Origin of the sequence: Nonomuraea sp. NPDC050404, assembly GCF_040655495.1 — a bacterium.
In the GTDB taxonomy this organism is placed as follows: Bacteria; Actinomycetota; Actinomycetes; order Streptosporangiales; family Streptosporangiaceae; genus Nonomuraea.
On sequence record NZ_JBFAKB010000013.1, the window covers coordinates 171838 to 228937 of the forward strand.

The window sequence follows — 57100 nt, forward strand, 5'->3', positions numbered from 1 at the left end:
CCCCCGCCACGCCCGGCTGGGCGCGGTGGGTGGACGCCCACCGCAAATGGCTCTTCGCCGCGCCCGCGATGACGTTCGTCGCCGCGCTGCTCATCTTCCCGCTGGCCTGGACCGGCTACCTCAGCCTGACCGACGCCGAGGGGTCCGTGCGCGCGGAGAGCGAGTTCATCGGCCTGGCGAACTACCTCGACGTGCTCACCGACGTCGAGCGGTTCTGGCCCGCCGTCGGGCGGACCGCCACGTTCACCGTCGTGGCGCTGCTGTTCGAGGTGGTGCTCGGGATGGCGATCGCCCTGCTGTTGTGGCGGCCGTTCAAGGGCGAGCGGTGGGTACGGGTCGCCATCCTGCTGCCGCTGGTCGCCACCCCGGTCGCGGTCGGCATGATGTGGCGGCTCATCTTCGACCCGAACATCGGCCTGGCCAACCAGGCGCTCGGCTGGTTCGGCATCGGGCCGCAACCCTGGCTGGCCGGCCAGCACACGGCCCTGCCCACCACGATCTTCATCGACGTGTGGCAGTGGACGCCGATGGTGGTGCTGATCCTGCTCGCCGGGCTCACCTCGTTGTCGGAGGAGCCGCAGGAGGCGGCGCGCATCGACGGCGCGAGCACCTGGCAGCGCTTCCGGCACGTCACCCTGCCGCTGCTGATGCCCACGCTGACCGTGGCGATCCTGCTGCGCGGCATCGACGCGCTGAAGACCTTCGACATCCTGTACGCCACCAAGGGCCGCGGCGGAGGTTCCTTCCACGAGGTCGAGACGTTGAACGTGTACGCCTACGGCCTCAGCTTCGACTACAACGAGTACGGCGTCTCCTCCACCGTGCTCATCCTGTTCTTCCTGATCATCATCGGGGCGATGTGGGCCCTGACCGCCCGGCGCAAGGAGGCGCAGCGATGAAGCCCCGGCCCGCGTACCGGATCTTCCGGGGAACGGCGCTCACCGTCGTGGTGCTCGGCCTGGTCGCGCCGCTGGTCTGGATGGTCGCGGCGTCGTTCAAGACCAACGTCGACATCTACGACCCCGGCAAGGCGCTGGCCTTCGCCCCCACCCTGGCCAACTACGCCAAGGTGCTGCAGCAGGCGAACTACGTCGAGTTCATCCTCAACAGCCTCTGGGTGGCGTTCGCGGCCACCGTGGCCTCGCTCGTCCTGGGCGTGCCGGCGGCGTACTCGATGAGCCGGTTCAACATGAAGAAGTCCGCGCTGGTGGTGCTGATGGCGCGGGTCATCCCCGGCGTCTCGCTGCTGGTGCCCTGGTTCTACGTCTTCTCCAACCTGAAGATGGTCGGCGGCTTCGGGGTGCTGATCATCAGCCACATGTTCGTGTCGCTGCCGCTGGTGGTCTACATCATGATGGGCTACTTCGACAGCCTGCCGACGGAGTTGGAGGAGGCGGCGCTGGTGGACGGGCTGACGCATGTCGGCGCGTTCCGGCGGATCACGCTGCCGCTGTCGGTGCCGGGCGTCGCCACCGCGGGCATCCTGTCCTTCATCTTCTCCTGGAACAACTTCATGTTCGCGCTGGTGTTGTCCGACGCCGACACCAAGACGCTGCCCGTGGCGATCTTCGACTTCGTCGGCTACGCCAGCATCGACTGGGGCGGCCTGATGGCCGCGACCACCGTGGTCACCCTGCCGATCTGCGTGATCGCGCTGTTCGTGCAGAAGTACGTGGTCTCCGGCCTCACCGCGGGCGCGACCAAGGGCTGACCCCCTTTCAGTAACCGGCCTTTCAGTAACCGGCCTTTCAGTAACCGGCGGCCAAGCTGTCGGCGGTCTGGGTCAGGTGCCTGACCAGCACGTCGGCGGCGGTGCCGGCGTCGCGGGCCAGGGCCGCCTCCTCCAGGGCGCGGTGCTCGGCGGGGCCGTCGCGGTCGGGGGTGCGCCGGGCCGACCAGCGGCGGGCCAGCTCACTGGCGGTCCAGAGCCGGTCGAAGGTGTCCAGCAGCACCGGGTTGCCGCACCCCTCCAGCAGGGTCCGGTGGAAGACGCGGTGTGCCTCGGACCAGGCGCCGCTGTAGTGCTCGCCGTCCTCGGGCACGTACGCCGGCGTGCGGGCCAGCCGGTGGTGTGCCGCGCGCACCCGTGCCTCCCAGTCGAGGTCGCCGCGCTCTATCGCCATGCGCAACATGACCGGTTCGATCGTGCGGCGGGCTTCGGCGATCTCCTGCCAGCGGCTGTCGGAGAAGTCGGGCACGGCGAAGCCGCGGTTGGGCAGCCGCACCGCGATGCCCTCGCCGACCAGCCCGACCAGCGCCTCGCGGACGACCGCCAGGCTGACTTCGTGCCGCCGGGCGAGTTCCTGGGGCTTGAGCGCCTGGCCGGGGCCGTACTCGCCCTTCATGATCGCGTCCCTGAGCAGGCCGTGAACGCGCTCGGAGAGCATCTGCTTGGTCGGTGGGCCGACCGTCTGCGTCATGTGCCCCATCGTAGACCATTTGTCGAATAATCGATTATCTGTGTTATCGTCGATTGTGTTCGACCAACTCCCACGAGGAAGCATGTGAGATGAGCACCAACAACCCCTTCGCCCGTCTTCCCGAAGTGCCGTCCTTCACCGTCACCAGCAGCACGCTGACCGACGGCGCCCCCTTGCCCGCCGCGCAGATGGGCGGCAAGGACGTGTCCCCGCAGTTGTCCTGGAGCGGCGCCCCCGAGGGGACGAAGAGCTACGCCGTGACCGTGTACGACCCGGACGCGCCGACCGGCTCCGGCTTCTGGCACTGGGCCGTGGCCGACATTCCCGCCACCGTGCGCGAACTGCCGGAGGGCGCGGGCGACGAGACCGGCACGGGCCTGCCGGAGGGCGCCTACCAACTGCCCAACGACGCCCGCGCGCGGAGCTTCATCGGCGCGGCCCCGCCGGCCGGGCACGGCCCGCACCGCTACTTCGTCGTGGTGCACGCGCTCGACGTCGAGACCATCGGCGTCCCGGCCGAGGCCACCCCCGCCTACCTCGGCTTCACCATCTCCGGCCACATCCTCGGCCGCGCGGTGCTGACCGCCACCGCCGAGACCCGGTAGGGCCCTCTCCTCCGGCGGCGGGCGTCATATCGTCAGGGGCAGGTCATGCATCCGGTACGCGCCCCCCGAGCAGAAAGGTGACGGCCGATGCGTTCTCCCCTCGCGGTCGTTCTGACCGCCGTGTTGTGCGCGATCATGCCCGCGCCCGCCGCCGAGGCGGCCCCCGATGTGCCCGGCGACCAGCCGTTACCGGGCTACACCATCGACAACCCGCCGCTGGCCCCGGCCGTCGTGCGCGGTGAGCCGAGCCGGGTCCACCAGGGCGTGCACCGGCACGCGGCCTTCGACATCGAGGTGCCGCCGCGCTGGAACGGCGACCTGGTGATGTGGGCGCACGGCTACCGCGGCGACACGCGGGTGCTCACCGTGGACGAGCCGTCGTACGGCCTGCGGCAACGCCTGCTGGAGCAGGGCTACGCCTGGGCCGCCTCCTCCTACTACGCCAACGGCTACGACGTGCGGGCGGGCGTGCTCAGCACCCGCGCCCTCGTCGAACGCTTCGCGGACACGGTGGGCCGGCCGCGCAGGACCTACATCGCGGGCGTGTCCATGGGCGGTCACGTCACGGCCCGCTCCGTCGAGCAGTACCCCGGCCTGTACGCCGCCGCGCTGCCCATGTGCGGGGTGCTCGGCGACCACGAGTTGTTCGACTTCTTCCTCGACTTCCATCTCGTCGCGCAGGACCTGGCCGACGTGCCCGCGTACCCGATCCCGGAGGACTACGCGACCTCGGCCGTGCCCCTCATCAAGGAGCGGCTCGGGCTGGGCGGCGCGGCCGGGCGGCAGTTCCGCGCCATCGTGGTCAACCTCAGCGGCGGTGAGCGTCCGGGGGCCGAGGCGGCGTTCGCGTACTGGCAGGACTTCCTGTTCGGGCTGGCGGGGCCGGACACGGGCGGCCCTCTGGCGCAGGAGCCGGGCAGGGTGGCGAGCAACCGCGGCACCTTCTACCGCCCCGCCACGCCCGTGAACGTCAACGTGAGCGTGCGGCGGGTGGATCCGGTCGATCCGGTGGCGCGCTGGACGCGGCGGCTGAGCGAGGTGGCCGGGATCTCGGGCAGGATCGGCTCGCCCGTGTTGTCGCTGCACAACCTGGGTGACAACTTCGTGCCGTTCTCGATGGAGCAGTACTACCGGGCCGACGTGGCCGCGCAGGGCCGGTCCGGGCTGCTGGTGCAGCGGGCGATCCGCGCGGCGGGGCACTGCGAGTTCAGCCCCGCCGAGGCGGGCGCGGCCTGGGACGACCTCGTACGCTGGCAGCGCACCGGCAAACGACCGGCGGGCGACGACGTGACCAGGCCCGCCACGCTGGCCGACCCCGTCTACGGCTGCCGCTTCACCGACGCCTCGGCCCACGCCACCGGCACCCGCCCGCTGTACGCGCCCTGCCCCACCTGAAGTCAGCCACCGGCGACGACCAGCTCGTTGGCCTTCTTCTCGGCGTCGTCGAGCGCCTGCTGCGGCGTCTTCTTGCCCTGCATGGCGAGCTGCACCTCGGCCGCCACGGCCTTCATGACGGCGGCGCCCCAGACGGCGTTCTCCGCCTTGCGGGTGGCGATCGCCTCCTCGGTCGCCACCGGGTCGCTCAGCGCCTGCTCGGCACCCAGCTTGCGGGCGACCGACAGCGGGTCGGTGCCCTTCTGGTTGGTGAAGAAGGGGGCCTTCAGCGCTTCGGCGGCGCTGGGGAAGATCGCCACCTTCGGGTCCATGACGAAGCGCAACTGGTTGTCGGCGTTGGTCACGAAAGCGGCGAACGCGGCAGCGGCGGCGGCGTTCTTGCTGGTGGCGGAGACGCCGAGGTACTGGCCCTCCCACACGTCGAACGCCTTGGCCTCCACGGCCGCGGACACGCCGAGCTTCGGGTAGAGCGTGGGCGCGTTGTCCTTGACGTAGCGCAGGAAGCTGGCGTTGCGGTCGCCGAAGACGAGTTTGCCGGCGGCGAACCGGTTGGACAGCTCGGTGGGCTCGGCCGACAGAGTGTCCTTGGGCAGCGCGCCCGCCCGGTACAGCTCGGTCATCCGGGTGACCCACTTCAGCGCGATCGGGTCGGCGGCGAAGGCCAGGGTCTTGCCGTCCGGGCCGAAGAACTTCACCCCGAGCGCCTGCCAGTCGGTCTTCAGGCGCTCGGTCGGGTTCGCCACGGTCGCGTGGTACTTGCCGCCCGACACCTTGGCGACCTGTTCCGCGGCGTCGAACAGCTCGAAGACGTCCTGCGGCGGGTCCGCCGGATCGAGCCCGGCGCTCTTCATCAGGTCGGTGTTGACCGCCAGGACGTTGAAGCCGCCGTACCACGGCATGGCCATGTGGCTCGTCCCGCCGAACGTGGTGCGCGACCACATCGCGGGCAGGAACTGCTTGCCCGCGTCCGGCACCTTGACGTCGAGGTCGAGCAGGTAACCCGCCCTGGCCAGGGCGATGCCGGTCGGCTCGTTGAGGTTCACCACGTCCGGCATGGTGCAGGCGGCGGCGTTGGCGAGCAGGCGCGGGGTGAACTCCGAGTCGCCGGGATCGTCCACCCAGTTGACCTTCACGCCGGGGTGCCGCCGCTGGAACTCGGTGATGATCGGCTCGAAGACGTCGCCGAACTCGTTCTTCAGGCTGGTCGTCTGGAACGTGATCTCGCCCTTGACCTCGCCTTTGAGCGGTCCCGGGCCGACGTTCTCCTTGGCGACCTGGCAGCTGCCCGCCATGGCGGTGTCGCCGCCGGCCGGGGCGCCGCCCCCTGACAGGCCGCAGGCGGTGGTGGTGAGGCCGAGCGCGACGGCGCCGAGCACGAGTTTGCCGATCTTCATGGGGGGTCCTTACGTGAAGGTGAGGGTAAGGGCGAAGGCGTGCGTGACGCGGTGGCCGTCCGGGAGGCGCACGGTCACCGCGCCGTCGCCGGCACTCCAGTCGAGGGGGCCGTCGTGGCCGAGCAGCCGCACCTCTTCGGGGGTCTTTGTGACGGGCACCCGGACCTGGCCGGGGTCGGTGCACAGGCCGATGGCGTAGACGGTGCCGCCGCGCCGGGTGAAGACCAGGTCCCCGCTCTCGTACGGCTCGCACGGCCGGGTGCCGTAGACGGCCTCGCCGTGCACCTCCAGCCACGCGCCGATCTCGGCGAGCCGTTCGACGACGCCGCCGGGCAGCGCGCCGGTGTGGTCGGGGCCGATGCCGAGCAGCAGGTTGCCGCCGCGGGCGACGATCCGGCAGAGCAGGTGGACGATCTCGCCGGCCGGCTTGTAGGTCTCCCCCGGGCCGAAGGTGTACCAGAACGGGCCCAGCGTGATGCAGCTCTCCCAAGGGAAGCTCCGCAGGTCGGCGGGCACGGTCTGCTCGGGGGTGCGGTAGTCCTCCTGCGGGCCGTGCACGTCGCGGTCCACGACGAGGATGCCCGGCTGCAGTTCGCGGGCGCGGGCGGCCAGGCGCGGCAGGTCCAGGTCCTCGCGCGGCTCGCGTACCCAGCCGCCGTCCAGCCAGAGCACGTCCACCGGGCCGTAGCCGGACAGCAGTTCCTCGATCTGGCCGTGGGTGAAGCCGGCGAAGCGCCGCCACCGCTCCGGCTCGTCCTGGGTCCGATAGTTGGCGTGCCGGTCGGGGGTTTCCCTGCCCGGCACCCAGTAGTCGGGGTGGTGCCAGTCGGCCTTGGAGAAGTAGACGCCGGCGCCCAGGCCGTGGGCGCGGAAGGCGTCGAACACCTCGCGGGCGACGTCCCGGCCGAGCGGGGTGCGGGTGGACTTGTAGTCCGACAGGGCCGTGTCGTACATCGCGAAGCCGTCGTGGTGTTTGGTGGTGAACACCACGTACCGCATCCCGGCCGCCGCGCAGGCCGCGGCCCAGCTCTCCGGGTCGAACGCGGGCGCGTCGAAGCCCTCGGGGAGCTTCTCGTACATCTCGCGGTAGCCCTCGGGGTCCTGCGCCCACGGCTCCGGGCGGGTCATGAAGTCCTCGCCCTCCTGGCACAGGGTCCAGCTCTCGAAGACCCCGAGGCGGCTGTACGGCCCCCAGTGGATGATCACGCCGAACTTCTGGTCACGCCACCAGTCGAGCTTGGCCAGCACCGCCGGGTCGGTCGGCCACACGTACGCGGTCAAACCTGCTCCTTGATCTGCGAAAACGGTCACATCTTCACCGCGCCGGACTCGACGCCGCGGTAGAACCAGCGCTGGGCCAGGAAGAACAGCACCACGACGGGGATGACGGAGATCATCGACCCGGTCATGACGAGCTTGTCGTCCACGCCGAACGAGCTCGTCGACAACCGTGCCAGCCCCAGGGTGAGGGTGAAGTTCTCCTCCGAGCGCAGCACGATGAGCGGCCACAGGAAGTCGTCCCAGGCGGCGATGAAGCTGTTGATCGCGATCACCGTCATCGCCCCCTTGGCCGAGGGCAGGAAGATCCGCCGGAAGCGGGTCCACTCCCCCGCCCCCTCCATCAGCGCGGCGTCCTCCACCTCGGACGGAACCGCCAGGAACGCCGCCCGCATGATCAGCACGTTGAAGGCGCCCACGACGCCGGGCAGCCAGGCCCCGGCCAGGGTGTCCACGAGCCCCATGTCCCTGACGCTGAGGAACAGCGAGATCATGATCGACTCGAACGGGAACATCAGCGCCACGACCAGCAGCAGGAACACGGCCCTGCGTCCGCGCCAGCCGGGCCGCGACAACATGTAGCCGCCGAAGGAGGCGAAGACGAGGTTGCTGGCGATGGCCAGCGTCGCGACGATCACGCTGTTGGTGACGTAGGACCAGATGGGCACCTCTTGCGCGATCTTCACGAAGTTGTCGAAGGTCAGGTCGCGCGGCCACCACGAGGCGTTGTCGCCGTAGACGTCCTCGCCCGGTCCCTTGAGCGCGGTCGTGAGCTGCCACAGCAGCGGTCCCACGGTGATCGCCAGCACGGCGAGCAGCAGGGCGTACCTTCCGGCCAGCCCGAACGCGGCCCTCATCGGCCCTCACCCCTGGAGATCCGCTGGCCGAGCACCGTGAACCCGACGGTGAGCAGGAACAGCGCGACCGAGGCCGCCGCGCCGAACCCGGCGTTGCCCGTCACCGGGTCCAGGCCCACGTCACGGATGTAGAAGGGCAGCGTGCGGGCCTCGCCGCCGGGTCCGCCGGTGGCCCCGCCGAGCGCGTACACCTCGGTGAAGACCCGCAGCGACCCGATCGCGGTCAGCGTGCCGACGAGCAACATCGTGGGCCGCACGCCCGGCACGGTCACGTGCAGGAAGCGGCGCGGCGCGCTCGCGCCGTCCACCGACGCGGCCTCGTGCAGTTCCTTCGGCACGTTGCCGAGCGCGGCCAGGTAGAGGACCATGTACCAGCCCAGGCCCTTCCACACGGTCATCGCCATGGCCCCGAACAACACCAGCGTCGCCTCGGACAGGAACGGCACCGCCTCGGTGGTCAGCCCGGTGGCCAGCAGCACGCCGTTGATCAGGCCGTCGTCGCGCAGCAGCCACTGCCAGCTGAAGCCGACCACGATGATCGAGGCGAGCACCGGCGTGTAGAACGCCGAACGGAAGAACCCGATGAACGGGATCCTCTTCTCCACCAGGACGGCCAGCAGCAGCGGCAGCAGGACCATCAGCGGCACCACGACCAGCGCGTACAGGACGCTGTGCCAGGTGGCCGACCAGAAGGAGGCGTCGCCCAGCAGCCGCGTGTAGTTCTCCAGCCCCACGAACGCGGCGGGGCCGCCCAGCGGCCTGGCGTTCGTGAACGACAGCAGCACCGTGTTGAGAAAGGGGAAGACGCCGAACACCACCGCGGCGGCGATCGCGGGAGCGCACCACAACCAGGGCATCCACCAGGGACGATGTAACGCGGCACCCGCTTTCGCGGTGACGCGCGGCGTTGGCTCGCGCCGCGTGCGCGGCGAGGGGGTGACGAGCGTGGTGGTCATGATCTCTTTCCCGGTCGAAGGTCAGCGGCGTGGCCCGAACAACGTGTCCCGCACCCCTTCCAGCGCCATCAGCACGGCCCCGCGCAACACCGAGTTGCCCTCCACCGCGGAGGTGATGAGGCGTACGGTCACGGGGGTCAGGTCGGCGACCTCGGCCTCGATGCGGGCGATCAGCGGGCCGCACGCGCGGCCCACGTCCCCGGTGAGCACGATGAGCCCGGGATCCACGACGGCGCACACGGCCGCGATGCCCACCGCGACCCGCCCGGCCACCTCGACCAGGAAGTCCGTGCCGCCGTCGCGCAGCACGTCAGGGATCGTGCGCCCGCGCACACCGCGCTCGCGGGCCAGGGCGAGCACCGCCCGCGTGCCCGCCAGCCCCTGCCAGCCGCCGTCGTAGACGCCCTCGGGGCGGCGCATCCGCTGGAGCGTGGCGCCGTGCAGCGGCAGGTAGCCGACCTCGCCCGCGCCGCCGCCGCTGCCGCGCCGCAGCCGCCCGCCGAGCACGAGCCCCATCCCGACGCCGCTGCCCAGGGTGAGCAGCGCGAAGTCGTCACGGTCGCGGGCCGCGCCGACCCGGTGCTCGGCCAGGGCGCTCAGGTTGACCTCGTTCTCGAAGACCACCTGCCGCCCCAGCTCCTCGTGCAGCCGCGTCAGCGGGCCGTGGTGCCAGCTCGGCAGGTCGGAGGAGAACGCCATGTCGCCGGTGGCCGGATCGACCATGCCCGGCGTGCCGACCACCACGCTCGACAGATCGTCCGCCGACAGCCCCGCCTTGCTCGCGGCCTCGGCCACGGCATCGCGGACCAGCAGTATCGAGTTGTCCTTCGGGCGGGTGACGATCACCGCCGCGCCGACGGTGCGGCCGGTAATGTCGGTGACGACCGCGTGCACCTCCGTCGCCCGCAGCTCGACGCCGGCCACGTGGGCCCGGCCGGCGATGACGCCGTAGGTCATGGCGTTGGGGCCGCTGCGTCCCTCGCCCGCCCGGCCCGCCTCCGCGATCAGGCCCGCCTCCAGGAGCCGCTCCAGCAACTCGGCCACGGTGGGCTTGGCGAGGCCGGTGTGCTCGACCAGCTGTGCGCGGCTCATGGGGCCCAGCTCGACCATCAGATCGAGGGCCAGGCGGTCGTTGATCGCACGGATCAGCCCGGTGGACGCCTTCCGGCTGCTCATTTCGCTCCGATCAGACAGGAAGGTTCCCTGTCAGTTGTCGGACGACGTTAAAGAGAACGCCAGAGCATGTCAAGAGGTGAAAAGCCCTGGAACTTCGATAACTGGCAGGAAACCTGCCGATCCAAGTGCGGAAAATGCCGCCGCCGCACCCTGATGATCGACGCGCTCCGCAAAATAGGGCCTTGCCGAAAATAGGGTTTCAGTCGTAGCGTCACGATATTCCATACGGCGTCCTGAGTATCTTGACGAGGTGCAATGAGTGACCTGCCGCCGGTCATCGAACCCCGCGATCCCGCCTTCCTCATGCGTCCCGAGCGCCTGGCCGCATTACAGCCCTCGCGTTTCAGCGCCAGCCGGTCGCTGGTCTCGACGATGTTGCGCAACGGCTGGACGGTCACGCCGCAGCGGCTGGAGCTGGACGACCATGGCAACGGCACGGCCGTCTACCGGGTGGAGACGCACGCGGGAGTGTTGTCGTTCGTGGCCTTCAGCACCGAGCCCCGCTTCGTGGACCGCACGCCCAGGATCATCGGGCGCAGCTGGGACATGGTGGGGGCGCTGCTCGAAGGCGAGGCCGACGCCGCCCGCGTCGAGCTGACCCGGGCCGAGCTGCCCAAGCTGTACGCGGGCCGGGCCGCCCCGGGGACGCTCGTGTGGTGCCGCTCCAACCGGAGCCTGCGGGCGTTCGAGCACGCGGTCGAGGCGTTGTCCGCCGGCCGCCAGCCGGGTCTCGGCCGGTTGCGCGAGGTGGGCTACCTGATGCGCAACACCGGGCTGGACGCGAACGGCACGTTCGGCACCCGCACGTACCTGTCGTACGGGCCCGATCATCCGCTGGCCGCGCCGTACCACGCGCAGATGCTCACCGCCTACCTGATGCGGGAGTTCAGCTTCGACCTGTGCGACCACCTGGCGCGGGCCGCGACGCCCGGGGCAGTGCGGCTCGACCCGGCGCTGCGGCGCTATCTCGGCCTGGGCAACGGGTCGGCGCTGGGCCTGGTGCTGTTCGTGGCCAACCATCCGCGCATGGTGCACCGCTGGTTGCGGGTCCGAGAGGAGGCCCTGGCCGAGGCCAGGCGGCTGGCCCCGCCGAGGGGCGACGCGGCGTACGGGCGGCTCACGGACCTGCTCGACGCGGCCATCGTGTACCGGGAGCAGGACCCCATGCGCTACGGCGTCTTCCCCGACGGGCAGCGCCTGGCCGCCGAACTGCGCACCGTCCGCGACCTGGCCGCCGAACTGCGCGAGCACGGCACCGTACGCGGCGCGCGGCCGGCCCTTCCGTTCGAGGCGCTGCGGGCCGCGATCGAGGGCACGGTCGCCTCGGAGACCGAGGAGATCCTCAACGCGCTGCTCATGGAGCTGCTGCCGGACACGGCGGACGCGGCTCTCGACGAGCTGATCGTGGACGAGCGGCTCGTCGGCGACCCCGGCATGACGGTGCGCGAGTTCGGCGCGCTGCTGCGCGGGCCCTACGGCTGGGCCCACCAAGCCCGTCCCGGCGGCGGGGCCCGCGTCTGGTACAAGTCCAGGGCCGCCGAAGAGCCCAGGTCGGGGCCGCGCGAGCAGTTCCCCGGCGGGTTCGACCTGTCGGTGGACGTGCCGGGCGACGTCCGGCGGTTGTCGCGGCTGATGGAGCGCTACGACGTGCGGACACGCGTGGGACGGGTGCTGTTCGAGCATCCGGAGGAGCGGGCTGCCGTCGAGCGACTCCAGGCGCTGCGCGACCAGCCGTACGCGCTGCCCCGGATGGACATGATCGACATGGACTTCGTGCCGGTGCACATCATCCGGCTGGCCAACGCCGCGTTCTACGGCCTCGACCGCACCAAGGACTTCCTCGGCAGAACCCTGCGCGGCCTCATCTTCCAGGGCGCCCCCACCCGCGACGACCTGGCTAGCAGAGAGCCGGGCCCATGGTGGCACCCCGGCGAACCCGACATGTCCGACCTTCAAGACTCCGGGATGACACGTGACTGAACCCAACGTGCCACGCACCCAGCCGCTGAGCACCGCGCTCAAGTGCCTCAAGATGCTCGAAGTCGTGGCCGAGGCCGAACGCTCGGTGCGCGTCGCCGAGCTGGCGCGCTCACTCGGCCTGTCCAGGGCCGCCGTCCACCAGCAGCTGGTGACCCTGGTCGCCGCCGGGTGGATGGAGCAGGTGGACGACGGCGCCTACCGGCTGACCCTGCGGCCGACCCGCATCGGGCAGGCGGCGCTGCGCCAGGCCGGGCTGGGCGAGCGGGTGCTGCCGAACATGGAACGGCTGGTGGACGTGGTCCGCGAGGCCGTCTCCCTGGCCATACTCGAACGCGGCACCGCCACCATCATCCAGCGCATCGAGCCGGGCCGCCCGCTCCAGGTGGATCTGCGGGCCGAGGCCACGATGCCGATCAGCCGCAGCGCCTCCGGACAGGTGCTGCTGGCCTACGCCACCGAGCGCCAGCTCGCCGAGCTGCGGGAGCTCGGGGTCGAGCTGCCGGGTGAGGAGGAGCTGGCGAACGTGCGCCGGCGCGGCTACGCGACCTCGGAAGGGCGCTGGCTGGAGGGCGTGATCGGCGTCGCCGCCCCCGTCTTCGACGTGCGGGGACGCTGCGTGGGCGCGTTGAGCGTGGCCGGGCCGAGCGGCAGGTTCGACCGCGAGAAGGGCGTCAGGGCGCTGCTGGACGCCGTCTCCGAGATCAACGAGGTGCTCTCCGGGCGCGCCAGACGAGAGGAGCGGGCATGACGGAACCATCCTGGCTCACCGTGAGCCTGCGGGAGACGCGGGTGCTGGTGGAGCGGGTCCTGCTGCTGCTCGGCGTGCCCAAGGGGGCCGTCCCCGCGGTACGCGACCTGCTCGTCGAGGCCGAGACCCTGGGCCTGGGCGCCCTGGCCTTCCTCGACTCCCGCACCCGTGCAAACTGGCAGGCCGCCGACCTGGCCTCGGACGACGACGGCCGGGCCGTGGTCGAGGCGCACGGGATGCCCGCGCCGTACGTGGCCCCGGCCCTGCTCGACCTGGGCGTGGCGCTGCTGCGCGAGCACGGCCGGGCCCGGATCGAGGTGCGCGGCCTGAGCGCGCCGCACTTCCTGCCGGTCCTGCCCCACGCCGCCGCCGCGTACGGCGCACGCGTGGAGGTGACCTTCGGCGCGGGCGCTCCCGTGCTGACCGTCGAGGACGCCGTCGCCGACGGCGGCTCCGCGCACCTGGCCAGGGCCGTCCACGACGGCATGCGGGTGGAGGCCGGCCTGTGGTGGCGGCTCTACCACCGCTCCAACGACGCGCTCACCGAGGACACACCCGTCTCCCGGCGGCACGCCGGCGCGACCATTGACCCCGACGTGACCGATCCGGACGTCGACGTCGACTATGTGGGAGTCAGCTCATGATGTTCGTTGACGGCCTGGAATGCAGCAACTTCGACCGTGAGGTCTTCGAGGAGCTACGCGCGGGCGGCCTCGGTTGCGTCACCGTCACCTGCGGCTTCTGGGAGGACACGATCGAGTCCCTGGACGCCGTGGTGGCCTGGCGCGACCTGGTGGGAAACAACGCCGACCTGGTGGCCGTCGCGACCACGGCCACGGAGATCGAACAGATCCACGCGAGCGGCCGGACCGCGCTGCTGCTCGGCTTCCAGAACAGCTCCTTCCTCGCCGGCCGCATCGGCTACGTCGAGCTGTTCGCCGACCTCGGCGTGCGCGTGGCGCAGCTCACGTACAACATTCAGAACGACGTCGGCGCGAGCTGCTACGACCCGGTGGACGGCGGGCTGACCCGGTTCGGCCGCGAGGTGGTCGAGGAGATGAACCGGACGGGCATGGCCGCGGACCTGTCGCACGTCGGCGAGCGGACCAGCCTGGAGGCGATCGAACACTCGGCGGTGCCGGTGGCGGTGACCCACGCGAACCCCGCCTCGCTGGTGCCGCACGCCCGCAACAAGTCCGACGAACTGCTCAGGGCGCTGGCCGCGCGCGGCGGCGTGCTCGGCGTGTCGGGCTACCGCAACATCAGCGGCCAGTACGCCGCGACCGCCGACACGTGGGCCGAAATGGTCGCCCGTACGGCGGACCTGATCGGCATCGAGCACGTCGGCGTCGGCTCCGACCTCGGCCGCAAGGTCGTACAGGCCGACCTGGACTGGATGCGCAAGGGCCGGTGGACCAGGACGCCGCAGTACGGCGCCGGCTCCGCGGCCAACCCGGGCAAGCAGCCTCCGCTGCCCTGGTTCCCCGACACCCGCTCGTTCCCCGGGCTCGCCGAGGCGCTGGCCCGGCACGGGTTCGGCGAGAAGGACGTGGCCGCGGTCATGGGAGGCAACTGGCTGCGCTTCTACCACGAGGTGCTGCCGAAGCGATCGGCGAAGGAGTGAGACCATGGCGACCTTGACCGGACAACAGGCCCGCGAACAGGCCACGCCGGGACCGGCGGCCCTCGCCGTACGCGGCGTCGCCAAGACGTTCACCCGCCGCGGCGCGGCCGTGCGGGCACTGGAGCACACCGACCTGGACATCGAGCCGGGACAGTTCGTCTCCCTCATCGGACCGAGCGGCTGCGGCAAGTCCACCCTGCTCAAACTCATCGCCGGGCTGCTGGAGCCCACGGCGGGCACGGTGTCGGTGGACGGCACGCCCGTGACCGAGCCGCTGGCCCAGGTCGGCATGGCCTTCCAGAAGCCGACCCTGCTGCGCTGGCGCACCGTGCTGGACAACGTGTGCCTGCCCCTCGACATCGCGGGCGAGGGCGGCCCGCGGGGCCGTGAACGGGCGCGCGAGCTGCTGGAGATGATCGGGCTGACCGCGTTCGAGAAGCACTATCCCAAGGAGTTGTCCGGCGGCATGGAGCAGCGGGTGGCGATCGCCAGGTCGCTGGTGGGCCGGCCGTCGCTGCTGCTGATGGACGAGCCGTTCGGCGCGCTGGACGAGTTCACCCGCGAGGACCTGAACGACGAACTGCTCGGCGTGTGGCAGCGCGAGCCGAAGACGGTCGTGTTCGTCACCCACAGCATCTCCGAAGCGGTGTTCCTGTCGGACCGGATCGTGGTGATGAGCGCCAGGCCGGGCCGGGTGCACGCCGACATCGAGGTGCCGCTGCCCAGACCGCGGGACAGGAGCCTGCGGGATCAGCCGGAGTTCTACGAGGCCATCCGCCAGGTGCGCGCCGCCCTGGACGGGGCCAAGGGCGGTGCGCGATGACCCACACCACCACGACCGAGGCCCGGCCGGCCACGCTGGAGGAGGAGCCGAAGCTCAGGGCGCCGCGCAAGGACGGGTCCGGCGCCAAGTCGGCGGCCCTCGCGATCGCCATCTTCATCGCCATCGTGGGCGGCTGGCAGGCCGTCGCGAGCGCCGGAATCGTCTCGCCGCTGATCCTGGCGCCGCCGACCGAGGTGGTCAGCGTGCTGTTCCGGCTGGCGGCGGATGGCACGTTGTGGCCGAACCTGCTCGCGACCGTGAACGAGACCCTGCTCGGCTTCGTGCTCGCCGTGGTGGCGGCGGTCGTCGTCGGCTCGGTGTTCGCCTTCTCGCCGATCCTGCGCAACGCGGTGTATCCGTACATCCTCATCTCGCAGACCTTCCCGAAGGTCGCGATCGCGCCGCTGATCGTCGCCGCGCTCGGCTACGGCCTGGCGCCGAAGGTCACGCTGGCGGCGCTGCTGGCGTTCTTCCCGGTGCTGACCAACACCATCGCCGGGCTGACCGAGGTGAGCGAGGACGAGGTCAACCTGTTCCGCGCGATGCGCGCGAGCCGCTGGCAGGAGCTGCGCTACCTGCGCATCCCCAACGCGCTGGCGTTCATCTTCCCCGCGCTGAACAGCGCCGCCGTGCTCGCGCTGATCGGGGCGATCGTCGGCGAGTTCGTCGCCGCCCGCGAGGGCGTCGGCTACGCCATCGCCCAGTACACCGTCACCGGCGAGGTCGCGGCGACGTACGCGATGCTCATCGCCCTGTCGATGTTCGGGCTCGTGGTGTACGGCGTCCTGTCCCTCGCCGAGCGCCTGGTGCGCAGAGTCAAGTGAACCCCCCAACAGCAAACCGGGAGTCAGGCATGAGCAGGTTCGGTGTCATAGCGGTCGTGGCCGCGCTCGCGGCGGGCCTGACGGCCTGCGGCGGCGACTCGGGCACCTCCGAGACGGTCTTCACGGTGCCGGACAAGGCGCTGACCGCGACCACCGCCTCCTACACCTCCGTCCCGATCGAGATGGGCTACTTCAAGTCCGAGGGCGTGGACGTGACCGTCCAGCCCGTGGACAGCGCGCCGACGGCCGTCCAGTCGGTGGCGACGGGTCAGGCGTTCATGACGTACGCGTCGCTGAACGCCGCCATCACCGCCTACCAGAAGGATCCGAGCATCGCGGTGGTCGGCGTGACCAACGGCAGCATCTTCCGGCTCGTGGTGCCCGAGGCCAGCCCGATCAGGACCGCCGCCGACCTGAAGGGCAAGACCATCGGGGCGAACTCGCTGGCGGGCGTGTCCGCCCTGTACGCCAAGGGGGTCGTGAAGGAGGCCGGCGGCGATCCGGCCAAGGACGCCTCGTACCTGCCGGTCGGGCTGGGCGCGCAGGCCGCCGACGCGCTGCGCGGCAAGCAGGTGGACGCCTACGCCGGCTGGGACGGGCCGAACGTGGTCATCGGCGACCTGCTCGGCACGGCGATGCGCGACATCCCGTCCCCGCTCAACGACATGACCGGCACCTCGGCGCTCGTCGTGCGCAAGGACTCCATCAAGAAGGAGCCCAAGCGGGTGGCCGGGATGGCGCGGGCGTTCTTCAAGGCCATGGTCTTCTCGCAGCAGAACCCCGAGGCGGCCATCAAGCTGCACTGGAAGCAGTTCCCGCAGGCCAAGCCCGCCTCCGATGTGCCGGCCGAGACGGCGCTGGCGCAGGCCGTGAAGATTCTCAAGCTGCGCATGGACATCACCGGGGGTCGCGGGCCGTCGGGTAAGTACGGGGTGATCGACGATGCCGCGCTGGGCAAGACGATCGCCACGTTCGCCCAGCACGGGATGATCACCGCGCCCCTCGACGTGAAGTCCAGCGGACTGTTCGACTTCACGCTGGCCGAGCAGTACAACGGCTTCGACGAGAAGGCCGTCGAGCAGGAGGCCCAGAAGTGGCGGGCCTGACGCGCTCCACGACCGGTGCGGGTCAGGTGGCGGCGGCGCTGGAGGTGCTCGGCGTCGGGCACGTGTTCGCCATCGCCAGCGTGCACAACCTGCCGATCCTGCGCGAGTTGCGCGCCCGGGGCGCCGTCGAGGTCGTCGGCATGCGGCACGAGCAGGCGGCCGTGCACGCGGCCGACGGCTACGCCAGGGCGACGGGCCGGCTCGGGGTCGCGCTGGTCAGCACCGGGCCCGGCACCGCCAACGCGATGGGCGGCCTGTACGAGGCGTCGTTCGCCTCCTCGCGGGTGCTGCTGATCACCGGTCAGGTGGAGAGCGCCCACCTGGGGCGCGGCCGCGGTTACCTGCACGAGGCCGAGAACCAGGGCGACATGTTGCGCGCCGTCTGCCGTGCCGTCTCGCTGGCCCGCCGCGCCGACGACCTCGGCGCCGAGGTCGTCAGGCTGGCCAGGGAGGCGATCACCGGGCGGCCACGGCCGGTGGCCCTGGAGATCCCGATCGACCTGCAGCGGGCGCCCGCCGAGGAGCCGGAGCTGGCCGCGCCGCGGATCCCGCGCGACGAGGTGGACGACAAGGCGGCCGGGGAGGCGGCGCGGCTGCTGGCCCGCGCCCGGCGGCCGCTCATCTGGGCGGGCGGCGGGGTGACGGGCTCGGGAGCCTGCGCCGAGCTGGCCGCGCTCGCCGAGGCGGCCCGGGTCCCCGTGGTCACCTCGCGGGAGGGCCGGGGCGCGCTCCCGGAGGACCACCCGCTCTGCCTGGGCGCCTTCCCCGCCCTGGAGCCGCTGCGCTCCTACGTCGAGGCGGCCGACGTGGTCCTCGCCGTGGGCACGCGTTTCCAGATGTACTCGACGGACTCCTGGCGGCTGCGCCTGCCGGGCGACCTGATCCATCTCGACGTCGAGCCCTCGGTGATCGGCCGCACCTACCCGGCGCGGCTGCCGCTGGTCGGCGACGCCCGCCGCGGCCTGGCCCAGATCCTGCGCGGGCTGGACGAGCACGCGGCCGCCATCCCCGACCGCTCCGGGCTCCTCGCGGAAGGACACGCGGCGCGGGCCGCGGCCAGGGAGCGGATCGGCGCCGAGATGGGCCCCGACCACGAGGCGATCTGCGCCTCCATCCGCCGCCACCTGCCCAGGAACGGCGTCGTCGTCCGTGACGCGACCGTGCCCGCCTACGTCTGGGGTGACCGCGTCCTGCCCATCCTGGCGCCACGGACCTCGATCCGGCCGACCGCGGCGGGCATCGGGCCGGGACTGCCCCTGGCGATCGGCGCCGCCGTCGGCTCGGGCGCGCCGGTGGTGCTCATCCAGGGGGACGGCGGGTTCATGCTGAGCGCGGGAGAGCTGGCCGCCGCCGCGCAGGCCCGGGTGCCGCTGGTCGTCTGCCTGTTCAACGACCGGGGGTACGGGGTGCTGCGCGAGATCATCCGGGACTCGTACGGCGGTTACGAGGGCGCGGCCGGTGACGTGGACCTGGTCACGCCCGACTTCACCGCGCTGGCCGCGTCCTTCGGCGTCGCCGCGCGGCCGGTCGCCGACGCGGGCACCTTCGACGCCGAGTTCGCCGCCGCCGTGGCCCGCCCCGGCCCGACCCTGCTGGACATCGACCTCACCGCGCTGAGCCCCATCCGGAGGTGAGGCTTTTGCGGAACCGCAAATTTTCGTGCCAGATCGGTACGCGCCTGGTCAGACTGCCTCCATGACTGGTACGAAACGAGCCGCGCGAACGGTGGCGGCCGTCATGCTCGCCTTCCTGCTGACAGCCTGCGCCACACCCGCCGCCGACGCCGGCGGCGGCGTTCCCGCCTACGCCGCCGCCACCCGGAACGACCCCGAGTTCAAGAACTTCCGGCACGAGTTCGCCAACGTGGACGGCGTGCGGATGCACTACGTGACCGGCGGCAGCGGCCCGCCCGTGGTGCTGCTGCACGGCTGGCCGCAGACCTGGTACGGCTGGTGGCCGATCATGCCGGCGCTCGCCGAGCACCACACCGTCTACGCCGTCGATCTTCCCGGCCTGGGTGACAGCACCGGCTCCCCCACCGGCTACGACAAGGCCACCCTGGCCCGGTACGTGCACACCCTGATCGCCGACCGGCTGAAAGTGCGGGACGCCCGGATCGTCGGGCACGACCTCGGCGCGGCGGTGGCCTTCCAGTACGCCGCCCAGTTCCCCCGCGACACCGCCCGCCTCGGCTACCTCGACCTGCCGCTGCCGGGGCCGGCGATCGACGGGCCCGCGTACCGCTCGCTGAGCTGGCACATCGCCTTCCACTCCCAGCGCCGGGTGCCCGAGGCGGTGGTCGGCGACGACGTGCGCGAGTACCTGGCGCTGTTCTACCCGCAGGTCTCGTTCGGCGGGACGGCGTTCGGCGGCACGTCGGAGAAGTCCCCGTTCACCAAGGCCGAGATCGACGAGTACGCGCGCACCTACCGCAGGCCCGAGGCCCTGTCGGGCGGTTTCGAGCTCTACCGCGCCCTCGACAAGGACGTACGCGACACCAGGGCCGCCGCGCCGGTGAAGGTCCCGGCCCTGCTCATGACCGCCCAGGGACAGCTCGACCCGGTACGGGCCACCGTGTCGCCGCGCATGAAGAACATCGTGCGCGCGGTGGACGTGCCGAAGGCGGGGCACTGGCTCATCGAGGAGAACCCCCGGTTCGTCACCGCGGAGCTGCTGCGCTTCCTCAAAGGCTGACCAGGGGCTACCTCAAGGGCCGACCAGGGGCTACCTCAAAGGCTGACCCGGGGGCTTCCTCAAGGGCCGACCAGGGCGCCGGAGTCGTACACCACCTCGCCCCCGATGACCGTGGCGCCGACCGACAGGGAGGCGATGCGGTCAGGGGCGACGGCCAGCAGGTCGTCGGACAGGACGGCGAAGTCGGCCAGCATGCCGCGCGCCAGCCGGCCCTTGCGGTCCTCGGCGCGCTCGGCGTAGGCCGAGCCGGCCGTGTAGGCGTGCAGCGCCTGCGCCGGGGTGAGGGACTCGTGCGGCGCCAGCGGCGCGCCGGAGGCGGTGCGGCGGTTGACCATGTCGTGGATGCCCAGCAGGGGGCTGCCGTGCGCGACGGGCGCGTCGCTGCTGCCGGGCAGGACGACGCCCGCGTCCAGCACGCTGCGCATGCGGTAGCAGCGTTCGCTGCGCTCGGGGCCCAGCGCGGCGATCATGCCGTCGCCGATCTCCGACAGGAAGCGGCCCTGCGGCACGGCGATGGCGCCGAGTTCGGCCAGGCGCCGGACCTGGGCGTCGGTGGCGACCGCGAAGTGCTCGATGCGGTGGCGGGTGTCCGGCCGGGGGTGCGCGGCCTGGGCGGTGGCGAAGGTGTCGAGGGCCAGGTCGATGGCGGCGTCCCCGATGGCGTGCGCGGCCACCTGCCAGCCGCAGCGATGCGCCTCGATGATCATGTGCCGCAGCTCGTCGGGGTCGAACAGCGGAAATCCCGAATTTTCGGGTTCGTCGTGGTAGCCGGTGCACATGTGCGCCGAGCGGCCGATCAGCGAGCCGTCCGTGGCCACCTTGGTCGCGCCGATCTTCAGCCGGTCGTCGCCGAACCCGGTCCGCAGCCCCAGGGGAAGCCCGAACCACGTGTTCCCCGGCTCGAACAGGCCGAGGTCGCGCAGGACCGTGATGTAGGGCATGACCGTGGCCCTGATGGTCAGCAGCCCGCGCTCCACCGCCAGGTGGAAGGCGTGCAGATCAACAGGTCCGTGTCCGACGTGCTCCAGCGCGCCGATGCCGGGCTCGGTGAAGCTGGTGAGCCCCTCCGACAGGCCCAGGGTGTTGGCGGCGGCGATCGCGGCGACGATCCGCTCCACCGGCAGCGGCCGGAAGACCCCCGTGACCAGGTGCTGCGCATGCTCCTGGAGCAGCCCGGTGGCCCGCCCGCCCGGCTCGCGCTCGACGTGGCCGCCGTCGGTGTCCGGCACGCCCATCCGGTCGGTGTACCCGGCCAGGGCAAAGGCCGCGGTGTTGGCCACGCCCATGTGGCAGGAGATGTGTTCGAGCCACACCGGCCGCCCGCCCGCCACCGCGTCCAGCGCCTCGGCGGACGGGTGGGCGCCCAGCTTGTTCTGGTCGTAGCCCGCGCCGTGGATCCATTCCCCGGGTCCGAGCTCGGCGGCGCGGGCGGCGACCGCCGCGTACAGGGCCTCCAGGGTCGGTACGGTCTCCGCGCGCAGGTCCACCTCCAGCAGCCGGCGGCCACGCATGCTGAGGTGCTGGTGCGCGTCGTTGAAGCCGGGGACCACCGGCGCTCCGCCCAGGTCGTGGACCTGCCTGGCCGAGCAGTTCGCGATCTCCTCGTCCAGTCCGGCGATCCGGCCGCCGAGCACCCCGAGGGTACGGGCGGTGGGGCGGCCGGGGTCGAGCGTGGTGAAGCGCCCGTTGGTGAAGATGGCGTCGAGTCGCACGGGGAACCCTTCTCAGGAACTGGTTGGCACAGCGGCATCGTGCCCGGCGCGGCGGGCGAGCGCGAGCACACAGCTGAGCGTGAGGACGAGCAGGACGATGTAGTAGCCCACGACCGGCCAGTGGCTGCCGCCCGAGCTGGTCAGCAGCCACTGGGCGACCAGCGGGGTGGAACCGCCGATGATCGTGCTGCAGAGCTGGTAGGCGACCGAGATGCCGGTGTAACGGACGCGTACGGGGAACGCCTGGGCCAGGAAGCCGGCGAGCATCGCGTAGTAGGAGGCCCCGGTGACGATGCTGAGCGCGAGGGCGATCCCGATCAGCACGCTGTCCCTGGTCGTGATGAGCAGGAACATCGGCACGGCGACCAGGATGTTCGCCGCCAGCGCGCCCGCCATGAGAGGCACCATGCCGATCCTGCGCGCGACGTGGGCGGCGGCGGGCTGCCAGACGAACTGCAGGATGGCGATGACCAGCAGGATGTTCAGCATCGTCTGGCGGGGCACCCCGAGGTCGGTGGTGGCCCACGACAGGACGAACGTGTTGGTGAAGTAGGCCGCGGAGATGCCCATCGCGCTCGCCCCGATGCCGAGCGCGACCAGCGGCCACGCCGTGCGGAACAACGTCACGATGGGCAGCTTCACGGCGGGCTCCGCGTCGCGCGCCGCGCTGAACTCGGCGGACTCGTGCACCGTGAGCCGGATCACCAGCCCGATCACCACCAGGATCGCCGACAGCAGGAACGGCACGCGCCAGCCCCACTCCATGAAGGCGTCGTCGGGCAGCCCGCCCACCATGAGGAAGACCAGGGTGGCCAGGATGGAGCCGGCGGGCGAGCCCTGCTGCACCCACATGCCCGCCGTACCGCGCCGTTTGTCGTCGGCGTTCTCGGTGGCCATCAGCACGGCCCCGCCCCATTCGCCGCCCACCGCGAGGCCCTGAAGCGCGCGCAGCAGGACGAGCAGCACCGGCGCGGCGTACCCGATGGAGGCGTACGTGGGCAGGAAGCCGATCAGCGTGGTGGCCGTCCCCATCAGGATCAGGGTGATGACCAGCACGTTCTTGCGCCCGATGCGGTCGCCGACGTGCCCGAACACGATGCCGCCGAGCGGCCGGGCCAGGAAACCGACCCAGAACGTGGCGAACGCCGCCAGCGTCCCTGCTCCGCTGTCGGACTCAGGGAAGAACAGGGTGCCGAAGACCAGCGCCGAAGCGGTGCCGTAGATGTAGAAGTCGTACCACTCGACCGCCGTGCCGATGAACGACGCGATCGTGGCGCGCCTGCTCTGACGCGAGCCGGGGGTGCCATCGGGCATGGGGCGGATCCTTTGGACGAGGACAGGGAAGGACAGGACGCCGCGATTGTGTCGCCGCGCGGGTGGGGTAAGTCTGCGCGACCTCAAGCGATACAGTCCAGTACTTGTTAAGCCTGGTTGCCATGCTTGGGAGGCATGATGGAGCTGCGGGTGCTGCGCTACTTCCTCGCGGTGGTGGACAGCGGGTCGATGACGGCCGCCGCGGCGACCGTCCGGGTGGCACAGCCCTCGGTCTCACGGCAGTTGCGCATGCTCGAACGGGAGCTCGGCGTGGAGCTGCTGCACCGCACCCGCACCGGCGTCCGCCTCACCGCGGCCGGGCGGGTGTTCCTCCCGGTGGCCCGCGACCTGGTGTTGCGCGCCGACCGGGGCACCGAATTGCTGCACGCCTTCGGCACCGACTCCTCGCTCGGGCTGCAGGTGGTCTGCCCCGCCTCGACCATCACGCACGCGGTCGCGCCCTACCTGGCGGCGCGCGGCGCCCCGTTCGCCGACGCCATCGCGGCCGAACCCGACGAGGTGTACGCCCGGCTGGAGGCGGGCGCGGCCGACATCGCCATCGGCACCGCCCCGCCGCCCGCCGGGATGGCCGCGCTCCGCCTGGGCCGGCGCGGCATCAGCGCCCAGCACCCGGCCGGGCATCCCCTGGCCGGGGGCACGGGGGCCGTCGAGCTGGGCGAGCTGGCCACGTACCCGATGATCCTCAGCGGACGGCGCAGCGCGGTCCGCCGGGCCGTGGACGCCGCCCTGCACAAGCACGGACTGCACGTCAGCCCGGCGGCCGAGACCCGCTCGGAGGCGATGGCCCAGGCCCTGGCCGCGGCGGGGCGCGGCGTCTGCGTCGTGGTGGACGATCCCCAGTTCGGGCTGGGCGCGCGCCCGGTCACCGCCGCCGGTGAGGCGCTGTCCATCACCTTGTACGCGGCCTGGGACGCCGACCACTACGCCCGCGACGAGATCCACGCCGTGATGACGGACCTGTCCGAGTGGCTGGGACCCGGCGGGGTGCGGGTGTTCAGCAACCGCGAGTGAGGGTGCCCGCGGCCAGGAGGGCACCTCACGCCGACGAGCCCGCGGCCAGGCAGGCTCCTCGCGCCGGCGGGCCCGCGGTCAGGCAGGCTCCTCGCGCGGCGCCGGTGTCTTGGCGAGCGGCACGCCGCGCACGCTGAGCAGCACCATCACAACGCACCCGAGGGTGAGCGCGATGTCGGCGACGTTGCCCACGAACGGGCCGTAGTCGATGAAGTCCACGACGTGGCCGCGCGCGAAGCCGGGCTCGCGGAAGAGCCGGTCGCCCAGGTGGGACACCGCGCCGCCGAGCAGCGCGCCCAGCACGAGCGCCCAGCCGGTGGAGGCCAGCCGGCGCGCGGTGTAGAGGATGCCGACCACCGCCGCTGCCGCCGCCAGGGCGAACACCCAGGTCACGCCGGTGCCCATGGAGAAGGCGGCGCCCGCGTTGTACAGCAGCCGGAAATGGATCAGCGGCGGGAGCACCTCGACACGCTCGCTGCCGGACAGCGTGGAGACCGCCCAGAACTTGGTGAGCTGGTCCACGAGCAGGACCACCGCGGCCAGCATGAGCATGATGCCGTACAACCGGCCAGAATCCCGCTCCAACCGCATCATCCATGGCCTCCGTGCCGTAGAAGCAAGTTTTGACCAGAGACTACCGGGCGCTCTTGACGCCGGTCGGCTAATGGCATTAGCTTTATGGCTATGGACATTAGCGGCGGTGCGAAGTTACTGGAGATCGACGGCGGGCGGCTCGCCTACGACGTGACCGGGCAGGGCCCGCTCATCGTGCTGGTGCCCGGCATGGGCGACAACCGGGCGGCCTATGACGAGCTGGCCGCCCTGCTCGTGTCGGCCGGTTACCGGGTCGCCAAGACGGACCTGCGCGGACACGGCGAGTCCAGCGCCGAGTGGACGTCCTACACCCGCACCGACACCGCGGGCGACCTGCTCGCCCTGATCAGGCACCTGGGCGGTCCCGCCGTGATCGTGGGCCACTCCTTCGGCGGCGGGGCCGCCACCATCGCCGCCGCCCAGGAGCCCGGCCTGGTCAGCGCCATCGTCGAGATCAGCCCGTTCACCCGCGCCCAGAAGCCCGACCTGGGCGCGCTCATCACCAACGCCCGCTACCGCAAGGGCATGACGCTGCTCATGAGCACCGGCCTGTTCCGCAGCCTCCCGCTGTGGAAGCGGTATCTCGACCACGCCTATCCGGGCGTCAAGCCGGCCCGGTTCGCCGAGCACATCGCCGCGCTGGAGGCGGACCTGAGCAGGCCGGGGCGGATGGCGGTGGTCAGCAAGATGGGCATGTCCGCGCCGACCGACGCCGGTGCCAGGCTCGGCGACATCCGGTGCCCGGCCCTGATCATCGAGGGCACGCTCGATCCCGACTGGGCCGACCCCAGGGCGGAGGGCGAGGGCATCGTCGCGGGCATGCCGGCCGGGCTGGGGCGGCTGCACATGATCGAGGGGGCGGGCCACTACGCGCACGTCCAGTTCCCCGCCGAGGTGGCCACGGCCGTGCTGACCTTCCTCAAGGACGACACCATTGCCTAGAGGGACGCTGTCCGCGGAGGCGATCGTCGACCTGGCGCTGAGGATCGTCGACAAGGGCGGGCCCTCGGCGTTGACGCTGGCGGCGGTGGCCGGCAGCGCGGGCATCGTCTCCCCGTCCCTCTACAAGCACGTGCGCAACCTCGCCGAACTCCGTGCGCTCGTGTCCGCGCGCATCGTGAACGAGATCGCCGACCAGGCCGGCGAGGCCGTGCTGGGCCGCTCCGCCGACGAGGCGGTCCGCGCGTTGATGTCCGCGTGGCGGCAATACGTACGACGCTGCCCCAACCGCTACGCGGCGCTCATCCAGAGCCCCGAGCCGCACACGGCCGAGGCCGGGCAACGACTGGTCACCATCATGACCGCCGCACTCCGGGCCTACGGCATGCGCGACTCGGCGGCGATCCACGCGGCCCGCAGCCTCCGCGCCGCCATGCACGGCTTCGCGGTCCTGGAGGTCGAAGGCGCGTTCGGCCTCCCCGAGGACCTGGACGAGAGCTACGAACTCCTCACCGACATCATGATCACAGGGCTGCGGGCGCGACAGGACGCTACCTGACCGGCGCGTCCGCGCGCAGCGGGAAATGGCACGCGACCTGGTGCGTCTCACCCCGCAACACGGGCTCCTCGGCACAGCTGTCCTGCGCCAGGGGGCAGCGGGTGCGGAAGCGGCAGCCGGTCGGCGGGTTGAGCGCGCTCGGCAACTCGCCCCGGATGGTGGTGTCCGGGCTGGGCGTGTGGCCGGGGTCGGGCGAGGGCACGGCGTCCAGCAACGCCTGCGTGTACGGATGGCGCGGCGCGCGGACCACCTGGTGGGCGGGGCCCATCTCGACCAGCTTGCCCAGGTACATCACGCCGATCCGGTCGGCCATGTAGTCCACCACGGACAGGTCGTGGCTGATGAACACGTACGACAGCCCGAGCTCGCCCTGCAGGTCGCGCATGAGGTTGAGCACCTGCGCCTGCACCGACACGTCCAGCGCGCTGACCGGCTCGTCGGCCACGATCAGCCGGGGCCGCAGCGCCAGCGACCTGGCCAGCCCGATGCGCTGCAACTGCCCGCCGGAGAACTCGTGCGGGTAACGCTCCAGCGCCCGCCGGGGCAGCCCGACCTGGTCGAGCAGTTCGCTCGCCCGCGCGCGGCGCGCGGCGGCGTCGCCGACCTGCTGGATCTCCAGCGGCTCGGTGAGGATGGAGTCGATGCGCATGCGCGGGTTCATGGCCGCGTAGCTGTCCTGGAACATGAGCTGCACCTGCCGGTGCATGCGGTGGCGGGCGCGCCGGTCCAGGGTGGCGACGTCGGCGCCGTCCATGACGATCCGGCCGCCGGTGGGCGGCTCCAGCCCGGCGACGAGCCGGCCGACGGTGGACTTGCCGCAGCCGGACTCCCCCACGATGCCGAGCGTCTCGCCCGGCCCGACCTCGAACGACACCCCGGCCACGGCGCTGACCCGCCCCGCCGACCTGCGTACGCCCGCGTCGTACTCCTTGACCAGGTCCCGCACCTCCAGGATCGGCTCGGCCGCGCCGGACGCGGCCCGCTCGCGGCCGGACGACGCCGTGATCGCGACGGGCTCGGTGACCGGGTGCAGGCAGGCGAAGGCATGCCCGTCCCCGGTGAGTGCGACGTCGGTGGTACGGCATTCGTCGGTGGCGAAGTGGCAGCGGGGTGCGAAGCGGCAGCCGGCCGGCGGCCGGGACAGGTCCGGCGGCAGGCCGGGGATGCTGTAGAGGCGGCCCTCGTCGGCGGACTCCGGCAGGGCGCGCATGAGCGCCTCGGTGTACCGGTGCCGGGGCGCGCGGAACAGTTCGGCGGTCGTGGCGGTCTCCACCACGCGGCCCGCGTACATGACGGCGACCCGGTCGGCGCGGCCGGCGATCACCCCGAGGTCGTGGGTGACCAGGATGACCGCCATCCTGAACTCCTCGCGCAGGTCGTCGATGAGTTCGAGGATCTGGCGCTGGGTGGTGACGTCGAGCGCGGTGGTGGGCTCGTCGGCGATGAGCAGGCGCGGGGAGCGGATGAGCGCCATGGCGATGACGACGCGCTGGCGCATGCCGCCGGAGAGCTGGTGCGGGTAGTCGTCGACGATCTTGTCGGGGCGCGGCATGCCGACCCTGCGCAGGATCTCCACGGCCCGCTCGCGCGCCTCGGCCTTGCCCACCCCCTGGTGCACCCGCAGCGGCTCGGCGACCTGGACGCCGATCCGCATGGTGGGGTTGAGCGAGGTGAGCGGGTCCTGGAAGACCATGCCCATCTCCACGCCGCGCACCCTGCGCAGCTCGGGCGCCGGCATCGTGCGCAGGTCACGGCCGTCGAACAGGATCTCCCCGCCGGCGATGCTGCCGCCGGTCGGCAGCAGCCCCATGATCGACAGGACGGTCATGGTCTTGCCGCTGCCCGACTCCCCCACGATGCCGAGCGTCTCGCCCTGGGCCACTTCGAGGTTGACGTGGTCGAGCGCGTGCACGGTGCCGCGCCGCAGCGCGATGTCGGTGCTGAGGTCGCGCAACCGCAGCAGCGGCTCGATCGGGGCCTCCATGTACGAACCTTCCTAACGCCGCCGGAGGCGGACCTCGAAGACGTCCCTCAGCCCGTCGCCGATGAAGTTGAAGGCGAGCACGATGAGGATGATGGCGATTCCGGGCGGGTACAGCAGCCACCAGTGGCCGCTGAAGGTGTCCGACAGGCCGTCGGACAACATGCCGCCCCAGTTCGCCGCGGGTGGCGGCACGCCCAGGCCGAGGAAGGACAGGTAGGCCACGTACAGGATGGCGTCGGCGACCTGGAAGGTGGCGTTGACGATCACCGTGCCGATGGCGTTGGGGATGATGTGCCTGCGCACCGCGCGCCCGCCGGTGCCGCCCATGCCGCGCATCGCCATGACGTACTCGCGGGTGCGCAGGCTGAGCGCCTCGCCGCGGACCAGCCGCGCGGGGCCGAGCCAGGCGAAGGCGCCGATGATGACGATGAGCATCGGCACGGTGGGCGTGACGATCGAGGCCATGAGCATGAACAGGAACAGCGCGGGGATCGACATCATCGCGTCGACCACCCGCATCATGATCGCGTCGATCCAGCTTCCGGCGAACCCGGCGATGGCGCCCCAGACGGTGCCCACGACGGTGGCCAGCAGGCCGGCCGCCAGCCCGACCACGATGGAGGTCTGGCCGCCGAGCATCATCCGCCCGAGCTGGTCGTAGCCGACGCCGTCGGTGCCGAGCGGATGACCGTCGCCGGGGGCCAGGTAGACCTTGGTCAGGTCGGTGTGCACCTGGTCGGTCTGGTAGAACAGCGGCCCGAGGAAGCTGAAGGCCGCCAGCAGGACGAACAGGCCCACGCCGACCAGGGCGAGCCGGTTCTCGCAGAAGACCTCCAGGCCCTGGCGCCACATCCCCCGGACGGGCGCCTCCTCCTGCGGGGCGCTCATGAACGACCCGCCTTCAGCCGTACGCGCGGATCGACCGCGGCGTAGAGCACGTCGGCGACCAGCGCGCCGATGACGGTGGCCACCGAGATCAGCAGCGTGACGCCGAGCAGGATCGGATAGTCCCGCTTGAGCGCCGCCTGCCAGAACAGCAGCCCCATGCCCGGGTAGTTGAACAGCCGCTCGACCACCAGGGCGCCGCTGAACAGCGCGGGCAGGTACATGCCGAGCAGGGTGATCACGGGGAACAGGCCGTTGCGCAGCGTGTGCCCGACGATCACCCGGCCCTCGGACAGGCCCTTGCTGCGGGCCGTGCGCACGTAGTTCTCGTTGAGGTTGTCGACCATGGACGAGCGCACGTACCGGGAGTAGACCGCGACGGTGAGGATCGACAGCGTGAGCGTGGGCAGCACCAGCCCGGCCGGGTCTGCCAGCACCTCCGCGAGGGTGAAGCCCTGCGGCGCCTCGGGCGGCAGGACCGGCCACACCTGGGAGAACAGAATGATCATCATGAGGCCCATGAAGAAGATCGGCGTGGCGTACGCCAGCAGCGACAGCCCGTTGATGGTGTAGTCGGGCCAGCGGTTGCGGCGCACGGCCTGCACCACGCCGAGCGGCACGGCCACCACGACCGCCAGCAGCGTCGAGCCCAGCGACAGCAGCATGGTCTTGGGCAGCCGCTGCCAGATGGCCTCCGACACCGACTGGTTGAGCTGGAAGGAGTAGCCGAGGTCGCCGCCGGCCAGCCGCCGCAGGTAGAGCGCGTACTGCTCCCACAGCGGCCGGTCGTAGCCCATCTCGTGGTTGAAGGCCGCGATCTGCTGCAGCGTCGCCTCCTTGCCCAGGATGGCCCTGGCCGCGCCCCCCGGCAGCAGGTGCAGGATCACGAACGTGATCAGCGTCACCAGGAGCACGATGACCAGGGCCTGGCCCAGACGCGTGAGCAGGTACCGGGTCACTTCCAGGACCAGTCCTGGAAGTACATCAGGTTCATCGGGTCCTGCGGCTCGACGCCCTGCAGCCCCGACTTGTACGCCGAGACCTGGTAGACGGGGTTCGGCATCCAGAGCACCGGCAGGTCCTTGGCCAGGAAGTCGTTGTACTCCTGCAGCGCGGCGGCGTCGGCGGAGAACTGCGCCTTGTCGATCAGCTTGTCGGCCTCGGGGTTGCTGTAGCTGCCCAGGTTGACGGGGGCGTCGGTCTGGAAGAGCCGCTCGCCGGAGGCGAAGGCCGGGTAGTACCAGCTGCCCTGGGAGCCGAAGAACGACATGTCCCAGTCACACTTGGACTCCTCCGGCTTGCAGGCCGGGGTGACCGCGACGGAGTCGGGCACCTCCTTGATCGTGAGCTGCACGCCGACCTTGGCCATCGCCGACTTGATCTCGGCGAACATCTTGGTGGTCGCGGCGAAGCCGGACTGGCTGGTGACGGTGAAGCTCAGCGGGGTGTCCTTGGCGATCCCCTCGCCGCACAGGGCGGGGTCGGCGCAGGTGGTCTGCCCGTCGGGGGCCACCTTCCAGCCGTGGCTCTCCAGCAGTTGCTTGGCCTTGACCGGGTCGAACGGGTACGCGCAGCCCTGGCCGCTCGGCGAGCCCTGCTTGGCGGGAACCGGGCCACAGGTGGGCGCGGCCATGCCCGACCAGATGACCTTGCTGATGGTGGGCTGGTCGATGAGCATCTGCAGCGCCTGACGCAGGTACGGCTGCTTGAACAACGTCCCGCTCTTGGGGTTGTTGAAGTTGAGCTGCAGGTACGTGATCGACCATCCGTACCAGGGGGCGACCTTGTACCCCTTCGACTCCAGGTAGGACTTCTGCGACAGGTTGGCCGGCGGGATGTAGCCGTAGTCGATCTGCCCGGCGCGCAACACGTTGAACTCGGCGTCGTCGCCGGTGAACGGGCGCAGCGTGACCTTGTTCAGCTTCGGCTTGTCGGGCCCCGAGTACTTCTCCTGCTTGGCCAGCGTCACCTCGCCGCTGGGCACGTAGCTCTCCAGCTTCCACGGCCCGCTGGTGGTCTTCCACAGCGGGTTGGTCGCGTACGACTTGGGGTCCTTGGAGGCGGCGGTCAGCTCCTCGAACGTCTTCTTGGCGTCGCCCTTGTCCCAGGCGTGCTTGGGCAGCGGCACGATGCGGTTGAGCTGGTTGCCGACGAACCAGGCGGCGTTGTACGCCTTCGTGGTGGTCAGGGAGAAGGTTTTGTCGTCCTTGACCTTGAAGTCCTTGATGTTGTCGGGGAAGCCGCCGGGCTTGTACGACGCCCACTTGTCCTTGTTGGTGGTGACCAGGTCCCACCAGAACTCGACGTCCTCGGTGGTGATCGGCTTGCCGTCGGACCAGGTGTTGTCCTTGAGCGTGATGGTCAGCGTCTTACCTTCGTCGCTGACGACCGGCGGCTCGGCCAGGGAGCGGGTCGCGTTGACGTTGTCGGTGCTGGTTCCGTCGAGCTGGAAGCTGTACAGCTTGCGGTACAGGGCGGTGGAGAAGATGTCGTTCTCGCCCTGGGTGAAGCCGGGGGCCGAGATCGGCAGGATCCAGTTCGGCGTGCGGAGTGCCACGGTCACGGTGTCCTTGCCCTGCGCGCCGCCCTGCTGCTGCGAACCGCCGCCGGCGCCCGCGCTGCAGGCGGTCAAACCGAGCCCGATGGCGACCACGCCGCTCAGGATGCGGGTTCTCGTCCCCATGTTTCTCCTCGTCGAGACGTGCGTGACCTCCAAGGGGTCCTTCAGTCCGGAGAATGTATAGAGGCACAAGTCCCAAGTCAATGCGAAAAATCATCTTTGTTCGGACTACTTAATTCGGGATAGAGTCCGTGGCAAGGCTGTCCATGAACGGGTGAGGAGATACATGTCGGAGCCGCCCGCCAAGCTGCGCGAGCAGGCGTTGAGCCTGCTGGCCAGCGGCAAGGCCGCCTCTCGCGCGGACCTGGTGGAGATGTTGGAGGTGGCTCCGTCAACGGTCTCCAGCGTGGTGCGCCGCCTGCTGGAGGAGGGCACGATCCTGGAGGAGGGCGTGGGCGCCTCCACCGGCGGGCGCCGGCCCAGGATCCTGCGGCTGCGCGAGGACGGAGGCGTGCTCGCGGTGGCCGAGCTCGGCGCCAGGCACGCCCGCGTCGGCCTGTGCTCGCCCTCCGGCGACCTGCAGGCGGCGCAGGAGTTCGCCGTCGACATAGGGGCGGGCCCCAAGGCGATCTTCGACGAGATCACCACGGCCTTCGACGGCGTCAGGACCGCGCACGCGCCCGGCCGCCGGCTGCTGGCCGTCGGCATCGCCCTGCCGGGCCCCGTGGACTTCCCGCACGGACGGCTCGTCGGCCCGGCCCGCATGCCTGGCTGGAACGGGTACGACGTCCGCCGCGACCTGCGTGACCGCTTCGAGGTGCCGTCGGTCGTGGACAACGACGCCAAGGCCGCCGCGATCGGCGAGTACGTCACCCGCCGCGAGAACGGCGACATGATCTACGCCAAGGCCGGCACCGGCATCGGCGGCTGCCTGGTCAGCGGCGGCCAGATCTACCGCGGCGGGCGCGGGCTGAGCGGCGACGTCACCCACATGCGGGTGGCCGACAGCGGCGAGCGCGAATGTTCCTGCGGCAGCCGCGGCTGCCTGGAGACCGTGGCCAGCGGCGCGGCGCTCGTCCGCGAACTGGCCGGGCGCGGCCTGCCGGTGGCCGGCACGCGCGACGTCATCGCCGCCACCGTGGACGCCGACCCCGCCGTGGTGACCCTCGTGCGCCAGGCCGGCCGGCAGCTCGGCGTCGCCCTGTCGGGCCTGGTCAACTTCCTCAACCCCGACAGCGTCGTCATCGGCGGCGCGCTGTCGAGCCTGGACGTCTACGTGGCGGCCGTCAAAGGCATGTTGTACGAACGCTGCCTGCCGCCGCTGACCCAGTCGTTGTCCATCGAGGCGAGCGTCGCCGGCCCCGACGCGGCCCTGATCGGGCTGGGCCACCTCCTGCGCGAAAGCGCCGACCTCCGCCCCTCCACCGGCTAGCGGTGGTGCGCCGGGCCCTCGCCCACCGACCCCCGCCTCTCCATCGGCCAGAAAGCAGCATCGTGTCCCTGCGTATCGCCATCTGCGGCATCCACATCGAGTCCAGCACCTTCTCACCGCACCTGAGCGGCACCTCCGACTTCGACGTCACCCGCGGGCAGGCCCTGCTCGACAGGTACGACTGGCTCGGCTCCCCGTGGGCGGCCGAGGTGGAGTGGGTGCCGCTCGTGCACGCCCGCGCCCTGCCGGGCGGAGCGGTCGAGCCCGCCGCGTACGACGCCTGGCGGGCCGAGATCGTCCGGGGCCTGAGTGAGGGCACGTTCGACGGCGTGCTGCTGGACATCCACGGCGCGATGAGCGTCGTCGGCCGCCAGGACGCCGAGGGCGACCTGATCACCGCCATCCGCTCCGTGATCGGCCCCGAGCCGCTGGTGTCGGCGGCGATGGACCTGCACGGCAACGTCTCCCCCACCCTGTTCGACGGCTGCGACCTGCTGACCTGCTACCGCACCGCGCCGCACGTGGACGTCTGGGAGACCCGCGAACGCGCCGCCCGCAACCTCATCGACGCGCTGCGCCGCGCGCAGGAGCCCCCGCACGAGGCGCAGGCCGCTGAAGGCCCCCGCGAGACGCCGGTCGCTGAAGGCCCGCACAAGAGGCCGGCCGCGGTGCGCCCGCACAAGGCGCTGGTGCACGTGCCGATCCTGCTGCCCGGCGAGATGACCAGCACCCGCGTCGAACCCGCCCGCGGCCTGTACGCCCGCATCCCGGACATCGAGGCCAGGCCGGGCGTGATCGACGCGGCGATCTGGATCGGCTTCGCCTGGGCCGACGAACCCCGCTGCACCGGCGCGGTCGTGGCCACCGGCACCGACGCCGACGCCACCGAGCGGGCCGCGCGCGAGCTGGCGCAGGCGTTCTGGGACGCGCGCGACGACTTCGCCTTCGTCGCGCCCACGGGCGCCATGGACGAGTGCCTGGACGCGGCGCTGAAGGAGGGCTCGGCCCGGCCGTACTTCATCAGCGACTCCGGCGACAACCCCGGCGCGGGCGGCGCCGACGATGTCACCTACGCGCTGGAGCGCATGCTGGCCAGGCCGGAGATCGCGGACGGCTCGGTGCGCGCCGTCTACGCCTCCCTGTTCGACCCGGAGGCGGTGGCCCGCATCGGCCACCTGCCGATCGGCTCACCGGTCAGCGTGCGCGCCGGCGGGCGCGTGGACTCGCGCCCGCCGGGGCCGTTGCCGCTGGAGGGCACTCTGGAGGCGCTGGCCGACGACCCCGACGGCGGGCGGGTGGCGTCCGTGCGCATCGGCGGGCTGAGCGTCCTGCTGACCTCGCGCCGGATGCAGTACCGGCTGCTGGAGTCGTACCGGCGGCTGGGGGTGGACGTCGCCGGGGCCGACATCGTCACCGTCAAGATCGGATACCTGGAGCCCGAGCTGTTCGAGGCGGCAGCCGGGTGGATGCTGGCCCTCACCCCCGGGGGTGTGGACCAGGACCTGCACCGGCTGCCGTACCGGAACCTGAACCGGCCGATCTTCCCGCTGGACCGGGACGCCGCACTCGGCCTGCGGTGATCCGCCGCGCGGTCAGCGGCAGAACGGGGCCATGCCGAGCACGGACTTGACGCCGCCCAGCAGGTGCCGGACGAAGTGCTGGTCGCCGTCCATGGGCTCGTCGGTCCACGCCTTGACGTCGTGGCCGAGGGTGGTCAGCCAGGCTTTGCCGCCGTCGTAGTACTGGCACCAGCTCACCGGGTGATGCTCGCCGTGGCCGGGGTGCCCGAGGCTGCCGCGTACGCCCCGGGCCAGGGTGTCCTCGTCCACCTCGGCCAGCACCCGGACGCGGGTCGGCGCGGGGACGAGATTGTACCACTCGTCGGTGAAGGTCCAGGTGCGCGGCAGCCCCTGGGTGGAGGCGTCGCGGCGGTTGACGGTGACGACGGTGCCGGGCTGGTTGGCGCCGTGGTCGTAGAAGTTGGCGTTGCCGAGCAGCCCTTCGTACCAGGGCCAGTTGTACTCGGTGCCGAAGGCGTTGTGCACGCCGATGAAGCCGCCGCCGGCGCGGACGTACTGGCGCAGCGCGGTCTGGGCGGAGTCGTCGAGGGTGTCGCGGGTGGTGCTGAGGAACATCACCGCGTTGTAGTTCAGCAGCCGCCCGGCCGAGGAGAGCTGGGTGACGTCCTCGGTGTAGTCGACGGCGAAACCGTTCTGCTGCCCCAGCTTGACCATCGCCGCGACGGCCACGTTGTCGGCGCCCAGCGGCGGGTTGAGTCCCGGGCCGAGCGGGGTGCCGAGGTGGGCGTGGCGGGGGCCGGCGGTGCGGCTGTAGACGAGCAGCTTGTAGCCCTCGGCGGGGTCGAAGTTGCCCCAGTCGTGGTAGCAGCGGGGGTCGGTGCCGCGGCAGACGCCGTAGTCGGGGTCGCCGAGGTTGCGCGCGCCCTCGGGGGAGGCGGCGGAGCTGGGGGCGGTGGCGGTGAGTAAGAGGGTCGCCGCCGCGATGGCGGTGGCGATGGAGAGCTTGCTGCGCATGGGCACCTCACTGGTCCACTCGGGGGGTTGGGGTGAATCAGGAAATCCGCGGTGTTCGTACGAGATGAGCCCCGGCCGCACGTCTCGCGGTCAGAGCCAGGTGGGCAGGATGGACGGCGGGATCGGACCCTTGTTACGACGTCCCTGCCCGGTTTCCTCCCAGGCGTGCGCCAGGATGCCGACGGATCTGCCGAGCACGAAGAGCCCGCGCGCCAAAGGGGCGGGAAAGCCCAGTTCGGCGTAGATCACCGCGGTCGCTCCGTCGATGTTCATCGGCACCGGCGCGATCAGGCGCTCGACCTCGATCGCGGCCCGCAGGTGCGCGCCCGGCACCACGCCGGCCGCGACCGCCTCGGACACCAGGCCCAGCAGCGGGTCCCGGCGTGGATCTCGCGTGTGGAAGCGGTGCCCGAACCCCGGCAGGTACTTGTCACGGGCGCGCCACCGGGCGACCACGGCGGCCGCGTCCCCGTCCTCCGCCACCTCTTCCAGCAGCCTGACGCACTGCTCACCCGCGCCGCCGTGCACGTCGCCGAGCAGGTTGACGCCCGTGGCGACGGCGTTGTTGAGCCCCACGCCGCAGGTGGCGGCCATCCGGGCGACGGCGATGGACGGCGCGTGCGGCCCGTGGTCCACCGACGAGACCAGCGCCGCCTCCAGCAACGCCGCGCGGGCGGGGTCCGGCCGGTCGCCGCGGAGCATGAGCCAGATCATCTCGGCGAAGCCGATCCGCCCGATGAGCTCCTGCACCGGCTGCCCGCGCAGCTCGATGACGTCGGGCTCCACGCGCGACACCGCGGTCGCCCACCAGTCCGCCGCCGCCGCCACCGTCGCCACCGTCGCGGCGCCGGGACCGCCCGCCGACGCCGGTGACGCCGCTGTTCGCTCGCTCATGACACGGCCTCGAACTCGTCGTTGTGCTCGCCGAGCGACGGCGCGGGCCCGCGTGGCCGCAGGGCGACGCCGTTCACCATCACTCCGTTCCCCGTGACGGTGACCTGCCGATCGTCCGTTCCGGCGAAGGGCACCTGCGTCACGAAGCCGCGATGTCGTACCTGATCGAGCTTGAGTGCCTGCGGGACGGTGAGGATGCGGGCGGCGGGCACGCCTTCGCGGGCGAGGAGTTCCTCCCACTCCAGCGCGGTCTTGGCCCGCAGCGCCTGGTTGAGCTCCCGGTTGAGCGCCGCCCGGTGGGTCTTGCGCGACTCGCGCTCGGCGAAGCGCGGGTCGGCGGCCAGGTCGGGGCGGCCGACGAGCCGGCACAGGGTCTCGAACTGGGCCTGCTGGTTGGCGGCGATGTTGAGCGGCCCGTCGGCGGTCTCGAAGGTGCCGGAGGGCGCGGCGGTGGCGTTCTGGTCGCCCATCGGCTCCGGCTCCACGCCGCTGACCAGGTAGTTCGACACCGTCCAGCCCATCGCGGAGATCGACGCCTCCAGCATCGACAGATCCAGGAAGCAGCCCTGCCCGCTGCGGTGCCGCCCGGCCAGCGCGGCGGAGACCGCCAGGGCCGCCATCAGCCCGCCGACGGTGTCACAGATGGGGAACCCCACCCGCAGCGGCGCGGTGTCCGGGGTGCCGGTGACGCTCATCATGCCGGACAACCCCTGAATGATCTGGTCGTACGCGGGCGCCCCGCTCATCGGCCCGTCCTGGCCGAAGCCGGAGATCGCGCAGTAGACCAGGCCGGGGTTGAGCTCGCGCAGGCGTTCCCAGCCGTACCCGAGCCTGGTCAGCACGCCCGCCCGATAGTTCTCCAGCAGGACGTCGGCCCCGGCGACCATGGACTCGAAGGCGGCCCGCCCGGCCGGGCTCTTCAGGTCGAGCTCCACCGACTTCTTGCCGGCGTTCTGGGCGAGGAAGGAGGCGCCCATCCGCTCCCGGTTGAGCTCCGGGTCGGGTCCGAGCCGCCGGGCGAGGTCCCCGGCGCCGGGCAGCTCCACCTTGACCACCTCCGCGCCGAACAACATCAGCTGGTAACTGCAGTACGGCCCGGCCAGAACGTTGGTCAGGTCCACGACCTTGACGCCGTCCAGTGGCAACTGCTGCATTCACGCTCCATAGAGTCAGGTCAGAGGGTGGTCGAACCCGCGCTCCGACATTCGCTTGGCGGCCTCGCGCAGATCCGCGGCGAACTGCCCGACACGGTCTTCGGCGAAGCGGACCGTGGGGCCGCTGAGCGTCAGCGCCGCCACGGTCGCGCCCGAGCCACCCGTGACCGGGACGGCGACCGCCGACAGGCCGGGCTCGCGCTCGCCGTGGCTGACCGCGAACCCGTCGCGCGCCGCCTCGCCGATCCAATCCCGCAGGGTGTCCACGTGTGCCGCGCCGTGCGGGGAGGCGCGGGCCACCCGCAGGAGCAGCCGCTCCGGCGCGTCCCTGAGCAGGACCTTGGAGGAGGCGCCCGCCCACAGGGGCAGCTCGTCGCCGACCCGCACCACGTGGCGCAGCGGTTGCGGGCTCTCCTGCTGGGCGATGCAGATGCGGTGCACGTCGCGCAGGACGTAGAGGTTGACGGTCTCCCGGTGCCGTGCCCCCAGCTCGCGCATGAGCTGGACGGTCTCGGGCGGCAGCTCCCACGCCGAGCGGGCCAGGTGCGCCCAGCGCCACAGGGCCGGCCCAGCCGCGTAGCCCTTGGGCGTGGCCCACAGCAGGCCCATGTGCTCCAGGGTCTGCAGCAGCCGCAGGGCGGTGGTCTTGGCCAGCCCGGTCTCGTCCACGACCTCGCGGATCGTCAGGGTCCGCCGGTCCTCGGTGAGCAGCGAGAGTATGTCGAACGCGCGCTGGACACTGCGCACACCCCCGCTCTCCCCCGGCTCCGCAGGAATGTTGGAAGGCACGGATCCTCGCTAACAAGTCGTTCGCATGTCGTCCGTACGCTAACACCGAGTCCGCTTAGCGGTCCATACGCTCCATCAAGCGGATCCTCTTGCCATAACCTCGGCCGTGCTCTTACCGTGAGGCAATCCACAGTGCGGAGTTTGAGAACCACTGCGCGGATCGATGGGAGCCTCTACCCATGAACACCATCAACGAAGCCGGATGCCTGGTCGCCGGGGAATGGCTGACCGGCGGCGCGCACGCCGAACGCATCGGCCCCTACTTACGGGAGACCGTCAGCCGCGCACGAATCGCCCAGCCCGACGACATCACCGCGGCACTCGCCTACGCCCGGCGGGCGGCCGGGAAGGTCGCCCGGCTCGCCCCCGCCACCCGGGCCGACATCCTCGAACGCGCCGCCGCCGCGGCCATTGCCCAGAAGGACCGGCTGGCGGCCCTGCTGGCCGTGGAGCTGGGCAAACCACTCAAGGACGGGCATGGCGAGATCCTGCGCGTCGCGGACACCCTGTCCGTCGCCGCCGCCGAGGCCAGATCGATCGGCGGCGAGGTGCTGCCGGTGGCGGGCTGGGCGCGCGGGGTCGGCAACACCGCGATCACCCAGCGCGCCCCGGCGGGGCCGGTGCTGGCGATCACCCCGTTCAACGCCCCCGCGAACCTGCTCGCGCACAAGCTGGCCGCCTCCTTCGCGGCCGGCAACACCACCGTCGTCAAGCCGCCGCCGCAGGCCCCCGCGAGCTCCACGGCGCTGGTGGAGCTGCTGCTCGAAGCCGGCATGCCGGTGGAGGCGGTGCAGGTCCTGCACGGCGGCGGCGACGTGGGCGCGCGGTTGTGCGCCGCGCCGGAGATCGCCGTGGTCAGCTTCACCGGCGGCGTCACGGCCGGTCACGCCGTCGCCCACGCCGCCGGCCCGAAGCGGGTGATGCTGGAGCTCGGCGGCAACGCCGCGACCATCGTCTGCGAGGACGCCGACATTCCCGCCGCCGCGCGGCTGTGCGCCCGCACGGGCTACAGCAACTCGGGGCAGAGCTGCATCTCGGTCCAGCGGGTGTACGTGCAGCGCGACCGGTTCGAGGAGTTCACCGACGCGCTGACCTCGGAGGTCAAGGCCCTGGTCGTCGGCGACCCGCTGGACCCCGGCACCGACGTCGGCTCGATGGTCGACGACGACGCGGCCGAGCGGGTGGTCCGCTGGACCGCCGAGGCGGCCGGGCAGGGCGCGCGCGTGACGATCGGCGGCACCCGCGACGGCGCGGTCATGTCCCCGACCGTGGTGGCCGCTCCGCCCGCAGAGGCCAGGGTCGTGCGCGAGGAGGTCTTCGGCGCGCTGGTCGCCGTACTCCCCTACGACGGCTTCGACGAGGTGCTGGCCGAGTGCAACCACAGTTCGTACGGGCTGCAGGCCGGGCTGTTCACCCACGACGTGCGCCGCATCGTCACCGCCTGGCGCGAGCTGGAGGTCGGCGGCCTGGTCGTGAACGGCTCCTCCAACTTCCGCCTCGACCACGTCCCGTTCGGCGGGGTGAAGGACTCCGGCATCGGCCGCGAGTCGCCCCGCTGGATGATCGAGGACTTCACCGTGACCAAGACCCTCCTGCTCAGGGGCCTGACCATCTGGGGAAACGCGTGACCGACCACAGCGAGCAGACCCGGGAGCGCGCAGCGGGCCACGGCGCCACCGCCGCCCATGCCACCGCCGCCCATGCCACCGCCGCCCATGCCCTTGTCGCCCAGCTTGAGGACCTCGGCGTCGAGTACGTCTTCGGCACCTGCGGCCACACCAACATCGCCGTGCTCGACGCGCTGGCCGACAGCCCCATCCGCTTCGTCATCGCCCGCCACGAGCAGGCCGCCGCGCACGCGGCCGACGGCTACGCCCGCGCCTCGGGCAAGCCGGGGGTGCTGCTGGTGCACGTCGGGCCCGGCCTGACCAACGCCGCCACCGGCGTCATGACGGCCGCGCTGGACTCGGTGCCGATGGTGGTGATCTCCGGCGACATCCCGTCCTACTACCACGGCAGGCATCCGCACCAGGAGATCAACCTGCACACCGACGCCGACCAGGCGAGCGTCTTCCGTCCCTTCGTCAAGCGGGCCTGGAACGTGCACCGGGCGCAGGATCTCGGCCGTGCCGTCGAGCGGGCCTTCTGGACGGCCACCTCGGGCCGGCCGGGCGCGGTGCTGGTGAACGTGCCGATGGACGTGTTCTCCCGGCCCGCCGCGCCGTACCCGCCGATCAGCCACGCTGCCCCGCCGGGCCTGCCCCGGGCGACGGCGGAGCTGATCGCGGCCCGGCTGGCCGCCGCCGAGCGGCCGCTGATCTACCTCGGCGGCGGGCTGCGCGACGAGCCCGGCGCCCTGATCGTGCTGGCCGAACACCTCGACATCCCCATCGCCCACTCGCTCATGGCCAAGGGCACCGTCCCGGACGCGCATCCGCTGGTCCTGGGGATGCCCGGCTTCTGGGGGCTGGAGCTCACCAACGACTACGCCCGCGAGGCGGACGTGGTGCTCGCGCTCGCGACCCGCTTCGCCGAGACCGACGCCAGCTCCTGGGATCCCCGCTTCACCTGGGACTTCTCCGGCAGCACGCTGATCCAGATCGACATCGACCCGGCCGAGATCGGCCGCAACTACCCGGCGGAGATCGGCGCGGTCGCCGACGTGCGGCTCGCGGTCGAGGCGATCGCCGAGGCCGCCGCGACGCACCCCGCGCGTGGCAGGCCCGAGCTGCGCAAGCAGATCTTTGAGGCGCGCTCGGAGTTGTTCGCCGCCAGCCGGGAGCGGGGCAGGAGCGAGGACTTCCCGCTGCGGCCCGAGCGCATACTGAAGGACCTGCGGGAGGCGTTGCCGCCGGAGGCGATCCTGGTGACCGACGTCGGCTGGAACAAGAACGGCGTCGCCCGCTGCTACGAGCTGCCGGCGCGGGGCCGCTTCATCACCCCGGGCGGCGCCTCCACCATGGGGTTCGGCCCGGCCGCCGCCGTGGGCGTGCAACTCGCCCGGCCGGAGGGCGTCGTGGTGGCGCTGATCGGCGACGGCGGCATGAGCGCGCAGTTGCCCGCGCTGCCGCTGGCGGTCGAGCAGGGCGCCCCGGTGATCTTCGTGGTGATGAACAACCGGTCCCACGGCACCATCTCCGACCTGCAGAGCGCGCACTTCGGCCGCAGCCACGGCTGCGACTTCACCGACCCCGCGGGACTGCCCTACAGCCCGGACTTCGCCGCGCTCGCCCGAGCCTGCGGAGCCGACGGGCACACCGTCACCTCACCCGCCGGTCTCGGCGCGGCGCTGGGCGAGGCGGTCGCGAACCGGCGGCCCGCCGTCATCGATGTGCCGATGGTGAACGAACCCGTCCCGACGCCGGGACACTGGAACATCAAGGACATCTACCAGGGTCTCTTCACCGACTGAACCAGCAAGGACCGGCAGAAACCGTTGCACGTTCGAGATTCCCTCAGCCCTTTCTTGGGCTTATAACGAACGTACTAGTCCGTGAATTAGTCCTCACCCACCCCCCTACGAGGTGAACCGTGCATTTCACGAGATTCTCCATCGCAGCCGCGGCCCTGATAGCCCTCGCCGCCTGCGCTCCTCCCGGACAGTCCGGGAGCACAGACGCGAACGCGACCGGTCCCATCAAGATCGCGAACGTCAACGCGCAGAGCGGCCAGCTCAGCTCGCTCGGCCAGTGGGAGCACAAGGGCGTCAAGCTCGCCATCGAGGAGGCCAACAAGGCCGGCGGCGTCAACGGGCGGCAGATCAAGCTCGACCTCTTCGACAGCCAGGGCGACCCGACGGTGGGCACCAACGTGGCCAGGAAGATCTCCGCCGAGGGTTACATCGCGATGCTCGGCACCGCCGAGAGCGCCGTCACCCTCGCCATGGCGCCCATCCTGAAGGACGCCAAGATCCCGAACATCACCTCCGGCCAGTCGCCCAAGCTGGCCGAGCTGAAGAGCCCGTTCCTCTTCCTCAACGCGCCGACCAGCGTCACCTTCGACGAGACGCTCGCGAAATACCTCGTTGACGACCAGGGCAAGAAGAAGATCGCGCTGATCAGCAACAACGGCGCGTACGGCTCGGGCGAGCACGACGCGTTCCTGGCCTCGCTGAAGACCAGGAGCGTCACCCCGCTCGCCGACGAGGTCGTCACCCCCGACCAGAAGGACTTCAACTCCAACCTCGCCAAGATCCGCGAGCAGGACCCCGAGGTGCTGTTCATCGGCGCGGAGGAGGTGCAGTCGGGGCTGATCGCCAAGCAGGCCCGCGAGCTGGGCATCAAGGCGGTCTTCGCCGGCGGCGCCCCGGTGGGCACCGACGTGTACGCCACCACGGCGGGCCTGGAGAACGCCGAGGGCACCATCGTCAGCTCCCCCTACCTGAGCAACGAGGCCACCCCGGAGATCAAGGCGTTCGCCGACAAGTACAAGGCGGCCTACAAGGAGGACGCCCGCATGCACGTCGCCAAGGCCTACGACGGTGCGTCGATCCTCATCGAGGCGCTCAAGCAGACCAAGGGCGAGGGCGGGCAGAAGCTGGCCGACGCCATCCGCGGCGTCAAGCGGGCGGGGCTGCTGGGCACCTACGCCTACGACGCCAACGGGGTCGGCATCCACGAGACCAAGATCGGCCTGGTCAAGGACGGCAAGGTCGAGCCCGAGGCCGCGAGCTGACGTGCAGGTCTTCCTTCAGACCCTGATCGGCGGGGTCACGTTCGGAGCGGTGTACGCGCTGGTGGCGATGGGCTTCTCGATCGTCTACCGCACGATGGGCCTGGTCAACTTCGCGCACGGCAGCGTGGTGATGATCGGCGCGTACGCCGCCTCCACCTTCTACATGGCCAGCAAGCTGCCCTTCGCCGTGGCGATCATCGTGGCCATCGCGGTCACCGCGCTGATCGGCCTGGTCATCGAGCTGTTCCTGCGCCCGCTGGAGAACAAGGACTTCACGCTGATGCTGATCGGCACGATCGGCTTCGGCGCGGTGCTGGAGGCGGGCGCGGTCCTCATCTGGGGCGCGACCGGGCACGCCGTGCCGTCCCCGGTCGCCACGGGGCCGATCGACGTGGCCGGGATCCGCATCCCCACCTACAGCCTCCTGGTGATCGCCGTGGCCGCCGCCGCGACCGGCCTGCTGGCGCTGTTCCTGCAGCGCACCAAGCGCGGCGCGGCCATGCAGGCGGTCGCGATGGACCACCAGGCGGCCACCGCGTGCGGCATCCACGTGGGCCGCAGCAACGCGATGGCCTTCGCCATCGGCGCGGGCCTGGCCGCGCTGGCCGGCAGCCTGATCGGCCCCATGTTGTACGTCAACCCGACCATGGGCGGCACCCTGGGCATCAAGGGTTTCGCGGCGGCCATGCTCGGCGGGTTCGGCAGCATGCCCGGCGCCATCGTCGGCGGGCTGGCCTTCGGGCTGCTCGACGCCTTCGCCGCCGGCAACTTCCAGGAGTACTCCGAACTGGTCACCTTCCTGGTCTTCGCCGCCATCGTGATGATCCGCCCCACCGGGATCTTCGGAGAGGCAACGGTGAACCGCGCATGAAACGTCTGCTCTGGCTCGGGCCGCTGGTCGTGGCGGCCTGGCTGCTGCCCTACGGCCTCGGCGGCTACGCCATCCACGTCGCCGACGTCGCGATCATCTTCGCCATCCTGGCCATCGGGCTCGGCCTGACCATGGGCGTGGCCGGTCAGATCAACCTGGCCCAGGTCGCCTTCTTCGGCGTCGGCGCGTACACGGTCGCCATCCTGACCACGCAGGCGGGCCTCGGCTTCTGGACGGCCGCCGCGCTGGCGCTGCTGGCGGCCGTGATCTTCGGCGTGCTGGTCGGCATCCCGGCGCTGCGCATGCAGTCGCACTACCTCGGCATCGTCACCCTGGGCCTGGCGCTCGCCTTCACCAACTGGGTGACCAACGCCCACATCGCCGGCCGCGCCGAGGGCATCAGCGACATCCCGGTGCCGCCGATGTTCGGCGTCGACCTGTCCAGCGGCTACCTGTTCTACTACGTCGAGCTGATCGTCTTCGCGCTCGCGCTGGCCTTCGCGCTGCTGGTCACGCGCTCGCCGCTGGGCCGCCGGCTGCGCGCGATGCGCGACGACGACCTCGCCGCGGGCGCGCTCGGCGCGGAGATCCCGCTGCTGCGGATGACCGCGTTCGTGTTGTCCGGCCTGTACGGCGGCCTGGCCGGAATCCTGTACGCCGGGCTCATCCGCTTCGTCGCCCCCGAGTCGTTCAACATCGCCAACATGTTCCTGCTGCTCGCCATGGTCATCATCGGCGGCCGCAGCAGCATCCTGGGCTGCGTCGTCGGCGCGGTCGGGCTGTCCCTGGTCAGGGAGGCGCTGCTGGACGCCTCCGGCTTCGCCCAGCTCGGTTACGGGCTGGTGGTCGTGCTCGTGGTGGTGTTCGCGCCCAAGGGCCTGGCCGGCCTGCCGGGGCAGCTCCGGACGCTGCTGCGCCGGGGCGGGAACGGCTCGCGGGCCCAGCTCGGCCCGTTCCTGCCCTACGACGCCGTGCCTGCGGCCGCCGAGGAGGAGGTGCTGGAGATCCGGGAGGTGACGATGCGGTTCAAGGGGCTGGTCGCGCTCGACGCCGTGTCCCTCACCGTGCCCGCGGGCCAGATCCGCGGCATCGTCGGGCCCAACGGCTCGGGCAAGACGACCCTGTTCAACGTGGTCAGCGGCTTCTACCGGCCCAGCCAGGGATCGGTGGTGCTGCGCGGGGACGACGTGACCGCGATGGCGCCGTACCAGTTGTCGCAGCGCCGCGTCGCGCGCACGTTCCAGAATCTGCGCCTGTTCGAGGACCTCAGCGTGCGCGAGAACCTGCTGCTCGGCCTGGACCGCACCCGCACCACCTGGATCTGGCGCTATCCGGGCCTGCCGTGGAAGGTGCTGGGCTACGAGCGGGAGCTGCGCCGCCGCGCCGAGGCGCTGATCGAGCGCTTCGGGCTCGCCGAGGTGGCCGACGCGGAGCCGCGCTCGCTGCCGTACGGCGTCCAGCGCCGCATCGAGCTGGCCCGCGCCATGGCCATGGAGCCCACCCTGCTGCTGCTCGACGAACCGGCGGCCGGGATGAACGGCGAGGAGGTGCGCCGGCTCGCCGAGATCGTCCGCTCCATCAGGGACTCGGGCGTCACGGTGGTCATCATCGAGCACAACATGGGGCTGGTCATGTCCCTGTGCGACCAGGTCACCGTGTTGTCCAGCGGCAGGGTGATCGCCGACGGCCGGCCGGCCGAGGTCGCCGTGCACCCGGACGTGGTCGCCGCCTACCTGGGCGACTCGATGTCCGCACCGACCGAGGAGAGCGCCGAGGCCGCCATCGAGGAGGCAAGCCGATGACCACGCTGACCGTGGAAGGGCTGTCGGTGCACTACGGCGGCGTCCGCGCCGCTCACGACGTCTCCTTCACCGTCGAGCCCGGCCAGTCGCTGGGCATCATCGGCGCCAACGGGGCGGGCAAGACCTCCACCCTCAAGGCGGTGATGGGCCTGGCTCCCCGGCAGGCCAGGAGCATCCGCTTCGGCGAGCACGACCTGCTCAAGGCGCCCGCGCACACCCTGGTGCGGCGCGGCATCGGCTACGTCCCCGAGGGCAGGCACGTCTTCCCCGGCCTCACCGTGGAGAAGAACCTGCTGCTCGGCGCGTACACCAGCAGCTGGAAGAGCACCCCGATCGACGAGGTGTACGAGCTGTTCCCGGTGCTGGGCGAGATGCGCGCCCGCCTGGCCGGGGCCCTGTCCGGCGGCCAGCAGCAGATGCTCGCCGTCGGCCGCGCCATGATGTGCCGGCCCAAGGTGATGCTGCTGGACGAGCCCTCCATGGGGCTGTCGCCGATCCTCGTGGCCGAGATCGCCGGCGTGCTCAAGCGGCTCAACGCCGACGGCCTGGCCATCCTGCTGGTCGAGCAGAACGCCAAGCTCACCTTCGACGTCACCACCACCTGCCTGGTCATGGAGAACGGCGAGATCGCCACGAGCGGCACCTCGGCCGAGCTGAGCGACGACCCCGAGGTCCGGCGCATCTACCTCGGCCTCTGACCCACCCCCAAGTAAGGAGATGTTCATGGTACGTCGCAGGGAATTACTCGCGGGCGCCGTCGCCGCGGTCGCGCTGGCCGGAGCCGGGCAGGCGCCGGCATTCGCGGCCGGCGGGCGCGTCGGGCGGGACTTCCCGAAGGTCGGCGGCAACCTCGCCAACCAGAACCATTCGGGGCTGCGCGAGGTCCATCGCGGCAATGTCAGACGGCTGCGGGGCGCGTGGGTCAACAACATCGAGGGCGGGCTCATGGCGGGCAACAGCCAGAGCACCGCCGTGGCGGTGGACGGCGTCCTGTACGTGGAGTCGGCGGTGGGCAACGTCGTCGCGGTGGACGGCCGTACCGGGGCGACGATCTGGAAGTACGAGCAGACCCGCGGCTCGGTCACCCGCCGGGGCGTCGGGGTCGGCGGCGGCCGGGTCTACACCTGCGCCAACGAGAACTGGCTCATCGCCCTCGACCAGCGCACCGGGCAGGTGGTCTGGGAGCGGCAGCACAACGGGTACGGCAACCTGGAGAAGGTCGCCGTCACCTACCACGACGGCATGCTCTACTGCGGCACCAACGACGGCCCGCGCGGCGCGGCGCTCGCCTTCGACGCCGCGACCGGCGACCTGGCCTGGCACTTCTGGGGCACGGCCGCCCCCGGCGAGGTCGGCGGCGGCACCTGGGAGGGCGACTCCTGGCAGAGCGGCGGCGCGACGCCGTGGATGCACTGCGCGATCGACGCCGAACTGGGCCTGGTGTACTGGACCTTCGGCAACGCCAGGGGGAACAACTCCTCGCAGGACGGCTCGCAGCGCGGCGGCCAGAACCTGTTCGCCAACTCCCTCGTCGCCATGGACCTCAAGACCGGGGCCTACCGCTGGCACTTCCAGTCCATTCACCACGACATCTGGGACATGGACAACGTGATGGCGCCCGTCCTGCTCGACGCCCGCGTACGGGGACGGACCCGCAAGCTGATCGCGTACGGCAGCAAGACCGGCATGTACTACATCCTCGACCGCGCCGACGGCTCGGCCCCCCTCGGCATCGACGAGGTGCCCGTGCCGCAGGAGCCCCGGCAGAAGACCTGGCCGACGCAGCCGTTCCCGCGCCAGGGCGGCTGGACCGAGCTCCGCCCGGTGTGGCAGCCGCTGGGCACCGAGGTCCCCGGCAAGCCGCACCGGGCCGTGCCCAACTACAAGATCGGATCGCTGTACACGCCGCACTGGGACGAGCCGATCCTGACCCTGCCCGGCCACGGCGGCGGCGCCGACTGGAACGCCCACTCCTACAGCCACAGCACCCGCCTGATCTACACCGGTTTCGGATACGTCGCCGCCGCGCACTCGCTGACGGAGTCGTCCAACGGGCTGCGCCCGCCCGGCGAGTACATGACCGGCGGCGTCGTCGCGGTGGATCCTTCGACCAACCGGGTGCGGTGGAAGAAGAACCTGCCCTACTCCCTGGCGCACGGCAACGGCATCCTCACTACCGCCTCCGACCTGCTGTTCATCGGCCAGCCCGACGGCAACCTGCTCTGCCTGGACGCCCGCGACGGCCGCGAGTTGTGGCGCTGGCAGACGGGCGCGTCCGTCAGCAGCAGCCCGATCTCCTACGAGATCGACGGGGAGCAGTACGTCGCGGTCTACGCCGGCGGCACCGGCATCCCGTACGGCAACTCCGCGCCGCGCGGCGACCACCTGTGGGCCTTCAAGATCGGCGGCACCGCGCCGCCCGCCGCCACCCCGCCGCCGCCCGTCGTCCGCCGGCCGGTCTCCGGGAGCCCGGTGGACGGCAGCGCCGTGAACAACACCGTCGTCCTGGCCCGCGTCTACGCGAACGGGCAGGTCGGCACGGAGGAGTCCACGGCCGTCAACGCCATGGCCCCCACCCACCTGCGGGTTCCCGCCGGGACCACGGTCACCTTCGTCAACCCCGCCGACAACGTCAACGTGCACGGCGCCACCCAGTTCTTCGAGGGCCTGTTCGACATCAGGCTCAAGCCGGGCGAATCCTTCCAGTACACCTTCACCAAGCCGGGCGAGTACTTCTTCAACGACACCTACAGCCCGCGCCCCACCGGCAAGATCGAGGTCACGGGCTGATCAGGGCGACGTCGGGGCTCTGGCGCGGGAACCGTTCGAGCACCAGCGGGTCATGGCCGGCGACCACGAGTTCGGGGCCGTCGGCCAGCTCCTTGATGCGGTCGAAGGCGCCGTACATGCCGGGCATGTTGTGCAGGATCGGGAAAGGACGGTCGCCCTCGATGTTCTCGTAGAAGTGGCTGGCGTCGGAGGCCAGCACGACGTTGCCACGGGCGGTGCGCACGCGGACCACCTGCATGCCCGCCGTGTGCCCGCCCACCAGGTGCACGCTCAGCCCCGGCACCACGGACGCGTCGCCGTCCACCACCCGCACCCGGCCGTCCTTCCTGGCCGAGGTCAGGTGGTCGAGGTCGCGGTCGTTGAGCAGCCAGCGCTCGCGCGTGATCCGCCCGGCCCAGGGGCCGGTCCAGTAGTCGAGCTCGGCCTGCTGCACGACGTACCGGGCGCGGGGGAAGTCGCGGGCGGTGCCGGTGTGGTCGTAGTGCAGGTGGGTCAGCACCACGTGGTCCACTTCGCCGGCGTCCACGCCCAGCTCGGCCAGGGCCTCGACGGGCGAGCAGCGGTAGTCCAGGCCCTCGACGCCGGCCGCGCGCTCCGGCGCGATGCCGGTGTCGACGACGACCGTGTGCTCGCCGGAGACCGCCAGCCACACGTAGTAGGAGGTGGGGTGCGAGACCTCGCCGCCGGGCTCGTAGCCGTGGAAGTGCTCGCCGCGCCGGGCGTCGCGCCGCGCGTACCGCACGGCGTACACGCGGAAGCCGCTCACACCCTCACCTGCCCGGCGGGCCTGAGCCCGAGCTGGTCCGTCGGCACCTTGTACGTCTCCCGCGCCGTGGCCACGGCGGCCACGTTGATCAGGCACACCACGGCGGTGATGATCGAGACGCCGAGCCAGCTCTCCGGCCCCGTGCCCGCCACGGCGGTGGCCACGGTGGGCGCGAACCCGGCGATCGCGAAGCCGATCTGGGTGCCGATCGCCATGCCGGACAGGCGTACCCGGGTGGTGAACATCTCGCCGTAGAACGACGGCCAGACGGCGCTGGTCGCGCTGTGCACGATGCCGAACATCACGATGCCCGCCACGAAGATCAGCACGTAGTCGCCGACGGAGATCGACCACAGGTAGGCGAACATCAGCACCGCGCAGCCCAGCGACCCGCCGACGAAGACCGGCTTGCGGCCGATCCGGTCCGACAGCCGGCCCCAGAGCGGGATGCTGATCACCGCGGCGACGTTGGCCAGCACGCCCACCCAGAGCATGGGGCCGCGGTCCAGGTGCATCGTGTTGACCGCGTACGACAGGGCGTGCACGGTGAAGATCGTACTGACCGAGGCGATGACCGCGGCCACGACGACGCGCAGCACGTCCCGCCAGTGCTCGCGGAAGAGCACCGCCAGCGGCATCTTGGCCACCGTGTTCGTCGCGACCTCCTGCTCGAAGGCGGGCGTCTCCTCCAGCGTGCGCCGGATGATCAGCCCGACCACCGCCACCACCACGCTCAGCCAGAACGGCACCCGCCAGCCCCAGCTCAGCAACTGATCCTCGGGCATCACGGCGATCGGCAGGAAGATCGCCGTGGCGATGATCTGGCCGGCCTGCGTGCCGTTGAGCGTGAAGCTGGTGTAGTAGGCGCGCCGGCCCTCCGGCGCGTGCTCCAGCGTCATCGAGTTGGCGCCCGCCTGCTCGCCGGAGACCGAGAAGCCCTGCATCAGGCGCAACACCACGAGCAGAACCGGCGCCAGCAGCCCCACCTGGTCGTATGTGGGCAGGCAGCCGACCAGGAACGTCGATCCGCCCATCATCACCAGCGTGGTGACCAGCACCCGTTTGCGGCCGAACCGGTCGCCGATGTGCCCGAGCACGAACGCGCCGACGGGCCTGGCCAGGTAGCCGACCCCGAACGTGGCCAGCGCGAGCAGCGTTCCCGTGGCGGGCGATGAGGACGGGAAGAAGATCTTGTTGAAGACCAGCGCGGCGGCCGTGCCGTAGATGAAGAAGTCGTAGTACTCCAAGGCACTGCCGATCCAAGCCGCAATGGCCGCTTTACGAGGTTTGCCCTGCGCCGTCACATTCTGCTCCTCACGGTGACGTTGGGGGGTAGTGCGTGACCCAGAAACTAACTCACCGGTTCGTACATTACAAGGGTGTTTCTCCCGTATTTAGGCATTTGGAATGGGATCAGGCGCCCGAACCCCATAGATAGGCCACGACCGTATCCCCCACCATCGTGCGCAACCGGGCCCGGTGCTCCGGCGCGGTCAGGTCCCGCCCGAACAACGCGCCGAAGGTGTGCTGGTTGGCCACCCTGAAGAAGCAGAGCGAGCTGATCAGCATGTGCACGTCTATTGCGTCGGCCTCGGTGACGAAGTCGCCGCGCGCCGTGCCCGCGTCGAGGATCGCCTCGATGAGGTCGAGCACGGGCGTGCCCAGGTTGGCCAGCGCGTGCGACTTGCGGATGTACTCGGCCCGGTGGATGTTCTCGATCGTGACCAGCTTGATGAAGTCGCGGTGCAGGTCGTGGTGGTCGAAGGTGAGCTCGGCCAGGGTGCGGATGGCCTCCACGGGGGCCAGGTGCTCCACCTCGATCGCCCGCTCCATCTCGCGGACCTCGGCGTACGCCTTCTCCAGGACGGCGATGTAGAGCCGCTCCTTGCTGCCGAAGTAGTAGTAGATCATGCGCTTGGTCGTGCGCATGCGGGCGGCGATCTCGTCCACCCGCGCCCCCGCGTAGCCGTGCCGGGCGAAATCCTGCTGGGCGACCTCCAGGATCTCGGCCTTGGTACGGTCGGGGTCCCGCTGGCGTTCGGGCGCGGAGGTCACCCGGCCATCCTAGTGACCTGCGGCATGTTGCACCGCGAGGCGGATGGGGGCGTTGCCGGCGCCGTAGCCCTGGTAGCCGCCGATCCGCTGGACGATCTCGAAGAAGACCCGGCCCGCGGTGACGGTGTAGACGTGCAGGAACTCGCCGTGCTCGTCCCGGTCGTAGAGCACGCCGAGGCGGCGCAGCTCGGGATCGACCTCGTGGCGGGCCTCCAGGTCGTCGTAGTAGTTGCCGGGGATCGGCAGCAGCAGCTCCGGATGTTCTCTTCGCAGCCTGCGGGCGACGGCCATGACGTCGTCGCAGGCCAGCGCGACGTGCTGCCACGGGAGGTGGTCGGCGCCGACCTGGGCGATGTTGACCACCACGCGCACCGCCCCGTCGGGGCTGGACATGGCCTTGCTGCGCAGCAGGCCGTACGGGTCGGGCAACTCCAGGCTCTCCTGCGGGCGCAGCCCCAGCACGCCCCGGTAGAACAGCGCCGCCTCGTCGAAGTAGTGCCAGGGCTGGGCGAGCGCCACATGGTCGATGCCGGTGACCGGCCCCGGCACCGGCCCCTCCGCCGCCCCCTCCACCTGCCCTGGCGCCGGCCCTTCCGCTTGTCCCGGCACCGGGCCCGAGGAGGCGAAGTCGGCGAGCCAGGCGTCGTCGCAGAAGAAGATCTCGGTGCCGTCCGGCGCGGCCACCGCCTCCAGCCTGGCCTCTTCCGGGGTGCGCTCGCGGGGCAGGATCGGCGAGAGCAGCGACTCGGCGTGTTTGGCCGCGCCTGCGGGGTCCGGGCTGTCCAGGCCGATGGCGATCAGTTTCGGGTCGTCGCCCGTGGCGTTGAGCAGCAGTCGCGCGCCGCCTTGTTCCCACAGCTCGACCGGTTTGGTGGGATGCGTCCCGGTACGCGCGAAGCCGAGCGCTCCCAGCATCCCACCGAGCGAGCCGGTGTCGGCCAACTCGGCGAAGGCGAACCCGGCGGGCACGGCCGGATGCGTCATGCCGTGCAGCTCCCGCTCCAGGCCGATGAGCGAGCGCATGCCGTCCAGCGCGGTGCGCTCCGTGGACGCCTGGCGGAAGACGTCGTTGAACACCTCCAGCGACAGCGGCCCCGCGTAGCCCGTACGCAGCACGCTGGCGACGAGCCCGGCCAGGTCGAAGTTGCCCTGCCCGGGGAAGCAGCGGTAGTGGCGGCTCCACTGCAACACGTCCATGGCCAGCAGCGGCGCGTCGGCGAGCTGCAGGAAGAAGATCTTCTCACCGGGGATGGCCTCGATGCCGACCGGGTCGGAGCCGCGCGACAGGATGTGGAAACTGTCCAGGCAGGTGCCCAGGTTCGGGTGGTCGGCCAGGCGGACGATGCGCCAGGCGTGCAGGTACTCGTTGACGTGCCGGCCCCAGGCCAGCGCCTCGTAGGCGATGCGGATCCCGTACTCGGCGGCCCGCTCGGCCAGCAGCCGCAACTGCCCGGCGGCCAGTTCGTCGTCGCCGATCGCGGCGGGCGAGATGTTCGAGCAGACCAGCAGCAGGTCCGCGCCTAGGCGTTCCATGAGGCGGAACTTGTGCTCGGCCCGGCGCAGGTTGCCCGCCAGCACCTCGGCCGGCACGCCCTCGAAGTCGCGGAAGGGCTGGTAGAGATCGATGCCGAGGCCCAGGTCGGCGGCCCTGGCCCGGACCTCCTCCGGCGGCAGCGGGCAGGTCAGCAGGTCGTTCTCGAAGATCTCCACTCCGTCGAACCCGGCGGCCGCGATGGCCTCCAGCTTCTCCATCAGGGTGCCGCTCACCGACACGGTCGCGATGGACTTACGCACGCTCTCCTCCTTCGGACGGCCCGCTTCAGGCGGCCCGCTTCATGCGGCTCGTTTCGGACGGCTCATTTCGGGCTCAGACGGTGATCAGGTCGGTCAGATGGGCGAGCATTCGCTCGGCGTCCGGCTCCCGGCCCGTGAACAGCCTGAACGCGTGCACGGCCTGGAAGACGACCATGCCGCCACCGTCCAGCGTCCGGCAGCCGAGCGCCCGCGCCTGCTTGAGCAGCTCGGTCTCCAGCGGCCGGTACACGATGTCGGCCACCCACAGGCCGGGACGCAGCAGCTCGGCGGGCAGCGGCATGCCCGGATGGTGGGCCATACCGGTCGGGGTGGCGTGCACCAGCCCATCCGCCCCGGCCAGCAGCTCCGGCAGCTCGGACGGCCTGGCGTGGCTGGCCCGTTCTGCGCCGAAGCGCGCGGCCAGCTCACCGGTCAGGGCGCGCGCCCGCGCGGGGTCGGAGTCCGCCACCGTGATCCGGTCGGCACCCATCGTGAGCAGCGCGTGCGCGACCGCCGCCCCCGCTCCGCCCGCGCCGAGCTGCACGATGTGGTGGGCGGGCGCGTCCGGCAGGCCCCGCGCGAACGACTCGGCGAAACCCGTCCAGTCGGTGTTGTGCCCGATGGCCCGCTCACCGTCGAACACCACGGTGTTGACCGCGCCGAGCATGCGGGCGTCCGGCGACAGCTCGTCCAGGTGCGGGATGACGTCCCGCTTGCAGGGGTGGGTGACGTTGAGCCCGTCGTAGCCGAAACGCCTGGCCGTACGGACCAGTTCGCCCACGTCGCCGCCCACCCGGTCGATGTCGAGCAGCCGGTAGACGTAGTGCAGGCCGTGGTGCACGGCTTCCTGCTCGTGCAGCGGCGGGCTCAGGGAGGGGCCGATGCCCGAGCCGATCAATCCGACCAGGAAGGAATCCATCGCTTCTCCCTTTCGAAGCAGGTACGTGAGCGTCGGCGCGGGCCATCGCGAACATGGCTCTCCTAATGTACGTACTAGTGAGTTAGCTGGCTAGCACCTCCTTGACTTCCTGGTGCCGTTGGCGCAGCTTTGTTAACTATCCAGTCCGTACTCGCGGCCGAATGCTTGAGACAGGCAGGTGAGAGGGTGCCCCGTGACCGGCGGCCCATAGTCGATCCGCAGCTCCCGGGCGGGCGCGGCGACGGTCTCGGGCGGCCCTTGGTTCTGGGGCCCGTGCGACTGCGCAACCGGTTCGTCTCCGCGCCGATGGAACGCAACTACTGCGAGATCGACGGCAGCGTGACCTCCCGCTACGTCGAGTACCTGGCCCGGCGGGCGCGCGGCGGGGCGGCCCTGGTGTTCGCCGAGGCCGCCTACGTCCGCGCGGACGGCAAGGGGCGGCTGCGTCAGCTGGGCGTGGACATGGACGCCCGCGTTCCCGGCCTCGCCCGGCTGGCCGCCGCCGTGCGGGCCGGGGGCGCACTGTTCGGGGTCGAGCTGAATCACGGGGGCCGCACGGCTCAGGGTGCGGTCAGCGGGTTCCAGCCGGTCGCCCCTCCCCCATCCCGTGCCTGCCCGCCGGTGGTGAACTGCCGCGCGAGCTGCCGACCGGGGAGGTGTACGAGCTGGTCGAAGCGTACGCGGAAGGCGCGCGCCGCTGCCGCGAGGCGGGCGTGGAGGTGATCTCGATCCATGGCGCGCACGGCTATCTCGTGCACCAGTTCCTCTCCCCCGCCCGCAACCTGCGTACCGACGAGTTCGCCGACCCCCTCCGCTTCCTCGACCTGGTCATCGAGGCGGTGCGGCTCCGGGCGGGCGCCGACGTGGCCGTGGGCCTGCGGATCTCCGCGCACGAAGGCGTCGAGGGCGGCCTGACCGCCGGGAGCACCTTCGAGCTGATCTCCCGCGCCCGCCTGGACCTGCTGGACTTCCTCGACGTCTCCGCCGGCTCCTACGAGGCGGGGCAGTGGATCATCCAGCCCGGTGAGTGGGAGCGCGGCCTGCTCGCCCCGTACGCCGCGCCGTACCGTGCGCTGGGGTTGCCGGTCGGCGTCGCCGGGCGGATCAGCACCCCGGACAGCGCGGAGGCGATCGTGGCCGGCGGCCTGGCGGACTTCGTCTCGCTGGCCAGGACGCTCCACGCCGACCCCGACTTTCCCCGCCACGCCCTCACCGGCGGGTCCTACCGGCCGTGCATCGCCTGCAACCTCTGCATCGACCGGCTCGGCACCGGTGAGCCGATCCCCTGCTCGGTCAACACCATGGCGGGCCGCGAGTATCTCGGCGCGCCGAGCGCCGTCGGGAAGAGGGCGTCGGTGCTGGTGGTCGGGGCCGGTCCGGCCGGGCTCGAAGCGGCGCGGCTGCTGGCCGGGCAAGGGCTGCGGGTGCGGGTGCTGGAGCGCGCGGGTCACGTCGGCGGCCGGTTCGCGCTCGCCTGCCGCCTGGCCGCCTATCCGGAATATCACCGCATCCTGCAGTGGCACACCGCCGAACTGGACCGGCTCGGCGTCACCGTCCGCACCGGCGTCACCGTCACAGAGGAGGTGCTGGCGCGGCACGAGGCGGACGCCATCGTGCTGGCCACCGGCGGCACCGGCCACCTGCCGGAGGTCCCGGGCGTCCGGCTGCCCCACGTCCTCGACGTGCGCGACTGGCTCGCCCTCGAATTCGACGTGCGCGACCGGCCCACCCTCGATTCCGACGTGCGCGGCCGGGCCGCCCTCGATGCGGACGTTCCGCGCGCCTGCGTCATCTGGGGCGCCGACCGTGAGGGCGTCGCCGTCGCCGACCATCTCGCCACGGCCGGGGCCGAGGTGCTGCTCATCGGCTCCCAGCCGAGCCTCGCCCCCGAGGTCGGCCGCCGTGCCAAGATCATCATGCTACCGAGGCTCACCGGCAACCCGAAGGTGCGCTTCCTCGCGACGTCCACCATCTCGGCCATCGAACCCGATCGTCTGCTCATCCGGTCCGGATGCCGCGAAGAGTGGCGGCCCGTGGCCGGGCCCCTGCTGATCTCCCATGGCGTCCTTCCCCGCACCGACCTGCTCGCGGCCTGCGAGGCCCGGCGACCGCGGCTCGGTGTCCATGTGATCGGGGACGCGGGTGGCAGCGGCGGCTCGATCCATCGGTGCTTCCTGGCGGCGGAGGAGACGGCCCGCACCATCGCCCACGCCATCGCCCACGCCCCCGCCCCCGTCATCACCCCCGCCATCGACACCGCCATCGACACCGACGATCACGCCTCCTGAACGGGCTATGCCGCCTCGGTCGGGCCCGTTCGCCGGGCGATGGTGTCGAGGTGGCGGCGGGCCGCGGTGATCGCGAGGCGGGCGTGCTCCTTGGCGCCCACCTGCGCCACCAGTGTGGCTCGGGGGATCTCCAGCGCGTACGGGATCCCCGGTGGCAGGGCGGCGAGGATGCCGTGCACGTCGATGCCGCCCTCACCGGGGAACAGCCGCTCGAAACGGGCGGCATGGATGATCCCCTCCTGCGTGGCCGGCACCTCGGCCGGCGCGTCGCAGACGTGGGCGAAGCGGAACCACTCGGGTGGCAGGTCGCGGAGTTCGGCCACGCTGGAGCCGGAGCGGGCGAAGTGGATCAGGTCGATGAGGATGCCCGCGTTGGGCTGGCGGGCGGCCCGCAGGACGCGGACGGCCTCGGTGAGGTCGGGCGTCTGGGTCCACGACGGGAACTCCAGGTCGACGGTGAGGCCGAGCGGCCTGGCCAGCTCGCACAGCCGCGCGAACCGGTCTGCCTTGCGGGCGAAGTCCGGGTCAGGGAGCTGGGTGATGACGTGGCGGGCCCCGAGTTCGGCTCCGGCCTCCAGGAAGCGCAGGAAGTTCGCGGGGTCGTCCTCGGGCGGGATCCGGGCGAGCTCGATGTCGAGCACCTCGATGCCGGTGGCCGCGAGCCGGACCTTGGTCGCCCGCATCAGCGCGGGGTCGGTGGCGAGGGGGTGGTGCGGCTCGTGCGGGGTGACGCGGGTCATGCGCAGGCCCACATAGCGGTAGCCCGCGTCGGCGGCGGCGCTCACCAGTTCGGGCGGCGTCAGGCTCAGCGCCGTCAGGTGTGCCAGCGAGTAGTCGTGCCCCCGGCCGCCGCCGGCCGGGGAGGGTGTCTCCTTCAGG

The 57100-nt window shown here is 71.4% G+C and carries 51 protein-coding genes (2 of these 51 running past the window's edge); 27 read left to right on the forward strand and 24 right to left on the reverse strand.

Annotation, left to right across the window (positions count from 1 at the left end; genetic code table 11):
• A protein-coding gene (locus AB0I81_RS33610; RefSeq protein WP_360664868.1) for a sugar ABC transporter permease crosses the window boundary here: on the forward strand, window positions 1–899 show its 3' portion. It extends 46 nt beyond the left edge of the window; only the last 899 of its 945 coding nucleotides appear in the window; its start codon lies beyond the left edge, outside the window; the stop codon is at window positions 897–899.
• Window positions 896–1711: a carbohydrate ABC transporter permease gene (locus AB0I81_RS33615; protein WP_360664871.1), complete on the forward strand. Its 816-nt coding sequence runs from the start codon at window positions 896–898 to the stop codon at window positions 1709–1711. Before AB0I81_RS33610 ends, AB0I81_RS33615 begins: the two co-directional genes overlap by 4 nt.
• A gap of 37 nt (window positions 1712–1748) precedes the next feature.
• On the opposite strand, the gene AB0I81_RS33620 is transcribed toward AB0I81_RS33615, so the two are convergent.
• A complete protein-coding gene (locus AB0I81_RS33620) occupies window positions 1749–2420 on the reverse strand; it encodes a GntR family transcriptional regulator (RefSeq protein WP_360664874.1) in 672 nt (223 codons plus the stop codon).
• Window positions 2421–2509: 89 nt separating this feature from the next.
• On the opposite strand from AB0I81_RS33620, the gene AB0I81_RS33625 reads away from it, so the two are divergent.
• Window positions 2510–3025: a YbhB/YbcL family Raf kinase inhibitor-like protein gene (locus AB0I81_RS33625; RefSeq protein WP_360664877.1), complete on the forward strand. Its 516-nt coding sequence runs from the start codon at window positions 2510–2512 to the stop codon at window positions 3023–3025.
• Between the two features lie 87 nt (window positions 3026–3112).
• Window positions 3113–4420, forward strand: coding sequence for a DUF6351 family protein (locus AB0I81_RS33630; protein WP_360664880.1), 1308 nt, complete (start codon window positions 3113–3115; stop codon window positions 4418–4420).
• Window positions 4421–4422: 2 nt separating this feature from the next.
• Here the strand turns inward: AB0I81_RS33630 and AB0I81_RS33635 are convergent, their stop codons facing one another.
• From AB0I81_RS33635 to AB0I81_RS33660, 6 genes are all read right to left on the reverse strand, one after another.
• A complete protein-coding gene (locus AB0I81_RS33635) occupies window positions 4423–5814 on the reverse strand; it encodes an extracellular solute-binding protein (RefSeq protein ID WP_360664883.1) in 1392 nt (463 codons plus the stop codon).
• 9 nt (window positions 5815–5823) lie between these two features.
• Entirely contained in the window at window positions 5824–7095 is a 1272-nt protein-coding gene (locus AB0I81_RS33640; protein WP_360664886.1) for an alpha-L-fucosidase, read from the reverse strand.
• Window positions 7096–7121: 26 nt separating this feature from the next.
• On the reverse strand, window positions 7122–7949 hold the full coding sequence (locus tag AB0I81_RS33645) for a carbohydrate ABC transporter permease (protein ID WP_360664889.1): 828 nt from the start codon (window positions 7947–7949) through the stop codon (window positions 7122–7124).
• The gene (locus AB0I81_RS33650) at window positions 7946–8905 is read right to left on the reverse strand and encodes a sugar ABC transporter permease (RefSeq protein WP_360664892.1); all 960 of its coding nucleotides are present in this window, start codon (window positions 8903–8905) and stop codon (window positions 7946–7948) included. Before AB0I81_RS33650 ends, AB0I81_RS33645 begins: the two co-directional genes overlap by 4 nt.
• A gap of 21 nt (window positions 8906–8926) precedes the next feature.
• Window positions 8927–10081 carry an ROK family transcriptional regulator gene (locus AB0I81_RS33655; RefSeq protein ID WP_360664895.1) on the reverse strand — a complete coding sequence of 385 codons (1155 nt, stop codon included), beginning with the start codon at window positions 10079–10081 and terminating at the stop codon, window positions 8927–8929.
• Between the two features lie 69 nt (window positions 10082–10150).
• A complete protein-coding gene (locus tag AB0I81_RS33660; RefSeq protein WP_360664898.1) occupies window positions 10151–10306 on the reverse strand; it encodes a hypothetical protein in 156 nt (51 codons plus the stop codon).
• Between the two features lie 30 nt (window positions 10307–10336).
• Here AB0I81_RS33660 and AB0I81_RS33665 point away from each other — a divergent pair, with 30 nt between their 5' ends.
• From AB0I81_RS33665 to AB0I81_RS33705, 9 genes are all read left to right on the forward strand, one after another.
• Window positions 10337–12061 (forward strand): hypothetical protein, encoded by a 1725-nt coding sequence (locus tag AB0I81_RS33665; protein WP_360664900.1) that lies wholly within the window; start codon window positions 10337–10339, stop codon window positions 12059–12061.
• A complete protein-coding gene (locus tag AB0I81_RS33670; RefSeq protein WP_360664903.1) occupies window positions 12054–12809 on the forward strand; it encodes an IclR family transcriptional regulator in 756 nt (251 codons plus the stop codon). Before AB0I81_RS33665 ends, AB0I81_RS33670 begins: the two co-directional genes overlap by 8 nt.
• A complete protein-coding gene (locus AB0I81_RS33675; RefSeq protein ID WP_360664905.1) occupies window positions 12806–13453 on the forward strand; it encodes a hypothetical protein in 648 nt (215 codons plus the stop codon). Before AB0I81_RS33670 ends, AB0I81_RS33675 begins: the two co-directional genes overlap by 4 nt.
• Entirely contained in the window at window positions 13450–14433 is a 984-nt protein-coding gene (locus tag AB0I81_RS33680) for a membrane dipeptidase (protein WP_360664908.1), read from the forward strand. The genes AB0I81_RS33675 and AB0I81_RS33680 overlap by 4 nt, the downstream gene beginning before the upstream one ends.
• Before the next feature lie 4 nt (window positions 14434–14437).
• Window positions 14438–15256 (forward strand): ABC transporter ATP-binding protein, encoded by an 819-nt coding sequence (locus tag AB0I81_RS33685; protein WP_360664911.1) that lies wholly within the window; start codon window positions 14438–14440, stop codon window positions 15254–15256.
• Window positions 15253–16080: an ABC transporter permease gene (locus AB0I81_RS33690; protein ID WP_360664914.1), complete on the forward strand. Its 828-nt coding sequence runs from the start codon at window positions 15253–15255 to the stop codon at window positions 16078–16080. Before AB0I81_RS33685 ends, AB0I81_RS33690 begins: the two co-directional genes overlap by 4 nt.
• A gap of 29 nt (window positions 16081–16109) precedes the next feature.
• Window positions 16110–17186: an ABC transporter substrate-binding protein gene (locus AB0I81_RS33695; protein ID WP_360664917.1), complete on the forward strand. Its 1077-nt coding sequence runs from the start codon at window positions 16110–16112 to the stop codon at window positions 17184–17186.
• Entirely contained in the window at window positions 17174–18820 is a 1647-nt protein-coding gene (locus AB0I81_RS33700) for a thiamine pyrophosphate-binding protein (protein ID WP_360664920.1), read from the forward strand. The genes AB0I81_RS33695 and AB0I81_RS33700 overlap by 13 nt, the downstream gene beginning before the upstream one ends.
• 61 nt (window positions 18821–18881) lie before the next feature.
• On the forward strand, window positions 18882–19880 hold the full coding sequence (locus AB0I81_RS33705) for an alpha/beta hydrolase (RefSeq protein ID WP_360664923.1): 999 nt from the start codon (window positions 18882–18884) through the stop codon (window positions 19878–19880).
• A gap of 59 nt (window positions 19881–19939) precedes the next feature.
• Here the strand turns inward: AB0I81_RS33705 and AB0I81_RS33710 are convergent, their stop codons facing one another.
• The gene (locus AB0I81_RS33710) at window positions 19940–21592 is read right to left on the reverse strand and encodes an amidohydrolase (protein ID WP_360664925.1); all 1653 of its coding nucleotides are present in this window, start codon (window positions 21590–21592) and stop codon (window positions 19940–19942) included.
• A 12-nt stretch (window positions 21593–21604) separates the two neighbouring features.
• Window positions 21605–22906 (reverse strand): MFS transporter, encoded by a 1302-nt coding sequence (locus tag AB0I81_RS33715; RefSeq protein ID WP_360664928.1) that lies wholly within the window; start codon window positions 22904–22906, stop codon window positions 21605–21607.
• A 135-nt stretch (window positions 22907–23041) separates the two neighbouring features.
• On the opposite strand from AB0I81_RS33715, the gene AB0I81_RS33720 reads away from it, so the two are divergent.
• Window positions 23042–23938 (forward strand): LysR family transcriptional regulator, encoded by an 897-nt coding sequence (locus tag AB0I81_RS33720; RefSeq protein WP_360664931.1) that lies wholly within the window; start codon window positions 23042–23044, stop codon window positions 23936–23938.
• A 78-nt stretch (window positions 23939–24016) separates the two neighbouring features.
• Here AB0I81_RS33720 and AB0I81_RS33725 read toward each other — a convergent pair whose 3' ends face one another.
• Window positions 24017–24532: a signal peptidase II gene (locus AB0I81_RS33725; RefSeq protein ID WP_360664934.1), complete on the reverse strand. Its 516-nt coding sequence runs from the start codon at window positions 24530–24532 to the stop codon at window positions 24017–24019.
• A 90-nt stretch (window positions 24533–24622) separates the two neighbouring features.
• Here AB0I81_RS33725 and AB0I81_RS33730 point away from each other — a divergent pair, with 90 nt between their 5' ends.
• Window positions 24623–25474 carry an alpha/beta hydrolase gene (locus AB0I81_RS33730; RefSeq protein WP_360664937.1) on the forward strand — a complete coding sequence of 284 codons (852 nt, stop codon included), beginning with the start codon at window positions 24623–24625 and terminating at the stop codon, window positions 25472–25474.
• Window positions 25467–26030: a WHG domain-containing protein gene (locus AB0I81_RS33735; RefSeq protein WP_360664940.1), complete on the forward strand. Its 564-nt coding sequence runs from the start codon at window positions 25467–25469 to the stop codon at window positions 26028–26030. Before AB0I81_RS33730 ends, AB0I81_RS33735 begins: the two co-directional genes overlap by 8 nt.
• Here the strand turns inward: AB0I81_RS33735 and AB0I81_RS33740 are convergent.
• The 4 genes from AB0I81_RS33740 to AB0I81_RS33755 are packed head-to-tail and all read right to left on the reverse strand — an operon-like array spanning window position 26023 to window position 31582.
• Window positions 26023–28014, reverse strand: coding sequence for an ABC transporter ATP-binding protein (locus AB0I81_RS33740; RefSeq protein ID WP_360664943.1), 1992 nt, complete (start codon window positions 28012–28014; stop codon window positions 26023–26025). The two genes, AB0I81_RS33735 and AB0I81_RS33740, sit on opposite strands and share 8 nt — an antisense overlap.
• Before the next feature lie 12 nt (window positions 28015–28026).
• The gene (locus tag AB0I81_RS33745) at window positions 28027–28902 is read right to left on the reverse strand and encodes an ABC transporter permease (RefSeq protein WP_360664946.1); all 876 of its coding nucleotides are present in this window, start codon (window positions 28900–28902) and stop codon (window positions 28027–28029) included.
• Window positions 28899–29858: an ABC transporter permease gene (locus tag AB0I81_RS33750; RefSeq protein ID WP_360664949.1), complete on the reverse strand. Its 960-nt coding sequence runs from the start codon at window positions 29856–29858 to the stop codon at window positions 28899–28901. Before AB0I81_RS33750 ends, AB0I81_RS33745 begins: the two co-directional genes overlap by 4 nt.
• Window positions 29855–31582 carry a peptide ABC transporter substrate-binding protein gene (locus AB0I81_RS33755; RefSeq protein WP_360664952.1) on the reverse strand — a complete coding sequence of 576 codons (1728 nt, stop codon included), beginning with the start codon at window positions 31580–31582 and terminating at the stop codon, window positions 29855–29857. Before AB0I81_RS33755 ends, AB0I81_RS33750 begins: the two co-directional genes overlap by 4 nt.
• A gap of 163 nt (window positions 31583–31745) precedes the next feature.
• On the opposite strand from AB0I81_RS33755, the gene AB0I81_RS33760 reads away from it, so the two are divergent.
• Both AB0I81_RS33760 and AB0I81_RS33765 read left to right on the forward strand, forming a co-directional pair.
• Window positions 31746–32891: an ROK family transcriptional regulator gene (locus tag AB0I81_RS33760; RefSeq protein ID WP_360664955.1), complete on the forward strand. Its 1146-nt coding sequence runs from the start codon at window positions 31746–31748 to the stop codon at window positions 32889–32891.
• A 62-nt stretch (window positions 32892–32953) separates the two neighbouring features.
• The gene (locus AB0I81_RS33765) at window positions 32954–34471 is read left to right on the forward strand and encodes a M81 family metallopeptidase (RefSeq protein WP_360664958.1); all 1518 of its coding nucleotides are present in this window, start codon (window positions 32954–32956) and stop codon (window positions 34469–34471) included.
• A gap of 12 nt (window positions 34472–34483) precedes the next feature.
• Here the strand turns inward: AB0I81_RS33765 and AB0I81_RS33770 are convergent, their stop codons facing one another.
• The 4 genes from AB0I81_RS33770 to AB0I81_RS33785 all read right to left on the reverse strand — a co-directional run bounded on the left by AB0I81_RS33770 (window position 34484) and on the right by AB0I81_RS33785 (window position 38262).
• A complete protein-coding gene (locus tag AB0I81_RS33770; protein ID WP_360664961.1) occupies window positions 34484–35425 on the reverse strand; it encodes a ThuA domain-containing protein in 942 nt (313 codons plus the stop codon).
• A gap of 90 nt (window positions 35426–35515) precedes the next feature.
• Complete coding sequence (locus AB0I81_RS33775; protein WP_360664964.1) at window positions 35516–36319, reverse strand: citryl-CoA lyase; 804 nt, start codon at window positions 36317–36319, stop codon at window positions 35516–35518.
• Entirely contained in the window at window positions 36316–37473 is a 1158-nt protein-coding gene (locus AB0I81_RS33780) for a CoA transferase (RefSeq protein ID WP_360664967.1), read from the reverse strand. The genes AB0I81_RS33775 and AB0I81_RS33780 overlap by 4 nt, the downstream gene beginning before the upstream one ends.
• A 15-nt stretch (window positions 37474–37488) precedes the next feature.
• Window positions 37489–38262: an IclR family transcriptional regulator gene (locus AB0I81_RS33785; RefSeq protein ID WP_360664970.1), complete on the reverse strand. Its 774-nt coding sequence runs from the start codon at window positions 38260–38262 to the stop codon at window positions 37489–37491.
• Window positions 38263–38441: 179 nt separating this feature from the next.
• Between AB0I81_RS33785 and AB0I81_RS33790 the strand changes: the two genes are divergently transcribed.
• The 7 genes from AB0I81_RS33790 (at window position 38442) to AB0I81_RS33820 (ending at window position 48399) form a co-directional block, all read left to right on the forward strand.
• The gene (locus tag AB0I81_RS33790; protein WP_360664973.1) at window positions 38442–39890 is read left to right on the forward strand and encodes an aldehyde dehydrogenase family protein; all 1449 of its coding nucleotides are present in this window, start codon (window positions 38442–38444) and stop codon (window positions 39888–39890) included.
• Window positions 39887–41674 (forward strand): thiamine pyrophosphate-binding protein, encoded by a 1788-nt coding sequence (locus AB0I81_RS33795; protein WP_360664976.1) that lies wholly within the window; start codon window positions 39887–39889, stop codon window positions 41672–41674. Before AB0I81_RS33790 ends, AB0I81_RS33795 begins: the two co-directional genes overlap by 4 nt.
• A gap of 119 nt (window positions 41675–41793) precedes the next feature.
• On the forward strand, window positions 41794–42936 hold the full coding sequence (locus tag AB0I81_RS33800; protein ID WP_360664979.1) for an ABC transporter substrate-binding protein: 1143 nt from the start codon (window positions 41794–41796) through the stop codon (window positions 42934–42936).
• A 1-nt stretch (window position 42937) separates the two neighbouring features.
• Window positions 42938–43807: a branched-chain amino acid ABC transporter permease gene (locus tag AB0I81_RS33805; RefSeq protein WP_360664982.1), complete on the forward strand. Its 870-nt coding sequence runs from the start codon at window positions 42938–42940 to the stop codon at window positions 43805–43807.
• Window positions 43804–45609: a branched-chain amino acid ABC transporter ATP-binding protein/permease gene (locus AB0I81_RS33810; protein ID WP_360664985.1), complete on the forward strand. Its 1806-nt coding sequence runs from the start codon at window positions 43804–43806 to the stop codon at window positions 45607–45609. The genes AB0I81_RS33805 and AB0I81_RS33810 overlap by 4 nt, the downstream gene beginning before the upstream one ends.
• Entirely contained in the window at window positions 45606–46307 is a 702-nt protein-coding gene (locus AB0I81_RS33815) for an ABC transporter ATP-binding protein (protein ID WP_360664988.1), read from the forward strand. Before AB0I81_RS33810 ends, AB0I81_RS33815 begins: the two co-directional genes overlap by 4 nt.
• Window positions 46308–46332: 25 nt before the next feature.
• Entirely contained in the window at window positions 46333–48399 is a 2067-nt protein-coding gene (locus tag AB0I81_RS33820) for a PQQ-binding-like beta-propeller repeat protein (protein ID WP_360664991.1), read from the forward strand.
• Here the strand turns inward: AB0I81_RS33820 and AB0I81_RS33825 are convergent.
• The 5 genes from AB0I81_RS33825 to AB0I81_RS33845 form a co-directional block, all read right to left on the reverse strand.
• The gene (locus AB0I81_RS33825; protein ID WP_360664994.1) at window positions 48389–49165 is read right to left on the reverse strand and encodes an N-acyl homoserine lactonase family protein; all 777 of its coding nucleotides are present in this window, start codon (window positions 49163–49165) and stop codon (window positions 48389–48391) included. The two genes, AB0I81_RS33820 and AB0I81_RS33825, sit on opposite strands and share 11 nt — an antisense overlap.
• A complete protein-coding gene (locus AB0I81_RS33830; protein WP_360664997.1) occupies window positions 49162–50469 on the reverse strand; it encodes an MFS transporter in 1308 nt (435 codons plus the stop codon). The genes AB0I81_RS33825 and AB0I81_RS33830 overlap by 4 nt, the downstream gene beginning before the upstream one ends.
• Window positions 50470–50578: 109 nt before the next feature.
• Complete coding sequence (locus AB0I81_RS33835) at window positions 50579–51220, reverse strand: TetR/AcrR family transcriptional regulator (protein ID WP_360665000.1); 642 nt, start codon at window positions 51218–51220, stop codon at window positions 50579–50581.
• A 9-nt stretch (window positions 51221–51229) separates the two neighbouring features.
• Entirely contained in the window at window positions 51230–53014 is a 1785-nt protein-coding gene (locus AB0I81_RS33840) for a TIM barrel protein (protein WP_360665003.1), read from the reverse strand.
• Window positions 53015–53087: 73 nt separating this feature from the next.
• Window positions 53088–53933 carry a shikimate dehydrogenase gene (locus AB0I81_RS33845; protein ID WP_360665006.1) on the reverse strand — a complete coding sequence of 282 codons (846 nt, stop codon included), beginning with the start codon at window positions 53931–53933 and terminating at the stop codon, window positions 53088–53090.
• Between the two features lie 186 nt (window positions 53934–54119).
• Between AB0I81_RS33845 and AB0I81_RS33850 the strand changes: the two genes are divergently transcribed.
• Window positions 54120–54656 (forward strand): hypothetical protein, encoded by a 537-nt coding sequence (locus AB0I81_RS33850; RefSeq protein WP_360665009.1) that lies wholly within the window; start codon window positions 54120–54122, stop codon window positions 54654–54656.
• The gene (locus AB0I81_RS33855; protein WP_360665011.1) at window positions 54590–56221 is read left to right on the forward strand and encodes an FAD-dependent oxidoreductase; all 1632 of its coding nucleotides are present in this window, start codon (window positions 54590–54592) and stop codon (window positions 56219–56221) included. Before AB0I81_RS33850 ends, AB0I81_RS33855 begins: the two co-directional genes overlap by 67 nt.
• A gap of 5 nt (window positions 56222–56226) precedes the next feature.
• On the opposite strand, the gene AB0I81_RS33860 is transcribed toward AB0I81_RS33855, so the two are convergent.
• A protein-coding gene (locus AB0I81_RS33860; RefSeq protein WP_360665014.1) for a TIM barrel protein crosses the window boundary here: on the reverse strand, window positions 56227–57100 show its 3' portion. The gene runs 1949 nt beyond the window's last position; 874 of the gene's 2823 nt are visible here — the last part of the coding sequence; the start codon falls outside the window, past its right edge — the gene reads right to left on this strand; it ends in the stop codon at window positions 56227–56229.

What these genes read in the sequence shown, in the direction of transcription:
- AB0I81_RS33615 (WP_360664871.1), top strand. Translation starts at nt 896, where the DNA reads ATGAAGCCCCGGCCCGCGTACCGGATCTTCCGGGGAACGGCGCTCACC.
- AB0I81_RS33620 (WP_360664874.1), bottom strand. Translation starts at nt 2,420, where the DNA reads ATGACGCAGACGGTCGGCCCACCGACCAAGCAGATGCTCTCCGAGCGC.
- AB0I81_RS33625 (WP_360664877.1), top strand. Translation starts at nt 2,510, where the DNA reads ATGAGCACCAACAACCCCTTCGCCCGTCTTCCCGAAGTGCCGTCCTTC.
- AB0I81_RS33630 (WP_360664880.1), top strand. Translation starts at nt 3,113, where the DNA reads ATGCGTTCTCCCCTCGCGGTCGTTCTGACCGCCGTGTTGTGCGCGATC.
- AB0I81_RS33635 (WP_360664883.1), bottom strand. Translation starts at nt 5,814, where the DNA reads ATGAAGATCGGCAAACTCGTGCTCGGCGCCGTCGCGCTCGGCCTCACC.
- AB0I81_RS33645 (WP_360664889.1), bottom strand. Translation starts at nt 7,949, where the DNA reads ATGAGGGCCGCGTTCGGGCTGGCCGGAAGGTACGCCCTGCTGCTCGCC.
- AB0I81_RS33650 (WP_360664892.1), bottom strand. Translation starts at nt 8,905, where the DNA reads ATGACCACCACGCTCGTCACCCCCTCGCCGCGCACGCGGCGCGAGCCA.
- AB0I81_RS33655 (WP_360664895.1), bottom strand. Translation starts at nt 10,081, where the DNA reads ATGAGCAGCCGGAAGGCGTCCACCGGGCTGATCCGTGCGATCAACGAC.
- AB0I81_RS33660 (WP_360664898.1), bottom strand. Translation starts at nt 10,306, where the DNA reads ATGGAATATCGTGACGCTACGACTGAAACCCTATTTTCGGCAAGGCCC.
- AB0I81_RS33665 (WP_360664900.1), top strand. Translation starts at nt 10,337, where the DNA reads ATGAGTGACCTGCCGCCGGTCATCGAACCCCGCGATCCCGCCTTCCTC.
- AB0I81_RS33675 (WP_360664905.1), top strand. Translation starts at nt 12,806, where the DNA reads ATGACGGAACCATCCTGGCTCACCGTGAGCCTGCGGGAGACGCGGGTG.
- AB0I81_RS33680 (WP_360664908.1), top strand. Translation starts at nt 13,450, where the DNA reads ATGATGTTCGTTGACGGCCTGGAATGCAGCAACTTCGACCGTGAGGTC.
- AB0I81_RS33685 (WP_360664911.1), top strand. Translation starts at nt 14,438, where the DNA reads ATGGCGACCTTGACCGGACAACAGGCCCGCGAACAGGCCACGCCGGGA.
- AB0I81_RS33690 (WP_360664914.1), top strand. Translation starts at nt 15,253, where the DNA reads ATGACCCACACCACCACGACCGAGGCCCGGCCGGCCACGCTGGAGGAG.
- AB0I81_RS33695 (WP_360664917.1), top strand. Translation starts at nt 16,110, where the DNA reads ATGAGCAGGTTCGGTGTCATAGCGGTCGTGGCCGCGCTCGCGGCGGGC.
- AB0I81_RS33705 (WP_360664923.1), top strand. Translation starts at nt 18,882, where the DNA reads ATGACTGGTACGAAACGAGCCGCGCGAACGGTGGCGGCCGTCATGCTC.
- AB0I81_RS33715 (WP_360664928.1), bottom strand. Translation starts at nt 22,906, where the DNA reads ATGCCCGATGGCACCCCCGGCTCGCGTCAGAGCAGGCGCGCCACGATC.
- AB0I81_RS33720 (WP_360664931.1), top strand. Translation starts at nt 23,042, where the DNA reads ATGATGGAGCTGCGGGTGCTGCGCTACTTCCTCGCGGTGGTGGACAGC.
- AB0I81_RS33725 (WP_360664934.1), bottom strand. Translation starts at nt 24,532, where the DNA reads ATGATGCGGTTGGAGCGGGATTCTGGCCGGTTGTACGGCATCATGCTC.
- AB0I81_RS33730 (WP_360664937.1), top strand. Translation starts at nt 24,623, where the DNA reads ATGGACATTAGCGGCGGTGCGAAGTTACTGGAGATCGACGGCGGGCGG.
- AB0I81_RS33740 (WP_360664943.1), bottom strand. Translation starts at nt 28,014, where the DNA reads ATGGAGGCCCCGATCGAGCCGCTGCTGCGGTTGCGCGACCTCAGCACC.
- AB0I81_RS33745 (WP_360664946.1), bottom strand. Translation starts at nt 28,902, where the DNA reads ATGAGCGCCCCGCAGGAGGAGGCGCCCGTCCGGGGGATGTGGCGCCAG.
- AB0I81_RS33755 (WP_360664952.1), bottom strand. Translation starts at nt 31,582, where the DNA reads ATGGGGACGAGAACCCGCATCCTGAGCGGCGTGGTCGCCATCGGGCTC.
- AB0I81_RS33760 (WP_360664955.1), top strand. Translation starts at nt 31,746, where the DNA reads ATGTCGGAGCCGCCCGCCAAGCTGCGCGAGCAGGCGTTGAGCCTGCTG.
- AB0I81_RS33770 (WP_360664961.1), bottom strand. Translation starts at nt 35,425, where the DNA reads ATGCGCAGCAAGCTCTCCATCGCCACCGCCATCGCGGCGGCGACCCTC.
- AB0I81_RS33775 (WP_360664964.1), bottom strand. Translation starts at nt 36,319, where the DNA reads ATGAGCGAGCGAACAGCGGCGTCACCGGCGTCGGCGGGCGGTCCCGGC.
- AB0I81_RS33780 (WP_360664967.1), bottom strand. Translation starts at nt 37,473, where the DNA reads ATGCAGCAGTTGCCACTGGACGGCGTCAAGGTCGTGGACCTGACCAAC.
- AB0I81_RS33790 (WP_360664973.1), top strand. Translation starts at nt 38,442, where the DNA reads ATGAACACCATCAACGAAGCCGGATGCCTGGTCGCCGGGGAATGGCTG.
- AB0I81_RS33810 (WP_360664985.1), top strand. Translation starts at nt 43,804, where the DNA reads ATGAAACGTCTGCTCTGGCTCGGGCCGCTGGTCGTGGCGGCCTGGCTG.
- AB0I81_RS33815 (WP_360664988.1), top strand. Translation starts at nt 45,606, where the DNA reads ATGACCACGCTGACCGTGGAAGGGCTGTCGGTGCACTACGGCGGCGTC.
- AB0I81_RS33820 (WP_360664991.1), top strand. Translation starts at nt 46,333, where the DNA reads ATGGTACGTCGCAGGGAATTACTCGCGGGCGCCGTCGCCGCGGTCGCG.
- AB0I81_RS33845 (WP_360665006.1), bottom strand. Translation starts at nt 53,933, where the DNA reads ATGGATTCCTTCCTGGTCGGATTGATCGGCTCGGGCATCGGCCCCTCC.